Genomic DNA, 57,671 nt, shown 5'->3' with positions numbered 1-57,671 from the left:
GGTTCTGGAATACGACGGAATGGAGAAATACACAAACCAACACATGACAAATGGGCAAAATACGCGACAAGTTGTCTACGAGGAACGCAGACGTGAAGACGCGCTGCGGCGTGCGGGCGTAGCCACAATTCTTCGTACGGATTACGAAGAGGTCAGGCAGCCAAGGCCGCTTATTCAAAAGCTCATCAACAATGGAATTCCGATGGAACGTACCTACTAGCAGCTTACTGATGCAGGAAAAGTGCACTTTACGGCCCTTAGAGCTCACTTTTCAGACGCTACTGCCTAAAACATGCACTCTGCACCCGCTAAGTTGCACTTTCCCGACAGTACCGCCGAAAACATGTATCCGGTATTTTATCAACCTTCCTCTTCCAGACAATACAGTCGGGAAAGTGCATTTTACAGGTATGAATAATTGACAAAACGCATCAATTTACGCATTTAGTCAAAGCAGACACGCAAAAATGTTGTATTTCAATCACGTGATACTATTTTATGATAATTAAAATTCAAAGGAATAAAGCTGGACGATTATATTCCTCAAACCGAGACACACATGCCAATCCATCGTAGGAAGCATGGGCGATAGTCTTCCATGCTGCATTTGCACTTCATCGACAACCCGCACTATTCACAACGAAGTCACACGGGAAACCGAAGAGAAGGAAGGGACACCATGAACAAAATCCTAGCGAAAGCAATCGCCATGCCGGCGGCCATCGCGCTCATCTGCCTTGCCGGGGCGTGCGGCTTTGATACGAAGGCGAGCGCCCCGGTGCCAGCTACGGCGGCCACCCAGACCACGACCATTTACTTGGTGCGACACGGCGAGACTACGGCAAATGTAATGCATCGAGCGCAAGGCTGGAGCGACTTCACGCTCACCCAAAACGGCGTCGATGGCGCCAAATACTTGGGCAAAGGATTGAAAGACGTGAAATTCGCGGCCGCATATTCTGGCGACTTGACCAGGCAGGAAAAGACCGCGAACGGCGCCTTGGAGGCCTCCGGCAATAAAAACGTCAAGCTACAGATAGACCCACGTTTGCGCGAATGCAACTATGGCAGCTACGAGGGCCTGCCGGACCAAGGCCAGGCGATACCCGCAATAGCGCAGCATTTCGGGTACGCGAACGCGCAAGACTTCATGAAAGGCGCGGGCAATCAGGTGATGAGCAAGATGCAGGAAGGCTATTACGAACTCGACCAAGCCAATAGCTTGCAAACCAATCTGCCGGCGCAATTCCGCGCCGAAAAGCCGGAAACCGTCGAGAACAGAATGAGCGCGGCCCTCACCCAAATCGGCAAAAAGCAAGGGGACAAGGGTGGCAACGTCCTCGTGGTGAGCTCCGGAATGTCAATCAGCCTGTTCCTCGAGGCGCAGAAAATCCCCAACAACGCAGGCCCGTTGAAGAACGATTCAGTCACGAAACTGACCTACAAGAACGGCAAATTCACGTTGGTCGGCGGCATCGGCAGCTTAAAGTATTACAATGCCGGCAAAAAGGCAGCATAACAAGCTTACGTTAGCGTCGAGAAAGTGCACTTTGGGACCCCTAAAGTGCACTTTTTACATGCTGGCGAACTAAAAACGCACTTTGCATGAGCTAACTCGCACTTTCTGAACACTAGCGTGAGAAACATGCACTCCAGCCGAGCCAACTTGCACCTTTTTGACACTAACGCACGAAACATGCACTATGCACAAATCAATCTGCACTTTTTGCATGCCGACGTGTAGAAAATGCACTTTGCGCGAGCCAACCTGCACTTTCTCGACACTGGTGCATGAAACGTGCACCCCGCACTAGCCACTCTGCACTTTCCGAACAGTAGCGTTAGCAACATGCACTTTAGCTAGCTTGCACCTTCAGGACTCTAACGCATAAAACATGCACTTTGCGTGAGCCAACCCGCAGCTTTATGGCAGTAGGACCAGAAATGTGCACTTTACATGAGCTAACTTGCACTTTTGAGATGCCGACGCCAGAAAAGTGCAAGTTACGGATTACTGCAGATATATACCTGCGATAACAATGGAAAGCTCGGGAACAAGACGACTTCGATGCAGCCATCTCGGTAGTATTGAGGTATGAGCGACTTGAACGCGTTGGACCTGGAACCTGGAGAGATTGTCGGCGGATACACGCTGATCTCACGGCTGGGCGGCGGCGCGATGGGCTCGGTCTGGCGGGTGCGCGACGACGGCGGGCAAGTTTACGCGATGAAAATCCTGCGGGATTCGCTCAAAGACCAAAGCGAAACCGGAAGCGACGATTATCAAAACGACGATATGACGCCGGAAAACAATTCCGGGAATTATGGCAGCACAGGCGACTACGGCGGCAACAGTCCCGCAGGAAACGTTGCGACCGGCAATCAATACGGCACTTCCGACTACGGGCAAAACAGCGCGAACGCCGGTGCCGATTCGGCTCAATCCGGTGTCGACACAGATGCAAATAACACACAGCACCATCACCGTAGCCACGACCCACACGTCACGGCCCGCGAGCGCATGCGGCGCGAGGCGGTAGCCATGCGTAAGATCAACCATCCCGGGGTCTGCGCCATCGTCGACATGGAACTTGACGATTCGCTGGCCTTCATCGTCACAGAACTAATCGAGGGCAAGAACCTGCGTGACGACGTTGCTGCGAACGGACGGTACGTCGGAGACGACCTGCAACGCCTTGCCGCAAAACTGATCGACGCCGTTCGCGCGGTGCATGCGCAAGGCATCATCCACCGCGATATCAAGCCGACCAACGTCATGGTTTCGGCGGCTGGACCGGTTCTGGTCGATTTCGGCATCGCCATGACCGCCGGCGAAAGCCACGTCACCCGAACCGGCCTGGTGATGGGCACGCCGGGCTTCATCGCCCCCGAGATCATCGACGGCGCGGAAAGCAACGAGGCAACGGATTGGTGGTCGCTGGCCAGCGTCATCGCTTTCGCCGCCACCGGCCGGCCGGTTTTCGGCAGCAAGCCGATGATGGCCGTACTCGAGCGCGAGGCGAGCGGCAACGCCAATCTTTCCGGCCTACCGCCCAATACCCTAAACGCCCTGCGCAGTGCGCTTGATCCCGACCCAACGAAACGTTGCAGCCCCGACCAATTGCTGCAAGCCATCACGCTCGACGCGCTCAATCCGTTTGAAAACGGCGAGCTGGACGACGAGGATGGCAGCGACAGTATCAATGGCCCAACCAACGGATTCGGCAGCAGCACCAACAACATGAGCGGTTACGGCACGAATGCCAATAACGGTAACGATAATGGCGGAAACAGCAACGATAATCCCGCAGGGGTGGTGCCCCCTTTTGGCCAAACACCTCGGCCTGATTCGGGTCCCCGCTCAGAGAATCCGGCGACAAGCAACCCCCGAACTGCTTGGACCGACAGCACTCCTATATACTCGAGTCCATTACAAACCGATAGCACCCCGCAAGACAGCTCTCGCACACAGCCCAAAACATTACGAGGTCGCCAAATACGAGGTTCAACGCGGGCGATGCCGCTGACGCAGGCAATGACAAATCCGCAAACGACAGCGCAAAAAGTCGGATACGGCCGAAACCAGACGGCACGAACGGCCGTCTACGTCCAAAATCAACTGGCACAATCACGACCGCCGATGCAAACGCGGTCGGCGCAAGCCTCTTCAGCCCCAGACGAGAACGCGACAGAGGCTTTACCTGCGCCTTCGCCACAAGACCTCACCGCGACTTCCATAATGGCGCACAACAATCCGAACGCCAATGCCACCACTACGATGCCGCTTAGCGCACCGATGACGCAAAGCCTTGAGCAGACGTCACCTCTTTCCACCTCGAATTCGCAAGCCTTGCGGCAACAGCAGTCCGCCGACGCCACAATGCCGCTCACGGTCGCGCCAGCCGCTCAAGCAGTGCAACAATATCCAGGATTTAATGGGCCGCCACAAGCCCAAAACGCCGCTTACGGGGCTCCGTATCCCGCACCTTATATATATGGCCAACCGAACGTGCAGCCAGGCTATCCACTGCAACAGGCCCAGCTTGCCCAGCCCGTCACGCAACCGACGGCGAATCCGGCAGATGTCAGGCGCGGCAAATTGCTCTCACGCTCAATTCTGCCGCTGTGGCTTCTAGCGGTCCCGTTTGCGCTGCTTTCGGCCTCGGAACCAATCATTTCGATATGTTGTGCCGCAGCTCTGCTTTGGTTCCTGCTGACGCTGGGTTACAGCGAAGAGGGACAGCTCGAACGCGAAGAGCGCCGCGGCGGCATTCGCAAGGGCGGCGACCCGGCGTTGCGCACGGTAAGCCTGCCGTGGCATATCCTCAAAGCCCTTATTTTCACCATTCCGCGAGCGCTGATCCTCATCGTCATCGCAGGGGTGGGCCCGGTGGTCGTGAACTTGGTTTCCGGGCTTCCCGCGCACATGATCGCACTATCGCTCGGTTCCTGGCACATTCCGCTTCCGCTGCCCGCCGACGTTTCGCTTTCCTATTCAAGCCTTTCGCTGGCGATATTCATGGCCGCCGCCTGGTTGGTCGCCGTTTTCGGCCCGAAGACCACGTTGCTGCGCATCGGTGCCGGCCGCCTGCGCGGAGCCGCTTATCCCGAACCGGATGTCACAGCATATTCCGCAAACCCTGCGGGAAACGGATACGAAGATAATCTATCCAATGGAGATAGCGATGCGGAGGATATCAACGATATTGACGAAACCTATGACGATAGCGACGACGAAACCTATACAACCAATACAAAACGCCATTCGCTCCGACGCTGGATACTTCTCGCGATTTGGCTGATAGCAGCGCTTGCGGCACTGGCGCTTGCCCTCACCGATCATCAAATCAACTGGATACCGCTTCCCAATCCACAGCTGTAATACAATTACAAATAAACGCAAATAAACAGTAGCCGAAACCGAGCTCAGACCCAAACCAGACTGAATAGCAATTAGACAAAGTATCAATATCTGCAACAAACTGCCAACGCACTCAGCTCTCGGGCTATTTCATCCACCCATACGTGCAAAATAAGAGAGCATTAAGTCTATTTGGTACGTTGGTTGCTTTAGTCGCTATAACGGCGAACAAGCCGGCGATTGGCAGCATTTTGCAATCACAAAGAAGGACACATGGCACAACAGGGCAATAAAAAAGCGCAGAAACGCCAGACACGAGCCAGGCGCCAAGCCGAGGAAGCAGCGCGGCAGAAGGCGCTGGAAGAGGCTGCGGCCAAGGAACGCAAGCAGCAGACGCTCATCGGCGCACTGGTCGTGGCCATCATCCTCGTGCTCGTTGCCATCATCGCCATCGTCAGCCTCCGTTCGATTATCAAGAAGAACGAGGCGAACAAGGTCACCGCCGACGCTTCTTACACCTCGCTACAGTCGGTGAAAACCAAGCCAAAGCACATCGACAAAAAGGGCGGCATCCTAATTTCCAAGTACGGCTACGACAAGAAAGTCGATAATGCCCCGACCGTCGAAATCTTCATGGATCCGCTTTGCCCTGGCTGCGGTTCGATGCACCGTCAAATCGATTCCGACCTCGACAAAATGGTCAATTCCGGCCAGATCAATCTCGTCTATCATGTCATGAACTTCCTCGACGCGGATTCGACCGACCAGTACTCCACACGCGCTGCCGGCGCGATACTCTACGTCGCCAGCCACGACTCGAACCCCCAGCACCTGCTTGATTTTGTCAGTAACCTCTACAAGAAGGACTACCAGCCCGACGAAGGCGCTAATTACAAGCCAACCAGCAATGCGCAAATCCAAGCGCAGGCCGTGGCAGCCGGGGTTTCGAAGGATGTGATGTCCAAGGCGTTCAACGGCACGTACAACAAGTGGCTCGAGGCGTCATACAACTACACGGTCAGGCGCAAAGACATCCTGAACAATTCCGGGCAGTTGAGCACCCCGGCCGTGACCATCAACGGCAAGCTGATGGATATGACCCAGGTTTCGGAGCTCGGCATCACTCAACAGCAGGCTCTGCTGAAGTCGCTAGGCCTCAAGGAAGCGCAGGTCGGGCAAAAGGGCGTCATGCCGGCAATCGGCACCGGAGCTCCTGAATCGCTGAAGTAAGCGAACAGGTAAGTCGCTCCTCCTGCACCATCAGTACGACAAGACCGGCGGCAGATTCACACACTCGTGTGGTCTGCCGCCGGTCTTATTGTTTGTCGGCGCAACTTATTGGTTATGGTTCATCGACTACGTTTCATTCCCAACCAATCTATCCATATCGCTTCATTATCTTCTAAATTTGCAAAGGTGCTTTTGCGAAGACAAAACCCGTTGGCAAAGGGCAACTACAACGCACCGACTTGTTTTAGACGACTTATAAAGACTCGGAACAAAGAGAACCGAGGTTCAAAATGCGACATAAACGTTAACAAGAAAACGAATCGCCACAAACTACGAAACCCGTGAAGAAACAGACAGTCCCGTTACAAACTCACGCTCACGCAGTGGGCTGGGTCTTTGGGAATGTCGGGTTGCCCTTGCTGCCGATGGCCGGCTGCGCGCCAGCCCTGCCGATATCCTCATTGGAGAGGCCGATGGACTGCAGGATGGCCACTTTATAAGTGAGTCCGATGTCCGAAATCCCCGAAATATCGAGCATCTTGCCATTGATGACCACCACGGGCGTGGTGAGCTTGCCCTTGAACTGCCCGTCAATGTCCTTGAGCTCGGGCCGACGCAGCGTATATTGCGCGGCTGCCGAAAGCCAAGGCTCATATTCGCTACCGAACGCCTTCGCCGCGATATCCGCGGGAACGCCGGACGCGATGGCCTGCTGCTGCAACTGATCGTTGCTCACGGGCTTGTAATTGGCGGCTTCTTCAGGCTGGAAACTATCGGAATGAATGTTGGTCAGGAAATCAACCAAATGGTCGGGATTGGGATCGTTGGACGAAATATAGGCCACGCCGTTATCGGCACGTGATGAATAATGATCGGTCGACATATTGTCAAGGAACGTCACCGGATGAATTTCAAGGTTAATCTGGCCTGCATCGAGCATCGCGCGGAACGTCGCGTCCATTTGCTGGTGCAGGACGGCGCAACCAGGGCACATCGGGTCGGTGTAGATTTCCAGCGTCGGAGCGTTGGCGGCCTTCTTGCCGTATCCGGCATTCGAAAAAAGTATCCCGCCCTTGTCATTGGCGAATTTTGGCTTGACTTTGACGTCCTGCAAGGTCGCGTATGCCTGGTCTTCGGTAATATTCTGCGCAGCATTGCGCTTGGCGATGGAACGGTAGCTGACTAACCCGATAACAGCGATGAAAATGACGACGATGACGAAAGCTATGAATCCGATGATACGACGCTGCTTGCGCTCCTTGACTTCCTGAGCGCGACGCGCCTGAAGCAACAAATCACCGGCGTCGACACCGCCATACCAAGAAGTATTAGCTGCCGTCGATGAGTAGCTATTGCGTGTATGCCGAGCCATACCCCATCCTCTATACTCTTTGCGCTAGCAACGTTGTCCATTTACCGGCACCTTACGGGACACCGGCTGATTATGTCCTAACATTCCTACCCCCAACAAGCCGTGTGGCATTCCCCAAAAGTGCAATGCCGACCAAGATGTGCAAGAAGCAGCATTTTTAACAGTATAACAAGAGTCAAAAGCCGGCGAATTCTCTCTCGTCTAGCGAAGCCGTTTTGCGCAAAACGCAACACGATTTTATGTGACGTAAAATAACAAAAGTGTCCGGAAAACCATTTATATCAGTAATTATTATCATTCGATAGTCCCGTAAGTTTCAGAACGGGAATTTGCATATAACGTTTTATGTTATTACAAAACGTAAACAAATATCATTTTAAGTGACATCGTTCACAAAACGTTTGTATTGCGGAAAATATTGGCACGCTTCCCACCGGCCGGCCAAAGCCCTAGGCACGTCAAGGTAATCGAGCCTTGCTGTTAAAGTAATGGTCTGTCTGGTTTTGTCGGCTACGATCGAAACCAACGCCTCCTTAGCTCAGATGGCCAGAGCGGCCGCCTTGTAAGCGGCAGGTCGTCGGTTCGATCCCGACAGGAGGCTCACCGGTGCGAAGTTGCGGTGAGAGACGGTTAAGCAGTTTGCGGTTGAAGTTATTGGTGTCGGCGTTGTTCGCGGTTGAGGCGGGCGATACGCGCCAATGGAAGCGGTAATGAATTTGTTGTATGGCCCACGAAAGTGGGTTGCGTGCGTTGTGGCGGTTCGCAAACCTTACGTCCACAACGATTCCGGCGTGAAGGAGGCGCCGACGATAGTACTCGTGCTCGAGTAAGTAAGCGTTGTCCTCTTCCATATGAGGGCAGCGTCCAAGGGCGAAACTTCCCCCAATTTGCTTCGCCCTTTAGGGGCGGGAATATCCCCTTCTCTCCCGCCCCTTTTCCCCTCTTAAATGGCTTTAATTTTTACAGCCTTGCATAGGCACTGTTCGCCGTACTTTTCTTTGCAAAATCTTGACTCCATAACCCAGATACGCATTGCAACCCCCACAGCGAAACCGATAGACTGTAGACTTGATTATGCCAATGGGTATGCCCGGTATCGTGGTATGTCCGGAAAATTACTTCAGGGGGTTTGGATGGCACGTCGATGGACGCCACGCCGGTTCGTCACTTTGCGCAGGGTTCGCGTGGCGGTTTGCGTGGGAGTGGTGCTGCTGGCCAGCATCATCTTCTTCGCGATCACCGCGCGCAAAAGCGTTGCCCTGACGGTCAACGGCGATACCAAAACCGTCACCACCTATTCGGCCTCCGTACCCAGATTCCTTGAATCGCAAGGCGTCAAGACCAAATCGCACGATTTCATCGAATCCACCGACAAGCTGGCAGGCCTGAAAAACAATGACGTGGTCACCGTGCGCAGCGCCTACCAGACCACCATCAACATCCAAGGCCAGGAAGTGTCTTTCTGGACCTACGCCACCAGCGCCGACCAGCTACTCGGCTTCTTCAAGGCCAACGATCAGAACGCCTCCAAGGTCTCGGTCAATGTCGGCAACGTCTATAACCAGCTCACCGGCGGTTTCGTGATCAACAAAGCCGGCCCGGTGACGGTGATTGCAGACGGCAAGACTTCCGTCGCGCCCAACGGCAAGCTCACGGCCGCCTCCATTCTCGATTCCAAGAACATCACCATCGGCAAAGACGACCGCGTCAACGTCAGCGAGGAAAACGGAAAGACCATTCTTCGCGTCCAGCGCGTCACACACGGCCAGGAAACTAAGAACGTCGCCGTGGCCTTCCCCACGCGCACCGTGGTCGATCCCAGCCTGCAGCCCGGTCAGACGCAGATTCGTCAAGCCGGCCAGAACGGCAACAAACAACAGGTTTACGACGTCACGTACGTCGACGGGCAGGCCGAAAGTTCGTCACTCAAATCCGAAGCCATCTCGCAAGCGCCCGTCGAGGAAATCGTGGCCGTCGGACCTGCGGCGCCGGCTCCTGCACCTTCGACCGGCGGCAGTGGCAGCAATAGCAATTCCGGCTCTGGCTCCGGCTCCGATAGCGGTTCAAACAGCAACAGCGATTCGAACAAGGGTGACTCCAACAGTTCGAGCAACTCGAACTCGTCGACATCGGCACCTTCGGCTCCTTCGCAGCAACCCAGCCAGCCGAGCCAGCCTTCGACACCTACCCCTGCTCCGACGCCTGCTCCAGCCCCTGCTCCGACTCCGACCCCAACGCCCCCGGCCTCATCGGGTGGCGGTCTTTGGCATCCAACGCGCGAACAGGCACAAATCTACGCTCAGGGCGCTGCGGCACAATATGGTTGGACCGGAGACAACTGGAGCAATCTGGTATGGATTTGGGATCATGAATCCGGATGGCGCTGGAATGCAGGAAACCCGAATTCGACCGCGTACGGCATTCCGCAAATTCTTTATTATTACCTGTACACCAGCCAGACCGACTGGCCGGATAACGGCGCCACGCAGATTGCCGCTGGCCTGACCTATATCAACGGGCGTTACGGTAGCCCGAACGCGGCCCGCGTTTTCTGGAATGCGAATCATTGGTATTAAACGATAGAGTTTCGGTCATTCTTGCAAAACCGCGGCCGCAGCTAACGTTACCTTTTTGACCGAAAGTTTCAGCTACATCTGGCGCTTGACCTCTTTACACTCCAAAGTTTGTGTTGAACCGAAACTTCAGCCTCATGAACCTAAACCATAAGTATATCCGACACTTTTAGCAATTCATGGCTGTCAAATCCCGGCAGCACTTCCAGCTCATAGACCTATCGATTCGTGTGCCAAGGGTATCTTTGAAAACATGAGTGAACAAATGACGGACGAAGGCGGCTTGGCAGACGGCAATACGTCGCATACCGGCCACCTGCTGGGTGCGGGGGATATCCGGCGGATTGCGGCCGAAGCGGGAATCAGCCCTACCAAGAAATTCGGGCAGAACTTTGTGATCGATCCCGGGACCGTGCGGCGCATTGTACGAGAAGCCGGCGTTACCGCCGATACCAAAGTGCTCGAAGTCGGACCAGGATTGGGCTCGCTTACCTTGGCTTTGTTGGAAACCGGCGCTGCCGTCACTGCGGTGGAAATCGACCCGGCGCTGGCCGCACGCCTGCCGGAAACCGTTGCCGAATTCATGCCGGAAGCGGCCGACCGGCTTACTGTCATCACCGCCGACGCCATGAGCCTGAGCCCCGAGACATTGCCCAAGTTCGCGTCAAATCTTGAAAACAGCAACCCGTTCACGCTCGTTTCGAATCTGCCGTACAACGTAGCGACGCCGATTTTGCTGACGCTGCTCGAACGGTTCGAGAATCTCGACCATTTCCTCGTGATGGTGCAGAAGGAAGTGGCCGACCGGCTTGCAGCCAAACCCGGCTCAAAGATTTATGGCACTCCGAGCGTAAAGTTGGCATGGTACGGCCAAGCTGAGCGCGTCGGTCTCGTCGGCCGCAACGTCTTCTGGCCTGCACCGAACGTCGATTCCGCACTGGTTTCGTTTACCCGTTACGACAAGGCTTCCAAAAACAAACTCGCCTCGAAAGACAGTAAAGAGAAGGTATTCCAGCTTATCGACGCGGCTTTCGGCCAACGCCGCAAAACCCTCCACGCAGCCTTGAAAAAACTGGTGCCGATGGAAGCGTTCGCACAAGCCGACATCGATCCGACCAGACGCGGCGAGACCCTGACCATCGATGAATTCGTCGCTCTGGCCGCGGCGGCCAAAGAATAATTGCGCGTCACACTCTCACGGTAGAGTGAAAACGTCGATATTTCGCCAAATCCTGTGCACGTCGGGCGAGCCCACGCGCTTGCGGGAACTGGCGCAGGCACGGTTGACAGGAACGAAACATGCAGCAATTTAGTGACGAACGCAAGGCACGCAAGGCGTATGTGCATCACCGTCAGGTGCGCGTGTTTTCAATGATTGCGGCCGTTCTGGTCGTCGCACTGGTCGTCGCGTTCTTTGCCCTTTTCCACTCCCTCGGCAAAAGCAACGCCGGCGTGCCACAGGCGCAAACCAATTTCGGGGCACCGCTCGTCTGCGCCACCGACGATCCGAAGAAAAGCCCGGCCATGTATCAGCCGAACAACAGCGTGGAAGTCAACGTGCTCAACGGAACGAAGGCGGTCGGCCTCGCTCGGGCGGTCGGCGACGCATTGACCAACCGCCATTTCAACGTTTCCAGCGTCGGCGACTTCACTTCACGAAAAGTGGAGCGAACCACCATCTACTACGGGGTCAACAATATCTGGCAGGCTTACACCGTGTATAGCAACTTCACCGACGCGAAACTGGTGATGGACAACAGGCAGGACGGGGTCGTAAGCGTGGTCATCGGTTCGACATTCACCGATCTGACGAAAAAGGGTTCGCTGCCTACCGTCGGCTCCCAAATCAAGAACATCGAGGGCTGCACCCCATTGAGCAAAGTCGACAAAGCCAAGCTTCCGCAGGACTTCCGCCAGCCCAAAAAGTAATTATTCCGAAATCGGTTATCCATAAATGAAATCCGGCGGCAGGTTGCCCCCCACCACCGGATAATCCTGCCTCGCTACCCGCTAAGGTAGTTCGGTACCGGCGCTACTCCAACTTCCAGATCACCAACAGCAGGCAACCTGCAAGGATTGCAGCTTCCCAGAGGGGATCTACCCTGGAAATCATCGCGAGCAACACCACCGCCGCGAGCCGGCAGAGCCCGGAGTCCCCGGGCTTCTTATTTTGAGACGCCATTTCTGGCCTCCTTACCACTTAATGTCAGCCGGCCAATTGGTCCCGGCCGGTCGCTCGCACGTTTTAGGTTTTCCGTCTCACGGGATCGCCTGCCGCATGCGTGCGGCATATCCAACGTGACACATCGAGAAACGAATCGCAAATTAAAACGGCAATATCAAGGAAAAATCAAGAAACCTTGAGAAAATTTGAGAACCAAACAACGTTGTGATATGTTCAAGATATCGGTTGGAGCCGTCTCACCTCGAGGCACATGCCCGGGTCTTCAAAGCTTCGCCTCGTTGGGCTTCACCGGTAGGGCGTTTTCTTGTTATCGTCCTTCTACTTAATGGATTTGTGCGGGTCGCTGGCTTGGCTGGCGGCCCGCACGAGTTTTTGTTTGCGCCTACTCGGCGGCCAAGTCTTCTTCAGCCGCCCAACGCTTGAGTTCGGCGACGGCGGTGTCATGGTCGGCAGGACCGTGATCCAAACGATAATCGAGCATATGCTTGTAAGCGCGACCGACTCCCGGACCCGGCTTGATGCCTAGGATTTCGATGATTTCGTTGCCGTTGACGTCCGGACGAATCGCGTCGAAGTCCTCCTGCTCCTTAAGCTCCTTGACGCGCGCCTCAAGCTCGTCCATCGCGTCGGAGAACATCAGCGCCTTGCGCTTATTCTGCGTGGTGGCGTCGGCACGGGTCAGGCGGTTCAAACGCTCGTAAAGATGGCTGGAATCCTTGACATACCGCCGAACAGCCGAGTCCGTCCAAGGCTCATCAACGTAGCCGTGGAAGCGCAGATGCAGGTTCACCAGCTCGCTCACGTCGGAAACGATATGGTGATCGAAACGCAACGCTTTCAAGCGCTTGCGCACCATTTTGGCGCCGACTACGTCGTGATGATGGAAGCTCACCTTGCCGTGTGGCTCGAAGCGACGCGTGGCAGGCTTGCCGATATCGTGCAGCAGAGCGGCCAGACGCAAGGTCAGGTCAGGGGCGGGCACGGGGCCGTCAGGACCGGTTTCCAGCGCGATTGCGCGGTCGAGCACCATCAACGTGTGCTCGAAAACGTCCTTATGACGGTGGTGCTCGTCGATCTCCAGCTTCAGCGCCGGGATTTCAGGTAATACAATATCGGCCAAACCGGAATCGACCAGCGCCTCGATGCCCTCGTGCGGACGTTCGGAAAGCAACAGTTTGGTGATTTCGTCGCGCACGCGCTCGGCGGAGACGATGGAAATACGGTCGACCATATCGGTGATGGCCTCGGCGGTATCCGGCTCGATGCGGAAACCGAGCTGGGCCACGAAACGCACCGCACGCATCATGCGCAACGGGTCGTCCTCGAAGGATTGCCGTGGATCGACCGGGGTGCGCAAAATACCTTTGGCCAAGTCGCTGGCGCCGCCGAACGGATCGACGAATTGCAAGTCGGGAACGCGCAGGGCCATGGCGTTGACGGTGAAATCACGCCGCGAAAGGTCGCCCTCAAGCGAGTCTCCGTAGCTCACTTCAGGCTTGCGGGAATCGGGGTCATATTTGTCGGAGCGGTACGTGGTGACTTCGACCTTGACTTCGGTGCCGTCCTTGCGGCGCCGCATCGCGCCCAGAGTGCCGAACTTACGGCCCATATCCCAGAAACCGTCGTGGCCGAAACGCTTCAAAATCGGCTCGAACTGCTCAGGCCGCGCAGAAGTGCAGAAATCAAGGTCGTGGCTTTTCCGGTGCAGCAACAGATCGCGCACGGGTCCGCCAACCAGCGAAAGCTCGTAACCTTGATCTGCGAACATGTGCCCCAGCTCGATGGCCTCAGGCCACACCTCAAACTCCACGATTTGCCTCCAACGTTCGAATTTCACGCGCTTTCCAGCATACCGTCACCGTTGCACGCACGTGCAGGAATCAAGAATCCCGGCAATTCATAGCACTCAAAGCTTTAAAAATACCGAAGCTGCTTCCGGTGCTGTGAACAATTAATCTTCGAAAATACGATTCGCTGATATTCCGCCATTTCTCATTGCCAATGATGTCGCGTATAAAGCAGGGAAGCGATTTTGACGATTGAACGGTGCTCCATACCGTATTGCACTACAAATCTGACATTATCACGTACTGCCTTTACGGTATCAGCGACCCACCTAGCAAGAGCACCAACCAATTCGAAATAATTGTAAAACGGCGAAAAGTATTCCGTTACCCTACCTGCACATCCTTCTGAGTAAGCTGGAGGTATGATTACGCCCGCAGACCTGGCCCGCATGATGGCCAACGCCTCGGGTGACCGCACCCAAAATGCGGAGAAGCAAGACAAACTGCTTTATACTTCGGAGTCCGAGGGGCGTATCGTCCGCTTCATCGAGCCAGACGGAGCACCGACGCCGAAGATGATGCCGCATCACCGCGCCACTCACGGTCCGATGAAATTCGCAACTCTCGACGCCCAGGAGCTGCCCGTCGCCCGCGAATATTCAGCCGGCGGCTTGATTTTCGACGAACACAACCGCGTCGCACTCATTGCACGTCACTCGCGCAGCGGCCATCTTGAGTGGTGCCTGCCAAAAGGCCATATCGAAAAGGGCGAAACCCCCGAGCAAACCGCGGTGCGCGAGGTGCATGAAGAGACCGGAATAATGGGCGAGGTCATCGATTCCATCGCCACCATTGATTATTGGTTCACCGGCCAGTCCGAGCGCGTCCACAAGCTGGTTCATCACTTCGCCCTGCGTCAGATCGGCGGCACGCTCACGGTGGAAGGCGACCCAGACCATGAAGCAGAAGACGCCATCTGGGTGGATTTCGACGACCTTGACAGAGTGCTGAGCTATCCTAACGAACGTAAAATCGCATGGCTTTACGCCAAGAAACTGAACAGGCAGGCAGAAGGTTGAAACACTCGCACCCCTGCGCCCCCGACGGCAATACGCATGAGCAACAATCGCCCATCTCCACTCGGATTTCGGCGATTGTTTCGTCCGTCGTAGCCCTGCTCTGTGCCTCCGCTCTGGCCCTTACGCCCGCTTGCGCGATTGCCGCAGAACCGGGGGAAACCAACCCACCCGCCAGTGGCACGAATCCAGGAGGCCCTCTGGTCACTCCTGTCAATCCATCCACGCCAAACGATCCTTCCCAAACGGGCCCGGCCAGCTCTGCGACACCAACTCAGCCGGATCCTTCGCAGCAAAGCGGCGCTTCCAAAACGCAATCGCCGAATCTGCAAACGACAACTGCTCCGGGATCTTCCGATAATTCCTCGTCCTCTTTGATGCGTTCCGCACAACCCAGCGCCAATACGAGCAGCCAAAGCGATTCCAACGCCGGTTCCGCTGAAAAAGACGCCGAAGTGACCATCACAGCCTCGACGCCCGTGGTCACTTCGAATTCCGGCTACCACCTGAACGTAGCCATCAAAAACGCGAGCAACGATGCGCTTCCGGCAGGCACATTGACCGTCGCTGTCAACGATTATTACACCTTCGTTTCGCGCTCGGATCTGCAGCAATGGGCGCAGGGAAATTCGCGAATCCAGGTGCCCAACCAAATTGGCGAAGTCAACGTCCCGCCGATTGCAAAAGGCGAGAAAACCAGCGTCGCCATCGACGCAAACCCGGACCAGCCGAGCCTGAAAAACATGCTTTCGTGGGGCCCGAAGCCCGTGCGCGTCGATTATTCGTTTGTCCGGGATTCTTCCGAGAACGCGGGCACTTCTTCGAAATCGCAAGGCAACTACCTCAACAGCACCCACACCTTCCTGACCCGTTCCAGCGACGGGCTCAACACCGCCAATACACCGCCGATGGACGTCACCGTCGTCATGCCGCTGACCAGCGACGGCTGGCAAGTCGACGCCCAGAAGCTCACGCAGTTCATGACTGCGGGGGAGGGCGATACCACCAAAATCGTCAACACACACAGGCTTTCGCAACCCGTCGAGCAACTGATCAACAAACATCCCGGCTTGCAGGTGATCACAGACCCGACGCTGGCACAAAGCCTTCCTGTACCGCCGAAAACCAGCGGAATCATGCAGCCCGGCGATTTCGATATCACCGCGTATTCGGCCATCAACGACGGCACCGCTTACGAAAAAGCGGGAATTACGGCCAAAGACTGGAATACGGAAACGGGGCTGAAGGAATATCGCGACGCGCTTGGTGACGGCAACGCGAACGCGCAGGCTTACGCTTGGCCCGGGCGAGGGCAGTGGACGATGAGCTCGCTGGAAACGGCCAGAGCGCAGGGCTATTCCACCGTCATCGCGCCTGACACCACGAACATGGAGGACGGTACCACCAATTCCACGACCCGCACCGGCAAATACATCATTCATACCTCCGCCGGCGACGTCACCGTGCTCACGGCGCAGGACGAGCTGAGCCGGCTCGCGCAAGGAAAACCGACCGACAAAACCGTGGACGGGGAATCAAGCCCCGCGGGCAGGCTGGCGCGTTTCATGGCGCAAAGCGCTTTCTACCAGATGGAAAGCCCTTACGCCACGCGCAATCTGCTGATTTGCTTCGACACTGCTACCACGAATTCCGAAAGCAACGCGCAGGACGCAGATACTTTGATGCAGACAGTGGAACAGGCACCTTGGCTGAAGTTGAGCAATATGGGGGAGCTTGGCCAGGCCGATGCCTATCTTTCCGGGGAAAAAGCCGCCGATGCGGTGCCCGGTTCGCCCAACATTCATGCTTCGGCGCTGCAAAATATTCGTCGGACGCTTGCCACGCTCACCGCGAGTAAAAACGACATCGACCGGTTCAACAATTCCATTCTTGATGAATCTTCTTCGGATTCGCCCGCGTCAGGGAATTCAGGAACCTCTGGAACGTCAGGTTCGACAAGCAGCTCAAATAATTCGAATAATTCCGGAACTTCGAAAACACAGGGCGGGCAGAATAGTTCGTCGGGTGCGAAAACCGACGAAAAATCGGGCACTGCAGCGGGCTCAGGTTCAGGCTCCGGCTCGAATGCAACCGGCACATCAGGCCAGTCCACAAATTCCTCCAAAACCAGCAGTTCGAAGAATTCAAATAATTCCGCAAATACTCCTCCTTCGTCGCCCTCAAACGCCAATGGCAGCAATGGGGCCAACGGCAACTCCAACAACGCAAACGGAAACGTCAACGGCGGCAAAACCGACACTGGAGACGCGCAAGCCCTCGCCCGCCAAGACGCGGACGCAACAGCGAAACGCTCAAAAAACGGCTGCGACTGGATCGCCGCCATATCCTCGATGCAAAACACCCTCGCCCTGCACGCGCTTTCAGACAACGATGCCATGGCCAAACGCATGAGCGCGAGCGCCCAGAACCTCGCCGCCCAACTGATGAACGGCATCAAGATCACCCCTTCGGAATCCATTACCGTTTTGAGCGAATCCGCGAAAATGCCGGTGACGGTGAGCAATAACCATCCTTATCCGGTAACCGTCAAGATTTCATCGCTTTCAGATTCGATGGAAATCGTTACGACGCGATTCGTCACGCTTTCCATCCCGGCACGCAGCGAGGCCCAAACCACGTTCAACGTGCGCGTCTCGACTTCCGGTACCGCCACAGCGCACCTGACGCTCACCGACCGCAGGGGAGACGCCTTCTCCGCCCCGCAATCGACACGCATCACCAGCACTTTGCGCTTGAGCGACAAAAGCGGCATCATTTTCATAGCCGTCGCGTTGGTCCTAGGGGTCATCGGCCTGTGGCGCCAATTCAACCGCAAGAAAGATCCTGACGAATGAGCTCATCTGTAGGTCATAATTCGATGGTTATGGCCGTGGGGACGGCCGCAAGCCGCGTCACCGGCCAGATTCGCACCATCCTACTCGCCGCGGCCCTCGGCACAACGGGCATGGCGGCCGACGCCTACCAAGCCGGCTCGCAGATTCCTCAGGTCATCTTCACGCTGGTTTCCGGCGGCATTTTCAACGCAGTGCTCGTGCCGCAAATCGTGCGTACACTGAAAAAGAAAGACGCACAGGATCGACTCAACAAACTCGTCACCCTCGCCATCACCCTGCTGCTGGCCGTGACGCTGCTCGTGGCGCTGCTCACCCCTCCGCTCACACGCCTCTACGTCAACGGCAACCACGATATGCTGGCCCTGGCCACTTCGTTCACCTTCTGGTGCGTCCCGCAGATTTTCTTCTACGGCCTTTACACCGTTCTCGGCCAGATCCTCGCCGCCAAAGACCATTTCGGCACTTATGCCTGGAGCTCGGTGGGCGCCAACGTCATCAGCTGCATTGGTTTCACTGCGTTCATTTTCATGTTCGGCCGGGCAAACACACAGCCCCTGAGCTTCTGGACCAGCGAGAAAATCGCCTTGACAGCAGGCGCGTGGACCTTGGGCGTCGCCTTCCAAGCACTGATCCTATTCCTGCCGCTGCGCAAAATCGGGCTTCATTACCGGCCGAGCTGGGGTATCCACGGCTTCGGCCTGCGCTCGATGGGGTCGGTGGCAGCCTGGGGCATCGGCATCGTTATCGTCGACCAGCTACAGACCATCGTCAACCAGCGTGTGCTCACCAGCGTGCCCGGCAAGGCGGCGCAGCTCCATCTCAACGCGCTCGACATGGCCGGCAACGCGAGCTATTGGAACGCCAACACCATTTATATCCTGCCCTATTCGCTAATTGCCACCTCGGTGGCCACGGCAATGTTTCCCAAAATCTCGCAGGCCATTGCCGACCATGACATTGATGGTGCTCGTGAGGATTTGAGCGGCTCGCTGCGCAACGTCTGGTTGATGATGTGCCTCTTCAGCGTACTTTTCATCGTCATCCCCACGCCGATTACGCTTGCCCTGCTACCCAGCGTCAGCGTCAAGGAAGCGGTGCTCATGGCCGGGCCCTTGGCCGCGCTGTCAATCGGCCTGCCCTTCTCCTCGACCTATCTCATCATTCAGCGCACGTTCTACGCCTTCGAGGACGGCTACCATCCCTTCTTCTTTACCCTGCTGGTTTCGGGCGGGCAGGCGCTGATGATTGTCATCGCGATTCTGTTCATCTCGCCGTTCAACTGGGCCACTACGGTGGGCGCAACGATGTCACTGTCGTTCATCTTCGCCTTCCCTGTCATCGTCTATATGGTGCGGAAACGTTTTAATGGCCGACTCGACGGCAAACGCATCGCCACGGCATTCGGCAAGGGGATTATCGCCTCGCTTGTCGCCATTGCGGGCGGCATGCTCCTGCGCTACCCGGTTTACGGGCTGTTCGGAGCCGATATCGAACCTGGTGCGGGCGTGCGCGGCGGGCACATGAACTGGTTCCAGGCCGTTGGTGTCTGCTGCGTACTCGCCATTATCATCGCCTTGCTTTATGTAGGTACGTTGTGGGTGCTTCGTACGCAGGAATTGATGCCGATTGTCCGCTCGTTTGCCGGCAGGCTCGGTATCAGAGTTCCCGGCGGCGCTAATGCCACAAGTGATGAAAACGCCGAAAATACACAGGAAATCCAAGATGCGGATATTCCCGACAAAACCGAGAAAATCGAGAACGCAACCATTCCCGGCAATTTTGCTGCGCCCGAATTTCAGGACATCATACAGCCCGGAAACCGCGATACAACACAGAATTCGAACATTTCAAACTCGTCCCCAACAGCAAATACGGCTACAGTAGAGGGTATGCCTTTTACAAACGCCAATTCCGCCGATACGGAAACGAGGTCTTCCCATACTCCGGGAGACAGATTTCCGTCCGGCGTAAGTGGCGCGCGGCATTATGCCCCGGTTGCTTTCAACCCTTTAGGTGAAAAATTATCGAAAGACGAAAACGTTCGTTCGGACAAAAATTTATCGGATAGCGATATTTTCAACGATAATCGACTAATTGATAAAGACGTGCAACGTTCTCCGGCAGCGGCATCGACATCGCAAGACCCGGCGACGTCGTTTGATGCCCTAGAATCCGAGAATTCAAGCCTATTCCAGGATTTCGGAATATCCGATAACCTGACGTTCCCTTCCGCTCCCTCACTTTCGGAACCGGAAAGCGCTGAGCACGCCGAACTTCCGGCACTTCCCATCGAGCCCACCGATTCTGCCGATTCATCTTATGGCGAGCGCCCGGCTTCCCAGATCAAGCCGCTTTTCGACACCACAGATATGCCGCCCCGGCGGCCCGATGCCGATACCGAGACGGAAAACGACGCCGCTGTCAAACCACAAATTCCTGCCAAGCCCGTTTCCCAATTTCCGGCCCCGCCAGATAATTTCACCTGGCTGACCGCAGCATCACTGGGCTTACCCCCGGTTGACGAAGCCGAAAAAGCGGCCCTCGAAACCGAGATTTCCAAGGCTCCCCGCCACCATGCACGCTGACGGCGCGAGCCCGAACGCCGCCAAACCAGTGATATACGACAAATCGACACGAAACCTTGTCACAAAAACTTACGCCCCGGCCACGGCCATGGATAGAATGAAACAGAAGGCAAACCGCCTGATTTGATTACATTCGTTTGCGTGTAGGGTCGAGGAAATTATGAAGCCACAGCTGGGAGATATCGTCATCAGCAGATATACGTTGGTGTCGCCGCTGCGTAGCATACCCGGGCTCGAGGCATGGAAGGCCAACGACCGAATCCTCGCGCGCGATTGCCAGCTTTTCATCCTCACCGACAAGGCAGCCATCCCCAGCTTCGAGGCGATTGCCTCAACGCTCACCCTTTCGCGCAACCCGCATTTCACGCAGGTTATCCAAATACAGCACGTCGGCGATATTCCCGTGCTCATCACGCGTCTTGACCAAGGGCTTTCACTCAACAATTTCATTGGGCATGGCACACGCAAGCTTGGCTACGAAGCCATGCATTCCATCATCGCCGAAGCCGCGAATGGCTTGGAAACGCTGCTGCGCGACGATCTGAAAATGAAGGCGCTGAGCACCGACATCGTTCGTATTACATCAAAAGGCGTCCAGATTACCGACGCCCCGCTCGAAGCGATGTTTGTCAGCACTCCTGAAGAACAGCATCTGGCGCCGGAAATGCTGGCGGTTCACGAGCTTGCCGCGCTGCTTTACGCGATGCTCACTGGCAAATGGACTTCGGAAATCAAGAATTTCGACCTTTCGGCGCTTCCTGAGGACACACCCGAAGAGCTGCGTATCATCTGCGACCGCGGATTGTCCATCACGGACGTGGACGGCAGGCCAACTCTTTCGATGGTCTCGCTGTCCGAGCTTGTCGCCTTACTCGGGTCCGTCAAGCCGGTGGCACAGCTTCCAGCGAGTGAGCTGAAACGGCCGAATTCCGACGGCGAAGCTTCCATTTCAAGGCTTCGGCTGCGCAGGGCACGTCCAAACAATCTGCTTGATTTCCCACAGAATCTTTCGACCAACCAGTTGCAGTTCCGCGCTCGTCAGGCCGCCAGCGCCGCTGGAGCAGGCGCTGCTGGAGCTGGAGTCAGAGCCAATGCTGCGCAAAAACGAGCAGGCGCAACTGCTCGCGTCGATTCTGCCGCCACTTCTGTGACCCCCACGCCTTCCGGCCAGTCCCGCGTTAATCCAGCAAAAGCCGGTTGGATGAACCAGCCGAAATCCGCAGGCGCAAACGCCAACCGCACTTCCGACAACACATCTGCAGGTTCAAAGGCGGCTTCATCACAAAATAACCCGACGCCGTTGCCGATGCCGAAAAAGACCGGGACACAAGGTATTCCGGGCACTCCTGATATTCGTGGAGCTGCCGGTGCCGCTAATAACGCAAAGCCGGCCGGCCCTTCACAAGACCGATACTCGAAATGGTGGCGTCAACGCGGCAAGTCCGGCAGTAATCAGCACCACTCCGACGACCTTAACAACGTCGCAGCCCCGCGCATGGATCTACACGATCTGGCCGCAGCGGAAATGGCCGACGCTTTCAAATCATTCGATTCCACGGCCGACGATTCCATTTTCCCGGATTTCGACCAGAACACCGTACAGACCACGAACCCGACGATGCAATTCGACTTCGCCATGAAAGGCAATGGCTCTGGCGACAACGATACCAATCCAGGCAACCGCACCGAAGCGACGGGTCGCATTCCGTTGCTCGACGCCGAAGGCAATTTCATCGAGCCCGGGCACGAGTCCGCGGCCGCACTCGAGGCGGAGCGGGAGGCCATCGATGCAGCCAATCCGGTCATCACCCCTCCCAGCTTCACACCTCAGCAGAAGGCGCAGCAGGAATCCGACAATCCGACCAACGACGATATCGCCGATACCCCGCTGCTCGGCAAGCTCACTACCAAAGTCGTCGCCATCATCGCCGTCATTGTGCTGATTCTCGCTGCCGCAGGCGTCGCCGCGTTCGTCTTGATCGATCACAATAGCAAAAACGCCGGCACCTACCAGCAGTCGAATTCCGACCCATGGCCCAACATGAATCTCAACAAGGTGCCTTTCGGCGCACAAGGCGATGGAGGCGAAAGCGGGGACCAAGGCTCAGCCGATTCCAACAATGCCAATAAGCAAAACGGCTCGTCAAGCGACTCCTCCTCTAAGTCCGCAAACGGTACGAACTCCAAAGCAATCACCGCCGACAAAAACGCCAAAGCTGTTCCCGCGCCATCGCTGCCGGTGAACAATACGCCGTTGACCATCGACAAGCAGGAGTTCTACCAGAGCCCGGCAGGACAGGACGGCCTTGCGTATTACATGCACATAAGCCAGCCGGCCACCGTCACTCGTTTCGTGGTCCAGATTCGCACTTCCGGGGGCACCGGCTACCTCATCGCCAACTCCGCGCAGGATCCGAACGCGGGTCAGCGGGTCGCCCAGTTCACCTTCGACGCAAGCGGAACCACCGAGGTTAAACTGCAGAAGCCCGTCAAGTCGCAGGACTTCCTGCTCTGGGTCCCTATGGATTCCCTACCCAACCATTCCCTCTACATCAACCACGTCGCGCTGTACTAAACATTCCAAGAGTCAGCAATCCTGAGACGCCAATTCGACGAACTGCCAAAAGCGTGTTGAAGCGGTGCTGGTTTTTCGCGGGCGATTGCGCGGCGACGGAGGGCGACTAGAGTCTTCTTTTATATTGTTTAAACGCGCGAAATCTGTTTGGAAAGCGGCGCTCGTTTAGAGCAGGCCGCAACCGAAAGAAGGGATGGGTTGATGTCTAAGACCAAGAACATTTCCGGGGAAACCGACGAGGGCAAAGACATCGGTTCCAAGGCGACCGCGAGCGTCGCAACGGCAACGAAAACCGAGGACGCCAAAACCAAGACTTCCAACTCCAAGGTCTTCAAGAACGACCCGTGGTACGACTCTTACGCAGCTCGTGCCGACAACATGCGCGCCTCCGAAATCCGGGCTTTGTTCGCAACCGCTTCGCGCCCGGATGTGGTTTCGCTGGCCGGCGGCATGCCTTATTTGGACTACTTGCCGTTCAAAGAGCTCTCGGAACTCATCGCCAAGATGCTTGTGGACAAAGGCGACGTAGCTTGGCAGTATGGCTCGGCGCAAGGCGACCCGCATCTGCGTGAGGACGTCCTGCAGATTATGGCGCTCGAAGGCATCAAGGACGTGCAGCCCGACGATGTCGTCATCTCCAACGGCTCACAGAACGCCATTGATCTGGTCACGCGCATCATGTGCGATCCGGGCGATGTCGTCATCGCCGAAGCGCCGAATTACGTTGGCGCGCTCGGCGTCTTCTCATCCTTCCAGGTCGAGGTGGTCAACGCACAGACCGACAAGGACGGGCTTATCCCCGAATCGTTCGAGGAGACCATCAAGGCCCAACTTGCAGACGGCAAAAAGGTCAAATTCCTCTATACCGTGCCCAATTTCCATAACCCTGCTGGCGTGACGATGAGCGTCGAGCGCCGCCCGCGCATCATCGAGATCGCGCGCAAATACCACGTGCTCATCGTCGAAGACAACCCTTACGGCCTGCTCGGTTTCAACGGTCAGACCTACCCCGCGTTGCGTTCGATGGACTCCGAAAACGTGGTCTACCTTTCCAGCTTCTCCAAAATCATCGCGCCGGGCATGCGCATCGCGTGGATCGTGGCGCCTCCGGGAATCCGCAAGAAGCTCATTCTCGCCAACGAGGCGTCGATTCTCTGCCCGCCGAATATGAGCCAGATGACCATCACCACTTACCTCGACAATTTCGACTGGAAGAACCAAATCAGCCAATACCGTGGCATGTACAAGAAACGTTGCGACACTATGGATGCGGCGCTGCGCGAGTATCTCCCATATTGCTCGTGGAACAAGCCCAAGGGCGGCTTCTATATCTGGCTGAAGATTCCGGAAGGCTTGAATTCCAAGGAAATGCTGCCTCGCGCCATCACCGCAAAGGTCGCCTACGTGGCCGGCACCGGCTTCTACCTCGACGGCAGCGGCACACACCACATGCGTCTTTCGTTCTGCTATCCGACGCCGGATAAAATCAAGCTGGGCATCCAGCGTCTCGCAGGTGTGATGAACAACGAGCTCAAGACCGCCGAACTCTTCGGCACCGCAAAGGCCGACGCGGACGCACGCCGTTCCAGCAGCTCGGATAAGAAAGATTGAAGGAGCATCATATTATGGCAAAACATATCAAGGCCACAAAGCGTGCAACCGCAACGAAAGATATTGCTCCCATCGACCGCGCAGCGACCAAAGTACTCGTCATCTGCGGCGGCATGAGCCATGAGCGCGACGTTTCGCTCACCAGTGGACATCGCGTCGGCGGCTACCTTGAAGAGGCCGGTTGGAACGTTGCTATACACGATATGGACAGTGAGCTGCTGCCATACCTGAGCAATCCCGAAACCCGTCCCGACATCGTCTGGCCGCTGTTGCATGGCGCCAATGGCGAGGACGGCTCGATTCGTGACATCCTTGAAATGGAGGACCTGCCGTATATCGGCTCGCGCGCGAAGGCCTCCCGCACGGCCTGGAGCAAGCCCATCGCCAAAAACGTGGTGCGCAAACTCGGCGGACTCTCCACCCCGGTTTCGGTGGCTCTGCCCGAATCGACCTTCCGCGAGCTCGGGGCGAAGAAAGTGGTCGATTTGCTGGTCGAATCGCTGAAACTGCCGCTTTTCGTCAAGCCCACACAAGGTGGCTCGGCCATGGGCTGCACCCGCGTCGACAAGGCAACGGAGCTCCCACAAGCGATGGTGAACAGTTTCGCATATGGCGATGTCGCGCTGGTGGAGAAGGCCGTCACCGGTACCGAGATTTCGGTCTCCGTACTGGAAATTGACGGGGAACCGCTCGTTCTGCCGCCACTTGAGGTAGCCACGCCTGACGGCGATTATGATTATGAAGCCCGCGTCACTCCCGGCCCGACAGATTTCTACGTTCCCGCACGTCTGCCGGAGTCCGTTCTCAAAGCGGCACAGAACGCGGCCTTGACAGCCCATAATACCCTGAGCCTGCGCGATATCTCCCGCACCGACTTCATCGTCGATGAGTCCGGCACCCCGCAGTTCCTCGAATCGAACGTGGCCCCCGGCATGACCGCGACTTCGCAGCTTCCGCAGGCCGCCATCGCCGCCGGATACAGCCTTTCCAACCTCTACTCACAGTTGGTCGAGTCCGTCCTGCGCCAGCATCGCGCCGATAAGTAGGAGACAGGCACGCCCCCGATTCTCACGTTATAATGTGCAACCCGTCCGTTTCCGGGTTGCACATTTTATGTATTCCGTCAAAAAAGTGCGCCTTATCCGTGCCTAAGTGCATGTTTTCAACGCAACTGCCAAAACATGCAACTTAGCCACGCTAAAGTGCACTTTTCCTACGCCACCGTCAAAAGTGCAACCTACATACACCAAGCGCATCCCCGCGACACTACCGTCAAAAACATGCACTTTACCCATACCAAAGTGCACTTTCTCCGCATCGCCGTAGGCAAAGTGCACTTAGCCGGCCGCAAAACGCACTTTGCCAACAGTACTGTCAAAAAAGTGCAGGCTACAGGCCATACGTGCAGATTAACGCAATCAGGCCGAAAACCATCCAGCCAATAGGTCACTCGCCCTTATGGCACGTCCGGCAAATTGAGCTGCTGGGCCTGCAGCTCCAAGCGAATCAGCCATTGCGGTGTCAGCACCACTGCCAACACCACCAGCAGCACGACAAGAACCGCTCCATAAATCAACGTCCGCACCCAAAGCGGGCGGCGGCGCAGCGCCGGAATGCCATCTAGCAGCAACCAGCCCAGCACCAAGCCGACCACGAATCCGCCGACGTGCGCCTGCCACGCCACATGCGGCACGAAAAGCGGCATCGCCAGATCGAGGATAATCCAAATCAACATCCCACGGATATCTTCATGCGTGCGCCGGAAAACGAGAAGCACCACCCCGAAAAGCCCGAACAACGCACCGGAAGCGCCGTATGAGGACATGCCCCAATCGTGAGTGAAATAGCTGTAGACTATCTGGCCGTCAGAGGCGCCGAGCCCGCAAATCAGGTAGACGGCAAGGAAGCACCAGTGCCCGAGCAAGCCTTCCAGATACGGCCCGATGATAATCAGCGTGAGCATGTTGCCCAGCACGTGCAGCACGTTCGGGTCGTGCATGAACATCGACGTGAGCCACGTCCACGGCTTCACAATCGCCAGGCTCGAAGTGAACGAACCATTGAAAATCAGGCTGTTGAACTGTTCCGGCGAACCGTATTTGAAAAGCACTTCAACGAGCCATACGGCCACACACATAATAACGATTGTCCACGTGATAACGGGGCCACCGGAACTCCATTGATACCTGAATTTACGAAACCAGCGTTGAAGGTCACCGTTCTGATTGGTCATTGTTACATTTTATCGATTGAAGCATACAAGACCACCTGCAGTAGTGCACAAAAATCTTGATACAAATATCAAGAAACCTTGAACTTTTCGCTTTTCATGGGCTTTGCACCCAATTGTCACAAAATATCGGCTAGGATAGAAGCAACGTTGGCTTGGACGCGCAAGCCGGCACTTAAGAAAGGAGCCGTCATGGAGAACAAGTCTTCTAACGGTTGGAAGTTCTTTGCGCTGCTCTTCGGCGGTCTGCTCGCTGCAGTCGTCGGCCTTTATATGTACAAGCAGCAGAACCCCGACTATGATCCGTGGGAAGAGCCGTGGGAAAACAGCTCTTCGCCAGTTGATTTGGGTCTTGATAAGGAAGCTGATCCGACGCCTGAAGCGGGCCCGGAAACCGCTACCGCCTGACCTTTATTTATTTTATTATTCAAAGCCGCCGCATCGCCTTGTTGGGAATGCGACGGCTTTGTTATGTCCCTATGCCGTTGTTTCATCCGCCAAGAAAACGGCAATGAAATAGCCAGCGAGACTTTGCTTCCCATCCCGTCCATAATGCGAGGAAGATGCAAACTGGCAGCTATCGGCATACCTATGGCCTAATTCCGTCCACAAGGTGAGGGACGATGGCCACATGGCAGCGATACGGGAACAAGATATTTCGAAGGGCATGGCGGCGCTCGATCAGTGGCGCAAAGCGGCGGACGCACATCGTGGCGAACCGCTTGAGGCCCGACTTACGTTTTCACCCAGCGATCTACCGCGCAACACATGGGCCATGGCCGTGCGGTATTCGCTCTATCTCTTGGAAAACAAAGCTCCCGGCCCCGGCGTCGAAGTGCGCGTGGCACCTTGGGGAGCGGTGAAAATCCTCGACGGCCCCGCCTCGGACCCGCATAATCTCACCCCGCCCGATGTCATCGAGCTCGACCCGGACGTGTGGCTGCGGCTGGCTTGCGGCCTGACCAAATGGTCGGAAGAAAAAGACGCCGGCCGTATCAGCGCCATCGGTGAGCGCGACGATCTGAGCGCGCTGCTACCGCTGGATTGACAAAACGTTCCTTAACGCAACGCTCATAGTAGCCTTAATTTACTATCCAACAATTCTTCTTGGCTAATAAATTGAGGACTGTCAGATGAACATATTCTGACAGTCCTCAATAAAATATGACTAAACTGAATCAGGCTTTGTCGTCCTTGGGCTTTGGCTTACGCAAAGCACTGGGAATAGGCATGCGAATCGGTTTGTGCGGCTTGGGAATGGCGACTTTCTTGACGGCAGGCTTGGCCTTGTCATCGCTGGAAGCCTTCGCTGCGGCTTCGGCGGCCCACTTGGCGTAATCATCCAAATCGTCGTCGACGGCCGGCGAATCGTCATGCTGGTCTACGGCCTCGGCATGCGTATGCGCATCGGGCTCGCCATGATTGCGCGAATATTCCTTCTCAACCTCAGTGAACGGATCGGTCGACCCGGTTCCCGGCTCCTGCGCGCCAAGCTCCTTTGCCAGCTCGTCATAATCGGTATCGGTTGTCAAATACTTAAGCTTACGGGCCATTTTCTTCTGTTTAGCCTTTTGACGTCCGCGGCCCATTTGACCCCCTGAATATTATGTGCTTGCATTAATCCATCAATATAGAAGGATACCACCCAATCCGTCACGTTTCATTGTCGGCTCAGACTTTTACCATAAAAACAAGATTTTCAAGGACTACAAACGATTGAGGGCGAGTCATGGCGGACGCAAAAAACGATGTGGAAAACGAACAAGTCACTGCGGCGGGCAACGAAATCAGCGCAAGTTTTATCGAGTCCAAGAAGCGTTCTGATGCGGTTTTGGCCAAACTTGAGAAGGACCCAGGCAAGTTCACCATGCTCACCGGCGACCGCCCGACCGGACGTCTGCACCTCGGCCACTATTTCGGTTCCATCCGCGAGCGTGTCGCGATGCAGAACAAAGGCGTGCACACCAACGTGCTCATCGCCGACTATCAGGTCATCACTGACCGCGACACCACCGAGCATATCCAGGACAATACGCTCAACATGGTCTTGGATTATCTCGCCGCCGGCATTGACCCGAACAAGACCATGATTTTCGCACATTCCGCGATTCCGTGTGAGAACCAGCTGATGCTGCCGTTCTTGTCATTGGTCACCGAAGCGGAACTGCTGCGCAACCCGACCGTCAAGGCCGAAGCCGAGGCGAGCGGCCACGCGCTGACCGGCCTGCTGCTGACCTATCCCGTTCATCAGGCCTGCGACATCCTTTTCTGCAAGGCCAATGTCGTGCCGATCGGCAAAGACAACCTGCCGCATGTCGAGATCACGCGCACCATCGCACGCCGCTTCAACGAGCGTTACGCCAAGAAGAACCCCGTCTTTCCCGAGCCGACAGCCATCCTTTCCGATGCGCCCGAGATTCCGGGCCTCGACGGCCGCAAGATGAGCAAGTCCTACGGCAACTCCATCATACTCGGCGCCACTGCCGAGGAAACCGCCAAGCTCATCAAGAAGAGCCCGACCGATTCCGAACGTCGCATCACCTTTGATCCGGTCAATCGTCCGCAGGTTTCCGCGCTTTTGACCACCGCCGGCCTCGTCACCGACCGTGACCCGAAGGATATCGCCGAGGAAATCGGGGATGCCGGAGCAGGGGCCTTGAAGCAGTACGTCATCAAGTCGGTCAACGAATTCCTGGCACCGCACCGCGAGCGCCGCGCCGAACTGGCCAAGGATATGGACTCGATCCGCGACATCATCCACGACGGCAACAAGCGCGCCAACGCCATCGCCAAGGAAACCCTCGACCAGGTCCGCGACGCTATGGGCATGAAGTACTGAGTCCCCAAAACACTCGTCGAACCAAAAGGTCGGTCAATACGAAATCCTGAATGGCGAAACAAGCCATTCCCAGATTCGTATCGACCGGCCTTTTTGCTATTCAAAATGAGCCTTTAATTGGCAACTTCCAGAATGACAACAATCTAGGTTTGGAAATCAGCCCAAAACCTTTTCTGATAGAAATTATCATAAGATATACTTGGTTTCCATGAGGCAAAGAAGTCAGCACCGGCGCAGAAACAGAATCATCGTCGTTGTGGTGGCGGCTCTCGTCACCATCGCAACAATCATCTCTGCCGTAATCGTCTACTCCTATTATTCGCCCGACCGCCCGGAGCCGGGTATCATCGAGCAATCCGCCAACATTCCGAAGGAAAAACTCAAAACCGGCAAAGTCATCACGATCGATACCTCCTGCATGTTCAACTGCCCGTCGAACGGAGACCTGAAATTTTGGGTCACGAATGTCCACAAAACCAGCAAAACCTATTCCGCCACCTTGAAGATGGAGAGCCTCTACCGACCCCACAAAAGCAGCGGCTATGAGACGCCCGACGATACATTAGATATAGCACTCGGAAAAACGAAAACCTCAAAGCCGCTGCGCTGTTCGATAACGCTGGTCGCGCTGATCAAAATGAAACACAGACCTGATAGATACTCGAAATATACCAAAGCGCAAGGGCTCACCCTGCTCATCACCCCTTACGACGACGGCCGACCGATCATCCACCAGAACGCCGATGCTTCAACGATACAGGCCATACAGACGAGCGAAAGCCGTGTCCGAACCGCACCTCTGGGCGGAACCCTCGACTTCGGCAGCCGCAAAATCGACGCTCCATACAACATCGGGGAAATCAACGGCGCGCCCTCCATCTTCCTCGACGACTTTGATAACAACTTTGATGACAACGAAGGAAAGCCGCTAAAACTCGGCGGAAACCAAGAAAAAGACCAGGAATATACGCTGACATTCGTCGGTCTGACCGACATCGGAGGCAAGCAGGGCGTCACGGTGATGCTGACACCGCCGAAACACGGGCCAATCATTCACGAATCCGCAACAATCGTCAAGGAACAGCTGCAAAAGGGCACCCTAAAGACCGGGCCTCTCGGCGAAGCAATGCGTTTCGGGGATATGGAAATCGATCTATCTTACGTGGCCAGCGGGGAAGGCAAGTGGAGCAGCATCAACTTCGATGCCAAGATACCCCATGACGACGATGCAGGCGAAATCACTTTCATGCCATTATCCGTCGGCGAAACGCAATATCTGCGCGAGATGCATTATTCGGTGACACTTGTCGCGCTTACCGACCTCGACGGACAGCAGGCAGCAACCATTTTAGCGATTCCCGATAGCCGCCATCCGATAGTCAATAAAACCGCCAAAATCCCACCATGGCAATGGCTGACCAGCAAAACCATAAGCCAGTCATTCGACGACGGAACCGACGGCCGCTTTGGCGAGAACATATCAATCGACATGCCAGAGGCATTCAGGAGCATCGACGGTGAATACGGAATTTACATTAACGCTTACGCCAACGACCAAAGCCCAGAAATAGACAATGATGGCAAGATGTTCCTGAAGCTCGGAGAGACAAAAACTTCGAAAGCGCTGGGATGCAAGATTACTTTCGCGGGACTCAAGGAGATGGACGGCGATCAAGGCTTCACCATCCTCATTGCGAAAGCGTAGGCATCGCACAAGTCGGCAGATAGGAAATCAGGAATGGCAGAAAATGGCCGTTTTTAAAAACCTATCTGCCGACTTGTGCTTCCCGGCAAAGCCGTCACACGTCGTAGCGCCAGGATTTGTCAGTGATGACGCGGGCCATCGCGAGGCCGATGGGTAAGCAGAGGATGACCATGAAGGCGCGGAAGGCCCAGTCGAGAGCATTCAAGGTGTCGAACTGGCCGAGGTAGAACATCGCGCGGTACATATACAGGCCGGGCACCATGATGACGATCGCCGGGACGGTCAGGCAGATGCGCGGATAGCCAAGGTAGGGCGGCAAGAAGCCGTGACGCACCGACGAACGCCAAGCCGAAGCGAGCAGGCCGGCAAGCATTGCGCCCAGGAACGCGGCGGCCTCGGGCGGCATACCCATGTCGACCACGGTCAGACGCAACGTGTCTGTGATTGCGCCGATAAAGGCGGCAGTGAAGCACATGCGTTGCGGCGAATTGAACAACACCGAGAAGCCCCAGACCCCACCGAACGCGGTGAGCGCGCGCAGAGCGGTATTGACCCACGGGTTGAGGCCGAGCGGTTCGAAGCCTTGCGGATTGAGGTGGACGATGGTCGCCACCATCCAGCCGGCGAGCGTGGCCATCAAAATGAGCGCCATCGTATAGACCAGGCGCTGGATGCCGCTGGGCAGGTCCATTTTCGCGATGTCAAGACCGCCGGTAATCAGTGGGAAACCAGGGATGACGAAGAGCATAGCACCGATGTAGGCGGTGTCGTGACGCAGCGCAACGGGATCGAAAAACCCGATGAAACGCAACGTGCCGATGCAGGCAAACGCGGCCACGGCGACAGCGACGAAGGTGACGAAGAATTGGTTCAAATGGTAGATGAAAAGCCGACGACGAACCCAATGACCGATGCCCGCACCCACGAACGCGCCGATCATGTCGAACGGACCGCCGCCGAGCAGGAACACGAAGCATGCGCATGCCACGGCCGACGCGAGGCCCGAGAACCAAGGTGTGTATAGCGGCTTGCGGTGTTGAATAAGGCTCAACCGTTCGTGCGCTTGACGCACGGTGATGCCGCGGTTGGCTTTTGCAGTGGCGTTGGTAGTAGCTTTGGGCTCGGCCTGGGATTTAGAACTCGTCGATTTTATTGCGGCAGAAGGGCTGACAGCGTTGGCGTTGCCGGCGTTCTCATTTATAACATTATTGGCATTGCTACTATCGATTCTTACAGAGCCGTTGCCAATCTGGCCAGAATCGTTCTTTCGATTGTTATTTGCCGTAACGTTTCGGGCATGAACAGCTGAATCTGAAATTGCCGCAACGACTCGCGACCGATTGTGAATCTGGCTTTGCGCCGAGGCAGCCTCGGTTTTAGCCTGCGCTTCAGCCGCTGCGGCCTGTTCGGCAGCGACGTCCTCGCGCGTTTTGCCAATGTGCTCAAAATGCTCGGCGTACTGGCCTTTCGGCGGGCGGAAACCGCGCTCTTTGACGCGCTTGACGGCCTTGTCGTGGACACGTTTGCGTTTCTCAAGCTCGCGGTGGGCCTTCTGCGTGGCCGACAGCACGGAACGCTGGGCTTCCGGGTTGCCAAGCTGCTGAACCATTGCGGTCGAAACCGAGGTCTGCGCATGATAGGTCGTCCCCGGCTCACCGATATTGACGCTGAACCAATCTGCGAAATGCTCAAGGAGCCAGATACGCTCCGTATTGACTCCGGTTGTCGGCAAATCGACAACCTGCGTAATCCTACTGACGCCGTCGCTACATGACACATCCATATCCGTAAGGTTGATGTTCGCACGAACGTGGACACCAAGCGGGTAGCCGATTCGATGCATCAGCTCATGAATGCGGAAACTTCCCGTACCCGCGCGCAAATCCAGCAGCCCAACCCGCGCGATAATGCTGGCTTTCGCGGCGATGCCGGCGTCTACCACCGGCGTATCCCAATCGCGCTCGATGTCTGCGGTATCCAATGGCATATAATGCGTCAGCCGGTCGTGTACCTTGGCCCGATGGTCGCCGCGAGCGCTGGAATCGTCACCATCGCCCCTAACATCGCCATCGTCAATCGAAGCCACCGCTTCAGCCACCCGCCGGTATTCCTCGGAATCGGATTCGTCCAAACTCCCAAAAATGTCCTCGAGTCCGGAATCGCCCTCGTCTTCAGCTTCGTCTTCGTCGCTGTTCACCGTCTTCTCGATGTCCTCGGCCACCGCGTCCATACCGGAATCCCTGTCCTCGTCCTTGTCGGATTCCTCGTGCTTTTCCATGCCGTCGTCATCAAACGAGCCCGCATCATTCATCGCCATATCGACTTCCCCTATCGTCTTTCGACGCCTTCTCGCCATTTCCCAAGTGTCTCTCACACCCAATAAGCCGAGTTCTCTGCGCTCAAGCTTCATTGGAATGTAACAGATATCAATAAATCATATAAATTTTGACATATCCCGATATCCCATTTTTAGCACTCCGCCTCTAAATTTTTAACATCTCTTTGCTTTTTCAAATTCCGATAATCAAGCTGCACATTGCTACCGACAATCACGCCCCAAGCAGCGTAATCGGCACAACGTAAACGCTGTCGTCTCTCTTATAGGCGAACGCACCATTCCCTACAACAACCATAAGAAATACCGGTTCTTGCGTCTGTGAATAGGGATTCGCTATAATTTTGTGGCGAACTTTCATCAGTGATTCAGCACCTTTAGCGGCACCATTTTCGCCCAACTTAATTTCGATAGCCGCCCAGCGTCCGTCGGTCAGCTCGATAATCGCGTCAGCTTCCAGGCCTTTGTCATCGCGATAAAAATACACACGTGGATTTTCCAGCCCGACCCAGGAAGACGTGTATATCTGAAGGTCACGAATCACAAGATTCTCGAACATATCGCCGAAAACCTGCCCTTCACCCAACAGCCTTTCGGGATTGACGCCTAACGCCGAAACCGCCAAAGACGGGTCGACGAAATATCTCTTGGGCTTGACCCTCATACGGTTACGTGATTTCACCGGAGCGTCCCAACTGGGCAGTTCCTCAATCAGATATTCGCAGGTCAGCATATCTACGTAACTCTGCGTCGTGCTCCTCGCCGGCTCATTATCCGACGAATCGTCGGCATACATGTCACGGCTCAGCGTCGTTATCGTCGCCGCTTTTGCGTTGTTACGCGCCAAAGAAGCGATAATTCGACGGGTCATTTCAGGGTCTTTGCCCATTCGTGGTGCGTTGTCTTCGGCGACAGCTTGCAAATATTGCGGGGGGATATACAGCGCATCATCCAAGCTGCGGCCAAGCGAAGACGGCCAGCCGCCACGACAAATCCACTCCGCAATCTCTTGCAGGGAAACGGAAGTCGAAGCAGGCGTGAACTTACCGTCAAACAAATCACGAAGAGAGACTTCACCACTGGATAGCCCCTGCTCATACAGACTCATCGGACGCATACGCAAATGCGCGATACGACCAGCGCCACTGTGTTCATACTGTTCCATCGGAGGAGCGCTGGAACCCGTCAATAAATATTGTCCCGGCCGGTTGGCTTCTTGATCGACAGCGTGACGCACCGCGTCCCTGACCGACGGAACAATCTGCCATTCGTCAATCAGGTGCGGCTTGTCACCAAGAAGCGGCATCGTAGGATCGGCCTGCGCCAACGGCTTCACCCGATAATCATCCAAACTGGTAGAGCTATTCGCGTGAGCAAGTCCGGACCATGTTTTCCCGCACCATTTCGCACCGTCAATCTGGACTGCACCGAATACATCAAGCAGTTTGCTTATCTTTCCGTCGATAAGCCGAGGACTGTAAGTTTTCGGCTGGAGAGTCATGCAATACCTCCATTATACATTTTACACCATTTTCATCTTACATTTTACACCATTTAAATCTTACATTTTGAACCAACTTTGATAAGGCATAACGAGGCTTTGTCAATTCTAAAATGCCAACTCTGGAAATGAAAACGGTCCAACTCTGGAAACGCAGTGCCGAAAACCTTGATATAACAGCGAAAACAACTAAACCCATCTACACCGTCGCAAAATCGTCGAAACCTCGGCCACAAACCCGCATAACGCAACCAATCCGTCCGCAATATGACCATTGTTAAATTTCGTTACTTAAATGTCGATTAGGTCACCCTACAATCGAACCGGACTCACCAAGCAATGGCTTTGGGTTCGCAACAGATGGCACCACAACCGCGGAGGAGCCGCGGAATGCCAACAGATCGAACAACCGGAAGCTTGGTTTGAAGGAGGTCTGAATGGCTAAAAAAACTAAAAAACAGCCAGCCAACAATCAACCGATCACGCAGCCCGATGCCGCGCTTTTCACTTCCGGAGTAGGGACCAAAGGCCCCGAGGAACGTGATCTTCCCCAATCGCTCAACGACGATCTCGCACTCTGCCTTGAAATTCTGCGCACCGTGCTTGGGGAATACGACAAGGATCTGCTTTCCACGTTCGATACGGTCCGCGACTACGCCGTCAAAGCGAGCGCCGAACATTACGCGGAGACCATCGGCAAAGAACAGCCCAAGGAAGACAACCTCGAGAAGGCCGAAAAGGTCATTGACGCCTTGGACGTCCACCAAGCGCAACTGCTTGCGCGCGCGCTCACTACGTACTTCCACTTGGCGAACCTCTGCGAGGAGAACTACCGTGTTTCGGTGCTACACAAGCGCGAATCGAACGTGGGCGAAGACGCTGCGACCGATCCCGTCAACGAGCTGACCGGCGCCTACCACCAGCTCATCAACGAGATGGGCCCGGCCAAGGCCAAGAAACTCCTCAACAAGCTCGAGTTCCACCCCGTCTTCACCGCACACCCCACCGAGGCCCGTCGCAAGGCCGTCGAGGGCAAGATTCGCCGCATCGCCACGCTTTTGAGTGCTGGCAAGCTGATGGGTGGGTCCGACAAGAAGGAAAACTACCGTCGTCTTTACAACGAAATCGACGCGCTCTTCCGTACCTCGCCGATCGGGGCCAAGAAGCCTACACCGGTTGAGGAAGCCGATACCATCATCGACATTTTCGACAACACATTGTTCGAGACCATCCCGCAGGTCTATCGCCGTTTCGACGACTGGATCCTCGGCGACCAGGCCGGAATCTCGGAGCCCCAGTGCCCCGCGTTCTTCCATCCTGGTTCCTGGATCGGCACCGACCGCGACGGCAACCCGAACGTCACTGCCAAGGTCAGCCGCGCCGTGGCCCGTAAGTTCAGCGACCACGCCATCGAGGCGCTTGAAAAGGCGACCCGTACCGCCGGTACGAATCTTACGATGGAAGCCGTCACCACGCCTCCGAGCGATGAACTCGTCAACCTTTGGAACCGCCAGAAGGAAATGAGCGAGCGCCTGACCGACAAGGCCGCAGCCACTTCCTCACACGAGATGCACCGCGCGGTCATGCTGGTCATGGCCGACCGTTTGCATTACACTGTGGTACGCGATGCGGACCTCATGTACAAGAGCTGCGATGACTTCATCGCCGACCTCAAGATCGTGCAGCGTTCGCTGGCAGCTGCCGGCGACAAGCGCGCGGCTTACGGCCCGGTGCAGGATGTCATCTGGAAGGCGCAAACCTTCGGATTCCATCTTGTAGAGACGGAATTCCGCCAGCATTCGCTCGTCCACTCCCGCGCTCTGGAAGATATCCGCGAGCACGGCCTGCACGGCGAACGCGGCGAACTGCAGCCGATGACCCACGAGGTGCTCGACACTTTCCGCGCGCTCGGCGCCATCCAGAAGCGCAACGGTCAGAAGGCCGCTCGTCGCTACATCATCTCGTTCACCAAGTCCGCGCAGAACATTCGCGACGTCTACGAGCTCAACCGCATGGCATTCTCGAACCCCGAAGATGTGCCGACCATCGACGTCATCCCACTGTTCGAACAGCTGCAGGATCTGCAGAACTGCGTCGACGTACTTGACGAAATGATCAAGATCCCTGAAGTTCAGGCCCGTTTGAAGGCGACCGGCGGTAAGCTCGAAGTCATGCTCGGCTACTCCGATTCCTCCAAGGACGCCGGCCCGACCACCGCAACGCTCGCGCTGCATTCGGCGCAGGGACGCATCGCGGAGTGGGCCAAGAAACACGACATCGACCTGACGCTCTTCCACGGACGTGGTGGCGCTGTCGGCCGTGGCGGCGGTCCAGCGAACCGCGCGGTGCTTTCGCAGCCGAAGGGTTCCGTCAACTGCCGTTTCAAGCTCACCGAACAGGGCGAGAGCATTTTCGCCCGCTACGGCAACCAGGTGCTGGCCATTCGCCACGTCGAGTCCGTTGCGGCCGCGACGCTACTCCAGTCCGCTCCGAGTATGGAAAAAACAAACACCGACATGACCAAGAAGTATTGGGGCATGGCCGAAAAACTCGACGATTCGGCGCACAACCGCTTCCTCGATCTGCTCAATACGCCGGGCTTCACCCCGTGGTTCTCCACGGTGACGCCACTGACCGAGATTGGCCTGCTGCCAATCGGTTCGCGCCCTGCCAAACGTGGCCTAGGTGCCAAGTCGCTCGCCGACCTGCGTACGATTCCGTGGGTGTTCTCCTGGGCACAGGCGCGCATCAACCTCGCCGCTTGGTACGGCTTGGGGACCGCGTGCGAAGATTTCGGCGACCTCAAGACGCTGCGCAGCGCTTACAAGGAATGGCCGGTATTCTCCACGTTCATCGACAACATCGAGATGTCGCTGGCCAAGACCGACGAGCGTATCGCCAAGATGTACTTGGCCTTGGGCGACCGCGACGACCTGCGCGACAAGGTGTTGAACGAGATGGAGCTCACCCGCAAGTGGGTGCTCGCCATCGTCGGCGACCAGTGGCCGCTGCAGCATCGTCACGTGCTCGGCCAGGCGGTCCGTGTGCGTTCGCCGTACGTCGATATCCTTTCCGTCATTCAGGTGCTTGCTCTGCGTAGCCAGCGCGAACTGCAGAAGAAGCAGGATGCCGAGGCCGCCAAGGCGAAGGCCAACGGCGAGGTGCCTACTGCAGGTGCCATTGCCCCGAAGAAGACGGACAACGAAGAGCTTGCCCGCGACCAACAGCGCGGCGGCTTCACCTACCTCATCCTCTGCACGGTCTCCGGTGTCGCCGCCGGCCTGCAGAACACCGGCTGAGTTTGTAGTTTCCTTAGTTAGGAAAGCGCCGCAGACGTTCCGAATCGTTATTGATCCGGTATTCGCCTGCGGCGTTTTCTTATGCCCTATTTTTCAACTATCTGTCGATTTCACGCAAAATCGACAGTTAAAAAGCTAATTGGACCATTTTAAAGTGCGAAAAGCACAAAATCGATGTTTAGCACCTCAGAATTCATCTGCTAAAGTACGAAATCAGTCAAAATCGATGTTTAGAATACTGAAATTAGCGCTCTAAAGTACGAAAATAGCCAAAATCGTCATTTAGAGATATCATTTAAGTCACCTAAATGATGATTTTGAGAGAAATCGGTATTTATGAAATATAACGATATCGCTACGGAATTCCATGCAAGCTCGACAACGCAACAGCCTGTCGAATTCGCCGAGCAGGAATACCAACGCCGTTTGCGGCTCCCTTCCGCTTTCTCAACCGACATTGTGCTTGACGGGCGGCATAAGGTCTTCGCTGTCCTGTCTCAAGAATCGATCATGCTTATCGACGACATCCTGCGCCGCGAAACCCATGTCGAGCAAACGTGGAACGAGCTGCCGGGCGTAGCTAAAGATGCCTATATGAAAGGTCTACTAACTGAGGAACTGCTGAGTACCAACCAGATGGAGGGGATACGTTCGACACGTCAAGAAGTCGCCACAGCCTTGCAATCCGTTAAGAACCCTGCCTCGCACACGAGATTCAGTGAATTCGCCAAGCTCTATACGGCCATCTACACCGACGAATCTCTGCAGCTCCCGAAAACGCTAAGCGCCATCCGCAGCATCTACGACAAAGTCGTGGATGGCGAGCTAGCGGACGAAGACGAACCAGACGGCAAATTGTTCCGCAAAGGCTACGTCGGCGTCCACGATACGGCAACCGGCCGGGAGATACATCGCGGCATATCAGGCGAAGAGAACATTCAATCCGCACTTACCCAAATGCTCGCGTTCGTACGCCAAGACGACGTGCCCTCACTGCTCAAAGCGATTATCTGTCACGATGTCTTCGAATACATCCACCCGTTCTATGACGGCAACGGAAGGACGGGAAGGTTCCTTCTCGCACTACAATTGCGTGAATATCTTTCCGCACCCACTGCACTCTCGCTAAGTCCGGTAATCGCCGAAAACAAGCTGGAGTATTACAAGTCGCTTGAAGGAGCCCAGAAAAAGATAAACTGCTCGGAGACCTCATTCTTTGTGTGCCAGATGCTTCGGTTCATCCAAACCGCCCAACATCAGCTCGATGAAAATCTGAGCGAAAAAAATTCAGCCCTGCAAATTGCCGGCGACAAGGAAGATCAGTACATACAAACCGAAAATCTGGACATAACGTCAGATCGCATACTTTACATACTGATCCAGCAACACCTTTTCCAATCTGGAAAGCCTACTCTGACCAAAGCGGAAATCGCGCAAACTCTGGGTATCGGCATGTCAAAAACCGATAACCGGTTGAAGAATCTTGAGAAACGAGAACTCATATCTACCGTCGGCAAACGGCCGATATATTATGAACTTTCTGGCAAAGCGTGCGAATTATTTGGCATAAATTGACAGAATAGTCTGAGAGCTTTTTACTTAAATTTAGCCAGCCTAGATGAAAAAGACCTCCGCCGGAATCAGCCGGGGAGGTCTTGAGAATGGTTAAGCGAAGTCCTGTAGACGGACTTCGCAAGTCAAATGAATTTGCACACTATGCTTCGTCGATAAGATCCAGCATTTGCGAGACCGTCTTCTTGCCGAACTCGATCTTTTGCGAGGTCGTGCCGTCAAGCTCAGTCTTGTTGACAACGATGCAGGGAACGCTCATCGCGCCGTACTGCTTCTGCAGCTCGGGGAAGTGCGAAATATCGTACGCCTCGGCCTTCACCTTCGGATTGCCGGCGGCGATGCGCTGGGCAGAAAGCACCGTGGTCGGGCACATCGTGCAGGTCAGCGAAACGAGCACCATCACATCGGTGGTGCCGCTGTCTGCGTCGAGCTTTTCGATGCGCTGCTGGGTATCGTTGTCGACGGACTGGCCAGGGCCGGCCGCATTGTAGAGTGCCAGCACGAACGAGTTGAACTCGTGGCCGCTGGGAACACCGTGGAACGCAAGTCCCGTAGGTTGCGGTGATCCGTCAGAGCCCACCTTGCACAGACGTACGCAAGGACGAGCCATCGGCATCACTTCTTCGACGTCGAACTTGGCGCGGCCTTCCGCATCTTCCTCGCCCTTGCCGGGCGCAGGCGCAACGACGGAAGTAAGCTTTCCGCTGCTCAATGAAACCAGCTCGTCAATGAAGCCCTTGAGCTCCTGAGAAAGCTTGGTCTTGTCGAGCGAAAGTTCGAGCACCAACGGCTGGCTCATGCGCCCGAAGACCACATCGAGCTGCTTGCGAATGGCATCGTCAAAGAACCCGGAGGTCTTGACCGGGCCAGCAGCTTGACCATTGCCACCAGCAACATCAGCCGCGGCAGCCGGGGCCGGGGAAGTGCCGGAATTGGCGGCTTTTCTAGCCTGTTCGACCTCACGCTTCTCGTAGTTCGAACTGGTTGGACGCGGCGGTACAAGGCCGGTTTTCTCGCTCAGATCCTTGGCGTAACGCTCAAGTTCCACGCCCGCGACGGCACCGTCGGAAACGGCGGTGACCACTTGGCGCAGGTTCTTCTCGCGCAGATCGCCGGCAGCGTACACCCCAGCGGCGGAAGTCTCGAGATAATCGTGCGTAATAACGTATCCGCGCTCGTCAAGATCGATGACACCCTTGAGGATGTCGGTCTGCGGCACATAACCCGCGAAAACGAAAACGCCGAAATTCTTGCCTTTGCTCGGCTTCCATTCCGTGTCCTCGCCGGTTTTGCGGTTGTGGAACACGGCGCTCACCAAGCCACCTTCGCCGGCCGAAACCGACTTCATCTCGGTGTTGTAATGAATCTCGATATTGGGGTCGTTCTTGGCCTCGTTGGAAACGGACGCGTCGCAGGTGAAATCGCTGCCGCGCACCAGAATCGTGACTTTACTGGCGTATTTGGTGAGGAACACGGATTCCTCGGCCGCCGAGAAGCCACCGCCAACGACGACGACCTCCATACCGTTGAAGAATTCGCCGTCGCAGGTCGCGCAGTAGGAAATGCCACGGCCGGCGTATTCGGCCTCGCCCTGGAAGCCGATTTTGCGCGGGTTGGCGCCGGTAGCCACCAAAATACCGAAGGTTTTGAGGTCGCCGCGGTTGGTATGCACGGTCTTGATATCGCCATGAACGTCAATCCCAGTGGCATCGGCGGCCATAAATTCGGCACCGAAATCCTCCGCCTGTTGACGCATGGTTTCGGTCAGCGTGCGTCCGTCGATTCTGGCGATACCAGGATAATTGACCACCTCGTTGGTGATGGTGATCTGCCCGCCGTACTCTTCCTTTTCGAGAATAAGCACACGATACCGAGCACGCGCCAGATAGAGACCAGCGGTAAGCCCTGCAGGACCTCCGCCGATCACTACAACGTCATACAAATCGTCTTGTTGCTTCATAGCTTCCTTTAGTACGGTTCAACTCGCACAGACGGAAATCAGAGCTGGCCGACGAGGTCGAGGCTCGGGGCGATGGTCTCGTCGCCAGGCTCCCACTTCGCAGGGCAGACCTGGTCACCGTGCTCGTAAACGAACTGCGAGGCCTCGACGCGGCGCAGAATCTCTTCCGCGTTACGGCCGACATTGGAGGAAATGACCTCGTAGGCCACAACCTTGCCCTCAGGGCTCAGAATGAAATCGCCGCGCTCGGCCTGACCGTTGACTTCGTCGTAGCTGTCGAGATCGCGGGAAAGCTGGTTAGTCGGGTCGGCGACCATCGGGAACTGGATCTTCGCGATCTTCTCGTTAGCCTCGTGCCAGGCCTTGTGGACGAACTCGGTGTCGTGCGAAACGCCGTAGATCTCGCAGCCGGCCTTCTTGAAGTCTTCGTAATGGTCGGCGAGATCCTCAAGCTCAGTCGGGCAGACGAAACTGAAATCGTTGGGATAGAAGAAAATCAGGGACCAATGGCCGAGCACATCCGCCTTGGTGAGCTTGCTGAACTTGTTGTCCTGATAGATGTTGGCCGTGAAATCGGTCAATTCGTGTTGAAGCATGGTCATAGCATGTACCCCTTTACCTCGAAACCAAATGCTATACGTCCGCGCGACTCTGGCCTTTATGCGTTCCGCTTGACGCCCTTTGCGAACGTCCGTAACCATAACCCAGCACCTTGCAAAGCGCCTGTGGAACCGTTTATCGCCGTGACCACATCATGGTAACGCCGGTAACCGCATTATCGACAGTTGCTATGCGCCTGAAGGCACTTCTTTTCGTCAGCCGCAATAAGAGTCGTTTGATACAGACGAGTTATCACTATAAACATTGAATAATTAGACGATTTTATATGTATTGCAATAATACAGGTCTGAATTATTAACATTTATTTTGCGCACTTTAATTATTTTATATATCACTCTATCCATTTTCGACAACATTGAACATATTCGTTTCCACACATTTCCGATAATTCCGAATATCGTCAAAGTGACGCGGCGGAAGGGTAATGTTGGACCCAACGACTTTTGCTTGTCAGACACTTTCGCTTGGAAGGAATCTCAAATGACAGATAATTCGAACTCCAAAGAATCTGCAGCCAAGAAACCACAAGAGAACGATAACAATTCCGCCGAATCCACGGCCAACGCAACCTGGAGCCGCATGCTGCAGGGCAACGCGCGCTTCGCTTCCGGGCAAGCCGAGCATCCTTGGCAGGACAAGGAAACAAGGGAATCGCTGATCGACGGGCAGCAGCCGGATGCGGCAGTGCTTTCGTGTTCGGATTCGCGGGTTCCGCCGGAAATCATTTTCGATCAGGGGTTGGGCGATATGTTCACCGTGCGCACGGCCGGACAGACGTTGGATGACGCCGTTATCGCCTCGCTGGAGTATGCCGTGACGCACTTGGGCGTCAGCGTTCTGGTTGTGCTCGGGCATGAGCATTGCGGAGCTGTTGCGAGCGCCGTCGCGGAACTTGACGTCATCGCCTCCGGTTCAGACATCGACCTGGGCGCCGCCTTTGCCGCTGAAGTCACCGATTCCGAAATAATCGATCCGGCGGCAGACGATGATGACCATCCAACAGAAGACAATGACGCTGACTCCGGCACCGACAATCCGGACGACTCTGAATTCGTCAGAGATTCAGCTGCGCGTACCGGCATGGATGCCGATGACGTGTTCGACAAGATGGAGGAACTGGTCGCGGCCTCCGAATCCGTGCTCGTACGCTCAGTCGGCGCTTCTATTTTGGCAGCGCAGGAAGCCACGTTAAGCGACACCGACGATTTCGAACGCGTCCACATCGCCCGCACCATCGAAGCACTGGTCGACCGCTCGACCGTCATCCAAGAGGCATTGGCCGCACAGCGTCTCTCCATTGTCGGCGCCCGTTACCAGCTGACCACCGGCAAGGTCGAAGTGCTCTCATTCTGAAGTAAACGCCGAATCTCACAAATCAACAGAACTCGGACTGTCAACATAAGGGTTGCCAGTTTTTAAAAGTAACCAGTAGAAATATTCATTAGTTACTTTTAAAAACCGGCAACCCTAGCGCGGTGCGAACGATTACTGCTTTACGATTTCGAAAATGCGCTCAGTCTCGGGGCGGCAACGAGGGATGCGCACACCCACCATCATCAGGTATTGGCCGGAAACCGCGACATCGCCCAATGGCCCGTAGGCATCGAAAGACTCGAGCGGAGCCGAAAGCTGGGGAAGAGCTGTCCAACGAACCTTATATTGCGCGCTCTCGTCGAGCTCGGGAATACGCAGATAAATGCCGCGGTTCGAGCGCGATTCGTCATATTGCACATGCTCGATAATGGCATGCGAACCGTCGTCAGCGACCACCCCATATCCCAGAACCGCGGAATCGGCGAGGTCCAAGCGCACGAATTTGCCGGAATGCAGGAAATCGCGATTGTCTTTATACCAAGCGATCCAAGTCGCAAGCTCCTTCAAATCGGTCTCGTTCGCCTGCGTCAGATCCCATTCGATGCCGAAGGAGAAGAACACGGCGGTGGCGGCACGGAAAGCAAGGCTCAGCGTGCGCTCGGTCTGCTGGGAACACGGTTGGGAGATGTGTGCCCCGATATATTCAGGAGCGACGGTTTGTGCCGTCCAACGCTGAATCTTCTGCCGGCTCATGGCATCTGTCATATCCGAGCACCAGAAACGCGACACTTTCTCGACGATTCCCGTATCGATGCGGCCGCCACCGGAAGCGCAGGATTCCCATTCGATATCGGGGAATGCCGCACGCAATTTGTCGAGCAAGCGATAGAAGGCTTCCGTCTGAGCGTGCACCGCCGGGGCTCCGCCGCGTAGATTCGAGCCCGCTTCCAGCAGGAAACGGTTATGATCCCACTTGATATAGTCCACGCCAGTTTCCGAAATAACCTTGGAAATTCCGGCAAACACATAATCGAATGCCTGTGGATTCGTCAAATCGAGTACCAACTGGTGACGCTGCTCAATCGGCGTGCGGTTGCTTGCCTGCATGATCCAATCCGGGTGCTTGCGGTACAGGTCAGAATTCGGGTTGATCATCTCCAGCTCAATCCACAGCCCGAATTCCATGCCAAGCCCGCGCACATAATCGGAAAGCGGCTTGAGCCCATCGGGCCAAACGTCAGGGTCAACCCACCAATCCCCGAGGCCGGCACGGTCATCACGACGTAGATGGAACCATCCGTCATCGAGCACGTAGCGTTCGACACCGATGTCGGCGGCAATCTTCGCCAGCCTTTTGAGCTTGGAGAAATCATGATGGAACGTAACCGCTTCCCACACATTGAGCGTCATGGGTTGAGTCCTAGGATGCGTCGTCAAAGAACGTTCCCAAGCGTGGATACTTTGCGCAGCACCGTCGAGGCCTTCATTCGAAGCCGTCACCATTACCCACGGCGTGGTATAGCTCTCACCCTTCGCGAGCACGATTTCGCCAGGAAGCAGCAGCTCGCCAGCGTTGATGCCAACGCTCTGTTCGTCGTCTCGATCAACGGCGATAGTGGAATTGCCGCTCCAAGAGACCTGTACCATCAAGACCGATCCATGACGGAAATCGAACCCTTGCGTACCAGCCACAATCAGCGGGCCAGCGTATCCGGGCTTACCCTTGCGGAATTCGCGCAGCCACATGCCATCGGCGACTTGGTGCCGCTGCGGCTGCCGCTCACGCTCATGTCGCCCGCAGAAATCAAGGAACTCGGTCATATCATCACCAAGCGGAACATGGACATCAAGGCCTTCAAGCATATAAAGACCAGAAGCAGCGTTGGTAAGCGTATGGCGGATCCGCAGTGAACCGCCCTTCAGCGCCTCCACTTCGGTTGCGAGCGCAAGCCCTGCGTCATCGTCGCGCGCTTCATAGCGCAACACATCATCGGAAACTGTCGCCGGCTTACTTATCTTGAATCGAGGCGACCAGGCACGCCCGGCTTTCAGATCATCGCTGGCATCTGCATCATCGCTCCCATTCCCTCCATCCGTTAAAATGTCGCCGCTCATCCGCTGCCCCCGCAAACCAGGACGAGTGAACACATTCAACGCGTGCTCAACCAACAACGTGCGCGGACGCGGGTCCTGGTCAACAGCCTGCCCAAACGCACCGGCATCACGACCCGCGAAAACAGCGATGACATCGGGCAAATCGTCGCCGACAGAGCTATCGGCCATGACCAAGCGGGTCAAGGGCCACTGTGGGGAAGTGGCGGATGGGAACAACATGATTTTTCCTTTACTAACGTTTTGATTTAAATTTCAACTAATTATTATCGACAATAGATATTCGAAACGAACAGGCCACCGAAACCTCATTCACAAAAATGTAATATATCAGTTTCGGCGGTCTGCATTCGTTTTTCGTCATTTCACCGAACCTGCAACCATGCCGGCGATGAAATACTTCTGCAGGAACATGTAGGCCACGACCATAGGCACTGCAGCGATCAGCGCGGCCGCAGCTGCAATACCGAGATTGTTGGTATTCGCCGAGAAGAACGAAGCCACACGCGGGGCTATGGTCTGCTTGGCCGGATCGGTCAAGATGTAGCTGGAAAGCGCGTAGTCGTTCCAGACCGTCGAGCCGGTCATGATGACCACAGTGGCCGTCACCGGCTTCAACATCGGGAGGATGAGCTTGCCAAAGACCTGCAGCTTGTTGGCGCCATCAATCGTTCCCGCTTCGTCGATGGCGGGCGGAATCGCCTTGATGAACGCCGTGTAGAGGAATACGGCAAGTGGCAGGTTCGTGGCGGTAAGCACCAGAATAATGCCCCAATACGTATTCGCGGCGTTGATGTTGACTAGGAAGGTATAGAGCGGCACCAGAATGGAAAGCGGCGGAATCATCATCATCGAAAGGATGAACGCCGATACCAAACCGTTGAACCGGGTCTGCCTTCTCGCCAAAGGGTAGGCAGCAGCCGCGCCAAGCACGCAAACCAGCAGTGTGGTGCAGACGGTGACGATGATGCTGTTGATAACTGATTTAAGAATGCCGCCTTCAGTGATGGCCGCGGACCAGTTGCTCCACGCCAAATCCGCAGTACGCGGAATAAGCGCGGAAGTCATGTCATCCGCAGGTTTCAGAGAAGTGGTTATTGCCAGATAGAACGGCAATAGCTGGCAGATAATGACAATACCTAGGAAGAGGTAAATCGCCCAACGTCCGCGCTGGTATTCCTTATGTTCCTTGCGTTGTTCACGCTGCTCACGCGTTTCATGGGCGCGCGAAACCTTCGCATTCGACGTTGCCTTCGCTTGTGTTTTCTCGCTCATGATCACTCCCATTCCAACTTGGCAAGGCCTTTGTTAACTGCAAACGTGACCAACGCAATGAGGACGAACAGGACCACACCGATTGCCGAAGCGTAACCGGCGGCTTGGTTATCGAAGTAAACCGTGCCGATATAGGTGGAAAGCGAGTTGGTGGAATAGCCTGGGCCTCCGCCAGTCAACACCTTGATGATGTCGTAAAGCTTCAGGCCGCCGATGAGGTTCAACACCACACTGGTGGTGAACGAGGGCGCCAGAAGCGGCAGCTGGACGTTCCAGAATTTCTTCCAGCCATAAGCACCGTCGACTTCGGCGGCTTCAAGCACTTCCTGGTCCATAGTCTGCAGGCCGGAAAGGTAGATAATCATCGAGACACCGACGAACTGGATGGAGTTTACGAGCACGATAATCGCCACAGAGAAGTGCGCGTTGTTGAACCATGCCACTTTCGGCAGGCCCAACCAGACCAGAATCTGATTCAATGCACCTTGCTGATACTGGAAGATGAAGTAATACATAATACCCATCACCACAGGAGCAACCAACGCCGGCAGGTAGATAATGGCGCGAATCAGCATTTTACCGTGAATCTTGGCATTGAGCAGCAACGCGAGCGCCAGGCCCAAAACCTGCTGAATCACCGTGCTGCCGATACCGTAGATGAACGTGTTGATGAGAATGGTACCGAAGTTGCCATCGCTGAAGATTCGTTTGTAGTTAGCCAGACCGACAAAGGTTTTTGTCGCGTTATAGCCGTCCCAATTGGTCAGCGAGAGAGCAATGCCCGAAATCAGTGGGTAGATGATGAAAACTACCAGGACAATTACAACGGGCAGGTAGAAAAGATTGACAGCCGCGCCGCGGAACCGCCGCCGCGAACCGTTGTTTCGGCTCTTCGGCCTAGGCAACGGTTCCGCGGCGTCCGCTGACGGACCAGCCATCTCAGTTTGCCGAGATTTTTCGCTAGTCACGATCGTCACTCCTTGAAGTCAGGACTTCTGCCCATACAGGCTGTTGAACGAGGTCTTGACCTGCTCGGCCGCCGACTCCGGGGTCAGCTGCCCGGTGATGAGACCGTCGGTGGACTTGGAAAGGGTGATATACATACCATTTGGAAGATACTTGCGATCGAAGAACGGAACCTTGCTCGTCTTCTTTTCGTTGACCCAGTAATCATAGGTATCCTGGAATTGCCCCAGCGCAGCAGGCACGTTCTTCAACGCCGAATCGTTCATGCTGACTTTTACCAACTCCTTCATATTTTCTGGCTTGGCCAAGAAATCGAGGAACTTCAAGGCGTCTTGCTTGTTCTTGCTGGTCTTGGAAACACCGAATGCGAATTCCTCGCCTACCGAGAAGTAAGGCTTTCCGACCTTTGAAGGCACCGGCATCATACCAAGCTTGACATCAGGATTCAGCGATTCCATCATCTGGCCAAAAGTATTGGAACGCAGGAAGAAGGCGGCCTTGTTGGATGCCATATAGCGCGACACATCATCTGCGGAAGCTGACACATAATCCTCATTGAAGTACTTTGAATCAGCCCACTTCTTGACCATCGAAGTATATTGCTCATAGGTCTTGGTATCGAACTTGCCGCTCTTCAATTGCGCTAAGTCTTCCTTGGTGTAGAGGCCCGGCAACAGGTAATCGGCGATGTCACCGTTGATACCGAAATCCTTTGGGGAAGAAACAATCGGAGTCAGACCAGCAGCCTTGACCTTGTTGCAAGCCTGCTCAAAATCATCCCATGTGGAAATCCCCTTGGGGTCGACACCGACCTGTTGCAGTACCGTCTTGTTGTACATGATGCCTGAAACTTGCACATCAGCAGGCAGAGCATAGATATTGCCCTTCTTATCCTTCAGGAAATCGTCACAGATTGGCTTGATCTGATTCGCCCAAGGCCTGTTCTGCAACGGTTCGAGGAAGTTGCCATACCGGTCGCGTGACCAACCATGCGTAGACCACATATCAGGCGGGTTGTGACCAGCCAAACGGACCTTGATATCATTCTCGGCGTTGTCGGAACTGGCTTCCGCCTTAATCTTGATGTTGGGATTTTCCTTCTCGAATTTCTTCGCCATCTTCTGCAGAATCTTCAGACGAGGCGTTCCGTTACCCTGCATCGTCATGAATTCTACAGTGTGGGTCGAAGACGAATTCGAGCCTCCGCATGCCGCCAAAGGGGTCAGCATCAATGCGCTGCAAACGACAGCAGCCGCTACTTTGAATTTATTCATCCTTCCACCTCTTCGTGATTTGATGTTTATTGCATCCAAATCGGTTACTACGACAAATAACAACCACTGTCGCTGTAATCGACATTCATAAGGCTACACGTGTAGATTAAGCTTTGCAAATTGCTCTATCGCATGGCGTTTCTTACCCTAACCGTTTGCAAGAACAGCCGATCTAACCTTCGTTTTTCTCGTAGATGCTGGTATTAAACAGATATCTGATGTCGGTCCTATTCTTCAAAACCCTTTATTTATAAAGCTTATTAAGAATTTATCGACCTAAATATTTTTTACTTTATCTACGAATATCCCAATCTAAAATCAAAAAAATTGTAAAAGCGAGACTCTCAACTATCTCCAAATCGTTGTTTTTCCGAAAATATCATTTCTATCAAGCATAATGTATTCCGTATTAGCTCTTCGTGTAGATTTTTTATTCTCTTGAATTTGAAAGGAAATTGGCCCTGCCTTCTACAATAACAAGTAACTGCAATTGCTGTGGAAAGGATGCTTGATGGGGAAAACAACGGGTAAGGCTACACGCAATGACGTTGCAAATCTAGCCAACGTATCTACTGCAGTAGTCAGTTATGTTTTCAATAACGGTCCACGAAATGTATCACCCCAAACAGCACAAAAAGTCCGAGATGCTGCTGCGAAACTCCATTATCAACCAAATTCAATCGCACGCGCCCTACGGACTGGCAATTCCAAAACCCTTGGAGCAGTCATCAATGATTTTACTAATCCTTTTGCACTGAGTATTTACGAAAAATTAGAGATGATGGCCGCAGAAAAGGGCTATTCCATGCTTTTTGCCACGTCGCACAGCGAACTGCAAAAGGAAAAAGCAGTCATTAAAGAACTCATGAACCGTAACGTAGAGGCATTGTTCATTTCTCCCTGCGAAAACGTTACGTTATTTACACCGTCGAACGAGAACTGCCGATTGGTCATTTTCGACATCGATAGGAAAGTGCCGAATGTCTCGACAATCGCCACTGACTACACCAAAGCAGTCCAGTTAGGCATGAGTCATCTTTTCAAACATGGACATACCAATATCGCCATGATAATTGGCCAATCAAGCAATGGAATAAGCGACGGACGCATCAATGGTTGGTATCAAGCTTTCAAAAACGAAGGTCTGCCTGCAGGACATATTGAACACACTGAATTTTCGCGAATCGGCGGGTATAAAGCGATGCTAAAAATTCTCGACCTTAAAGACAGACCCACTGCAATATTCGCTGGTTCCGATCTCATCGCCTTGGGCGCACTGCGCGCATTGCACGAGCGTCATATACGAGTACCCGAAGAGATAGCCATCATATCTTTTGATGGCTCAATCGACTCACAATATACATACCCAGAACTTACAGTAATTCAACAGAACCCTCAAGAAATAGCTCGACTCGCATTGGAAGCCGCCATAGGCCCTAATTCCAAACCCACCCGACATCTACTCGAGGCGAAACTGGTGATTCGACAGTCTTGTGGCTGCAATATGAAAACACAATGAGCTGCGGCCACTGAGGCAATTTGCCAATCGCCGCATCACCGCCCAGCGGTACGCCTTCTCAATAATTCACAAGCCACAGCCAGCCCTAATAAAGTAACGGCTAGCCCGCCGCGACGCACATAATCCTTGTATGAAGCCCCAGTAAGTGGTATCGAGTCTGCCAACTCACCCCACTTGGCGTTTAACGTCACATCCTTGATTACCGCGGTATTGGCGAAGTCGAAAGAGTCTCCTTGGCTGCACATCCCCATGGTGTTCGCCGCACAGGTCCAGCCCGCGAAATAATAGCCGTCCCGCGAAGGCTCTGCAGTAGGCGCGGTGATTTTGTAGCCGCTATGCACCTGTACCGACGACGGTTGTTCGGACGGCAACGTGCCGCCGGCGGGGTCGAACGTTACCGTATGCTGCGCGACCTTGTACAGCTCGGTGATAGTGCCCGAAAAGGCTCCCGTGGTGTTGGGCAATTGCGCATCGGTGGAGAACGTTTGCTGTAAGGATTTCGCGGAATTGTCGGCATTGAAGGGCATCGGACCGGCCCATGTCACCTGCTGGTGGTCGGCATCGAATTGGCCCAAGCTTGGCGAAGTCGGCGAGCTGGACGTCGGTTCAACAGCCGCCCCGGCCACCGAGCCGTCAATGGCCTTGGCCACTGTCACTGCCGTAGGCATCGACAGTCCCGGATCGGCCGTCAACGTATCCGTCAATGTCACTGTCTGGTTATCGGCGCAGAAACTGGAATTCCCGAAATCGCAACTATTGCTGGTGCCACCGTTCAATTTCGTGAGATTTTTCAGCGAAGAGATATCGCGGATGTGGTTGCTGCCGATATAAAGCACAGTTAGGTTCGTCAACCCAGCCAATGGCGACACGTCCGAAATGTCGTTGTGATGCAACCACAATCTCTTGAGACTGGTTACGTCGCGCAAGGAACTGACGTCACCGACCTTGTTACTTGACAATCCGAGTATGCCCAACCAGTGAAAATGCGCATCGTCGATGACGCTGATATCGTCGATCTTGTTGTTGTCCAGATATAGCGAATACATTCCCTGCAACGGCGCCAGCGAAGCGATGGATTGAATCTGGTTGTTCTGAAGCTTCAACGTGTTCAATGTGGTAAGCGGAGCCAAAGGCGACACATCAACGATTGCATTGTTATTGAGATCCAGCTCCGTGAGCCTGTCCAGATGCTCAGTGGGAGACACAATCAAGCCCGAGAGATTGGAAATATTGTTGTTGTTTAAATTCAGGACCTGCAAATCCCACAATCTGGAAAGGCTATTCAGGTTAGAAATACTGTTATTTGCAAGATACAGGATTTGCAGATGTGTCATTCTGGAAAGATTGCTCACGTCGGTTATCCCGTCGCCATTCGCGAAGAGATTCTCCATCTTATCCAGATATTTCAGCTGATGCAGATCACAGCTATGGGCATTAAGCGTGTTCCCAGAAACATTGCTGATATGCAACCGCCCCAGGCCCGTGAGCGTCTGCAAACCATCCAGCTCGGAGATATTCAGCGCGGTATCGTCCAGATCATGCCCCGGCGCCGTGTTGTAATTCAAATCACCGAAGTGCAACGCGTCGCGCAACGTCCAGATATCCGTGGTTTGGTGAGCGTCAGTCGCTTGCGCCGCGTTGACTACCGCGTTCGCCAACGTCGGGTCGGGAAAGCATGTGGCGACCGTATCAATACCCATGATGCACTCGTGCCCGGCCGAAGTGTCTTCATAACCCCACATCGGCCACACCGTCTCGTCACCAGTGACTGGCGCCGCCGCGTCAAACGCGGTCATCTTACCTTCACCACTGGCATCCGTGCTGTCTTTGCTCACGCCCCAGCCCATAAACTTGATACCTTGGTTATAGGTGTCTGGTGGCGATGGAACCGAAGACACGTGGCCGCCAGGGGTCACCGTCTCCGTCGACAGTATTGGCGGATGACTGGCAGCAACACCACTAGAATCCATCTGGGTCTTGAACGTTACCGTGGGGTTATCCCTCACCGATACCGCATACATCGTTTGCGGGGTCGAAACCGATGACGCGTCCTTTGCGACTGCACCATCCACGTAACTGCCAAAAACAGGTGTCTGCCACAAAGCAAAGAAGGCCACGCCAAGGCATAAAGCCAGCAGCATTAGACACATGGTTATCCACAACCATTTATGCATCCGCGTCCGCACGATATGCCCCTTTCCGGCGGCCTTGCACATCGCGCCCCAAACGTGTCATGCGAACGCACACTACACTCGCGATGTCAGCAATCGCTGAGAGCACGATAACCATAAATCGTTCTCAGCAAAGAATCCCCCAATGACGAATTATTGTATTATATATCGACGTAATTTTCAGCAATTTTGCTGTTTATAAGCAAAAAATCATGCCGCCATCTCTTGAATTCGGAACAAATATTGCATCACATCGGCACTCCAGGTGATTTACTCTGAGCGCAATACGACGTACGGATGCTCAAAAACACGGTAATGACTCGCCGCTCTTCTAGACTGAAAGCATGTCTTTGGCCCTAGATATCGTCTTCGTTTTCGTCTTCCTGATCATCGGCGGCGTCTTTTCGTGCACCGAGCTCGCCCTGGTGAGCCTGCGCGGCTCGCAGCTCGACGAGATGGAGCAGGAGGATGCGCGCGGGCAGAAAGTCGCCAAAATCGCGCGGGACCCGAACACCTTCCTTTCCACCGTGCAAATCGGCGTAACGCTTTCGGGCTTCTTCTCGGCATCGTTCGGTGAATCCGCCATCGCACCTTGGGTCGAGCCGGTTGTGGAAAGCTGGGGAATTCCGCACCATATCGCCTCTCCTGGCACCACCATCGTCTTGACGCTGATCATCTCGTTCTGCGACATCGTCATCGCGGAAATGGTACCGAAGCGCATCGCCATGCAACGCACCGAACAGATCGCACGCGCCGCGGTGCCCGCGGTCGATATCTTCGCTCGTATCTGCCGCCCGATTATCTGGCTTATCGGCAAAAGCACCAACGGCATCGTGCGACTTCTGGGCTTCGACCCGAGCCAAACCGAAACCGAAGTCAGCGACAAGGAACTGCGCGTGCTGGTTAATTCCAACACCAACCTGAGCAAGGACGAGCGCACCATCCTCGACGACGTGTTCGACGCCTCGGAAACCATTGTGGCGGAAGTGATGCGGCCGCGTGCCGACGTGGTCTTCTTGGAGGGCTCGCAGCCGATCGAGGAGGCGGCGAAATACGTGCGCGAAATGCCGTATTCGCGCTACCCGGTCACCGGCAAGGATTTCGATGACGTGCTCGGCTTTGTACACGTCCGCGATCTGCTCGACGTACGCAACCCGAACGCCAAGACCGTGGCCGATGTCACGCGCGAAGGCATTTCGCTGCCTGGCACTTCGAAAATACTGCCGAGCCTTGCACTGCTGCGCAAACGCGGGATTCACCTGGCCGTCGTCATCGACGAATACGGCGGAACCGACGGCATCGTGACGTTGGAAGACATGACAGAAGAGCTGGTCGGAGATATCCGTGACGAATACGATCTGCCGGAAGAGAACGGCAGCAGCGCAGCAAACGGCGTAGGCGACGGCCGCAACGGCGAAACCGCCTTCGTTGACGGGGTAGCCACAGTCGACGGCGGCATGACCATCGAGGACTTCGCCGACCTCACCGGCATCGAGCTGGAAGACGGCCCCTATGAAACGGTCGCCGGCTACTTCCTCGCGCACACCGGCCGTATGGGCGAGGTGGGCGAGACCCTCCACTCCGACGACGGCTATGACATGGTGGTCACCAAGGTCGACGGTCGTCGTATCGAAACTATCGAGGTCCGCAAAAGCGGTCTTGATGATGCTGACTTAAACAGGCAAAACTAGAACATTAGACTTCGCTCAATTGTCCAATTGAGACGTTGCACAGCATCTGCTAAAACTTTTTCTACCTCATTTAACATTTTTCTGCATCACTTTGCTATAATATGATGCAGAAAAGTAATTGATGATGCAGAAAATGGTGCAGATAATATGCATACTTTTGACTATGAGAAGTCGGGGCACAAACTGTTGACGCCGCAGACCGTGAATTTGCTCAATGCGGTTCATGAAGCCAAAGGGCGCCAAAATACTCAACTGCAAATCAGTCCTGATCTTGCGAAACCACTAATCAATGTCGCCCGCATCCAAAGCACCGATGCATCAAATCGTATCGAAGGAATCTCAACCACCAACAAGCGTTTGGCCGGCATTGTCAGCGAGAAAGTAGCCCCGAGAAACCGCGATGAAGAAGAAATCGCTGGTTATCGCGACGTGCTCAAAACCATCCACGAAAATTATGCGTATATACCGTTGAAACCGAACGTCATTCTGCAACTGCACCGCGATCTCTTCCGGCACACACCACTTGCCTTCGCCGGTCATTGGAAAGATACCGACAACATGATTGTCGAATCCGATGGAAACGGCCATGCCAAGGTCAGGTTCACGCCGCCTTCTGCGCTGCAGACTCCGGAACTCATGGCCGCAGCATGCGACAATTATAACAAAGCGAATGAAGCCGGCGACATTGATCCCTTGCTGTTGACTTCCATGTTCGTCTTCGATTTCACCTGCATCCACCCGTTCAACGACGGCAACGGCCGCATGAGCCGACTGCTGACGCTGCTTCTGCTCTATCGCTCTGGTTACGAAATCGGAAAATATATCAGTATCGAACACCTTATCGAGCAAAGTAGGTCCACCTACTACGAGTCGTTGGCCGCAAGCACCATCGGCTGGAACGAAAACAGCAACGACTATGCGCCATTCGTCAACTATCTGCTCGGCATCATCCTGTCAGCTTATCGAGAGTTCGACGAACGAGCTGCAGTCATCAGCACACCGGTTTCTTTGCACCATTCAACAACCAAAAAGCAACGCATCGCCAACGTCCTCAATCAGAGCCTCAGTCCACTCTCCAAGGCCGATATCCAGCAAACACTTCCCGATATCAGCACTTCAACTATCGAGCGCACACTAAAAACCCTGCTCACCGACAATCAAATCCAAAAGCTCGGCGCAGGCCGATCCACCAGATACGTCAGTTTGCACCACGAAGAGCAATAATTCCGTCTCATTATTGCCGTGTTTAGAAGCTATCTGCATCTATTTAAGCGGTGCAGATAATTCCCCGTTCACGGTCGCAGAGTCGCTAGCGGAACCACACGAACACCATCGGGACGAGTGTAGGCACGGTTGAATGTGCCTACGATGACGCACTTGCAACGCGGGGGCTCCTGGCCACCGGCGATCATTTTCGCTTCGACAGCATTCAGAGAAGCAGCTGCGGCGTCAATCTTGTCGGCGCTCAACTTCACCTCAAACGCACCCCAACCGCCATCCGGCAGCTCGACAATCTCGTCACATTCAAGGTCAGAATTGTCGATATAGTGCATGACGCGAGCGCCGAAACTCGACGCATACACATCTAAGTCATGATTAACCAATGACTCAAACAACAGACCCAAAGTCTTGAAATCGCGTTTTAGCGAAGTAGGTGTTGCTCCCAAAGCGGCCGCAGCCAAAGAAGGATCAGTCAAATGAATCTTCGGCGATCGACGCAAACGCACCGAAGAACGCAAAGCAGGCGACCAAGCATGTTGCTCTTCAATGAGGTACAAACGTCGAAGAACAGCATAATATCGATCAAGCGTTTTATAGGAAGTTTCCACACTGTCTTTCTTGGAAGGGCGATATGTTTCATCGGTATCCTGGATCAACGTAACTTTACGCACAGGGGATGCGACACTTCGCGCAATTGCCGCCAACAACGCGCGCATTCGGTCGGGATTAATACGTTCCTCATCTTCTTCATCAACCTCATTCGAAAAATTACAGACAGTATCGATATACTGCCTCGGCGTAAGAGCCGCCTGCTCAAACGAATCATGAATCGTTGCCGGCCAGCCACCACGACAAATCCAATCAGTAATACCATCTAGATTCGTCCCATTTGCCGCAATGCCAGAAGCTTTATCACCATTCATCAACCCCTGAAAAGATACATCTCCTGACGAAACCCCGGATTCAAAAAGCGTCATTGTTCGCATCTTCAAACGTGCTATACGGCCTGCACCGCTATGCAACACTTTCTTTTGCGGCCCTGCGGAACCACAAAGCATAAATTTGCCACGTGCTCTGGATTCATCCACATCATGCCGCACCGCATCCCAAATCCCTGGTGCTACTTGCCACTCGTCAAGCAAAATAGGGGGATCACCCACAAACAACTGAGCCGGATCGAGCCTCGCCAAAGTACGTACAGCATAGTTATTCGCTGGATCAGATATTTCTACGCTGGTATTGGCCTGACTCAGACATGTTGTGGTTTTGCCGCACCATTTGGGACCTTCAACAGAAACCGCACCAAACGCTTGAAGGTATTGCCGCAAGCGCTTGTCAACAACTCTATCGAGATAA

Annotated in this window: 37 protein-coding genes, 1 tRNA gene and 1 pseudogene (2 of these 39 cut by a window edge); 24 read left to right on the top strand and 15 right to left on the bottom strand. The window is 54.9% G+C overall.

What is annotated here, in order from left to right; genetic code table 11:
* The 4 genes and pseudogenes from OZX72_RS00410 to OZX72_RS00395 form a co-directional block, all read left to right on the top strand.
* Positions 1–220, top strand: partial view of a hypothetical protein gene (locus OZX72_RS00410; RefSeq protein ID WP_277158510.1) — the 3' end only. The gene continues 743 nt to the left of window position 1, outside the view; the window shows 220 of its 963 coding nt (coding positions 744–963); the start codon falls outside the window, past its left edge; the stop codon is at positions 218–220.
* Between the two features lie 459 nt (positions 221–679).
* Positions 680–1,519 carry a histidine phosphatase family protein gene (locus OZX72_RS00405; protein WP_277158509.1) on the top strand — a complete coding sequence of 280 codons (840 nt, stop codon included), beginning with the start codon at positions 680–682 and terminating at the stop codon, positions 1,517–1,519.
* Between the two features lie 660 nt (positions 1,520–2,179).
* Positions 2,180–3,157 (top strand): annotated as a pseudogene (locus tag OZX72_RS00400) (serine/threonine-protein kinase); the annotation flags it as partial.
* Positions 3,158–5,134: 1,977 nt separating this feature from the next.
* On the top strand, positions 5,135–6,091 hold the full coding sequence (locus OZX72_RS00395; RefSeq protein ID WP_277158508.1) for a thioredoxin domain-containing protein: 957 nt from the start codon (positions 5,135–5,137) through the stop codon (positions 6,089–6,091).
* A 376-nt stretch (positions 6,092–6,467) separates the two neighbouring features.
* Here OZX72_RS00395 and OZX72_RS00390 read toward each other — a convergent pair whose 3' ends face one another.
* Positions 6,468–7,463 carry a DsbA family protein gene (locus tag OZX72_RS00390; protein ID WP_277158507.1) on the bottom strand — a complete coding sequence of 332 codons (996 nt, stop codon included), beginning with the start codon at positions 7,461–7,463 and terminating at the stop codon, positions 6,468–6,470.
* 527 nt (positions 7,464–7,990) lie between these two features.
* On the opposite strand from OZX72_RS00390, the gene OZX72_RS00385 reads away from it, so the two are divergent.
* From OZX72_RS00385 to OZX72_RS00370, 4 genes are all read left to right on the top strand, one after another.
* Positions 7,991–8,064: transfer RNA gene (locus tag OZX72_RS00385), tRNA-Thr, on the top strand.
* Between the two features lie 532 nt (positions 8,065–8,596).
* Positions 8,597–10,039, top strand: coding sequence for a G5 domain-containing protein (locus OZX72_RS00380; protein ID WP_277158506.1), 1,443 nt, complete (start codon positions 8,597–8,599; stop codon positions 10,037–10,039).
* A 262-nt stretch (positions 10,040–10,301) separates the two neighbouring features.
* Positions 10,302–11,216, top strand: a complete 915-nt coding sequence (gene rsmA / locus OZX72_RS00375) for a 16S rRNA (adenine(1518)-N(6)/adenine(1519)-N(6))-dimethyltransferase RsmA (RefSeq protein WP_277159434.1) — start codon at positions 10,302–10,304, stop codon at positions 11,214–11,216.
* 119 nt (positions 11,217–11,335) lie between these two features.
* Positions 11,336–11,965: a LytR C-terminal domain-containing protein gene (locus tag OZX72_RS00370; RefSeq protein ID WP_277158505.1), complete on the top strand. Its 630-nt coding sequence runs from the start codon at positions 11,336–11,338 to the stop codon at positions 11,963–11,965.
* A gap of 103 nt (positions 11,966–12,068) precedes the next feature.
* Here OZX72_RS00370 and OZX72_RS00365 read toward each other — a convergent pair whose 3' ends face one another.
* Both OZX72_RS00365 and OZX72_RS00360 read right to left on the bottom strand, forming a co-directional pair.
* Positions 12,069–12,218 (bottom strand): hypothetical protein, encoded by a 150-nt coding sequence (locus OZX72_RS00365; protein ID WP_277158504.1) that lies wholly within the window; start codon positions 12,216–12,218, stop codon positions 12,069–12,071.
* A gap of 385 nt (positions 12,219–12,603) precedes the next feature.
* Entirely contained in the window at positions 12,604–14,031 is a 1,428-nt protein-coding gene (locus OZX72_RS00360) for a CCA tRNA nucleotidyltransferase (RefSeq protein ID WP_277159433.1), read from the bottom strand.
* Between the two features lie 399 nt (positions 14,032–14,430).
* Here OZX72_RS00360 and OZX72_RS00355 point away from each other — a divergent pair, with 399 nt between their 5' ends.
* The 6 genes from OZX72_RS00355 to OZX72_RS00330 all read left to right on the top strand — a co-directional run bounded on the left by OZX72_RS00355 (position 14,431) and on the right by OZX72_RS00330 (position 25,756).
* Positions 14,431–15,087 (top strand): NUDIX hydrolase, encoded by a 657-nt coding sequence (locus tag OZX72_RS00355; protein ID WP_277158503.1) that lies wholly within the window; start codon positions 14,431–14,433, stop codon positions 15,085–15,087.
* The gene (locus OZX72_RS00350; protein ID WP_277158502.1) at positions 15,045–17,939 is read left to right on the top strand and encodes a DUF6049 family protein; all 2,895 of its coding nucleotides are present in this window, start codon (positions 15,045–15,047) and stop codon (positions 17,937–17,939) included. The genes OZX72_RS00355 and OZX72_RS00350 overlap by 43 nt, the downstream gene beginning before the upstream one ends.
* A complete protein-coding gene (gene murJ / locus OZX72_RS00345) occupies positions 17,936–20,524 on the top strand; it encodes a murein biosynthesis integral membrane protein MurJ (protein WP_277158501.1) in 2,589 nt (862 codons plus the stop codon). Before OZX72_RS00350 ends, murJ begins: the two co-directional genes overlap by 4 nt.
* A gap of 160 nt (positions 20,525–20,684) precedes the next feature.
* Positions 20,685–23,099, top strand: coding sequence for a hypothetical protein (locus OZX72_RS00340; RefSeq protein WP_277158500.1), 2,415 nt, complete (start codon positions 20,685–20,687; stop codon positions 23,097–23,099).
* Positions 23,100–23,300: 201 nt separating this feature from the next.
* Positions 23,301–24,710: a PLP-dependent aminotransferase family protein gene (locus tag OZX72_RS00335; RefSeq protein ID WP_277158499.1), complete on the top strand. Its 1,410-nt coding sequence runs from the start codon at positions 23,301–23,303 to the stop codon at positions 24,708–24,710.
* A 14-nt stretch (positions 24,711–24,724) separates the two neighbouring features.
* Entirely contained in the window at positions 24,725–25,756 is a 1,032-nt protein-coding gene (locus tag OZX72_RS00330; protein WP_277158498.1) for a D-alanine--D-alanine ligase, read from the top strand.
* Between the two features lie 410 nt (positions 25,757–26,166).
* Here the strand turns inward: OZX72_RS00330 and OZX72_RS00325 are convergent, their stop codons facing one another.
* Positions 26,167–26,847, bottom strand: coding sequence for a rhomboid family intramembrane serine protease (locus OZX72_RS00325; protein WP_277158497.1), 681 nt, complete (start codon positions 26,845–26,847; stop codon positions 26,167–26,169).
* A gap of 285 nt (positions 26,848–27,132) precedes the next feature.
* Here OZX72_RS00325 and OZX72_RS00320 point away from each other — a divergent pair, with 285 nt between their 5' ends.
* Together OZX72_RS00320 and OZX72_RS00315 are read left to right on the top strand one after the other, a co-directional pair.
* Complete coding sequence (locus tag OZX72_RS00320) at positions 27,133–27,348, top strand: hypothetical protein (protein ID WP_277158496.1); 216 nt, start codon at positions 27,133–27,135, stop codon at positions 27,346–27,348.
* A gap of 223 nt (positions 27,349–27,571) precedes the next feature.
* A complete protein-coding gene (locus tag OZX72_RS00315; protein ID WP_277158495.1) occupies positions 27,572–27,988 on the top strand; it encodes a sterol carrier family protein in 417 nt (138 codons plus the stop codon).
* A gap of 130 nt (positions 27,989–28,118) precedes the next feature.
* Here OZX72_RS00315 and OZX72_RS00310 read toward each other — a convergent pair whose 3' ends face one another.
* A complete protein-coding gene (locus tag OZX72_RS00310; protein WP_277158494.1) occupies positions 28,119–28,529 on the bottom strand; it encodes a DUF3073 domain-containing protein in 411 nt (136 codons plus the stop codon).
* Positions 28,530–28,669: 140 nt separating this feature from the next.
* Between OZX72_RS00310 and trpS the strand changes: the two genes are divergently transcribed.
* Together trpS and OZX72_RS00300 are read left to right on the top strand one after the other, a co-directional pair.
* Positions 28,670–29,779, top strand: coding sequence for a tryptophan--tRNA ligase (gene trpS / locus OZX72_RS00305; protein ID WP_277158493.1), 1,110 nt, complete (start codon positions 28,670–28,672; stop codon positions 29,777–29,779).
* 208 nt (positions 29,780–29,987) lie between these two features.
* Positions 29,988–31,484, top strand: coding sequence for a hypothetical protein (locus OZX72_RS00300; protein WP_277158492.1), 1,497 nt, complete (start codon positions 29,988–29,990; stop codon positions 31,482–31,484).
* Between the two features lie 94 nt (positions 31,485–31,578).
* Here the strand turns inward: OZX72_RS00300 and OZX72_RS00295 are convergent, their stop codons facing one another.
* Positions 31,579–33,471, bottom strand: a complete 1,893-nt coding sequence (locus OZX72_RS00295) for a threonine/serine exporter family protein (RefSeq protein WP_277159432.1) — start codon at positions 33,469–33,471, stop codon at positions 31,579–31,581.
* Positions 33,472–34,033: 562 nt separating this feature from the next.
* Complete coding sequence (locus OZX72_RS00290; protein ID WP_277158491.1) at positions 34,034–35,320, bottom strand: DUF4143 domain-containing protein; 1,287 nt, start codon at positions 35,318–35,320, stop codon at positions 34,034–34,036.
* A 437-nt stretch (positions 35,321–35,757) separates the two neighbouring features.
* On the opposite strand from OZX72_RS00290, the gene OZX72_RS00285 reads away from it, so the two are divergent.
* Positions 35,758–38,619: a phosphoenolpyruvate carboxylase gene (locus OZX72_RS00285; protein ID WP_277158490.1), complete on the top strand. Its 2,862-nt coding sequence runs from the start codon at positions 35,758–35,760 to the stop codon at positions 38,617–38,619.
* 336 nt (positions 38,620–38,955) lie between these two features.
* The gene (locus OZX72_RS00280) at positions 38,956–40,194 is read left to right on the top strand and encodes a Fic family protein (protein ID WP_277158489.1); all 1,239 of its coding nucleotides are present in this window, start codon (positions 38,956–38,958) and stop codon (positions 40,192–40,194) included.
* Positions 40,195–40,333: 139 nt separating this feature from the next.
* Here the strand turns inward: OZX72_RS00280 and OZX72_RS00275 are convergent, their stop codons facing one another.
* Entirely contained in the window at positions 40,334–42,151 is a 1,818-nt protein-coding gene (locus OZX72_RS00275; RefSeq protein WP_277158488.1) for an FAD-dependent oxidoreductase, read from the bottom strand.
* Between the two features lie 38 nt (positions 42,152–42,189).
* The gene (locus OZX72_RS00270) at positions 42,190–42,753 is read right to left on the bottom strand and encodes a redoxin domain-containing protein (RefSeq protein WP_277158487.1); all 564 of its coding nucleotides are present in this window, start codon (positions 42,751–42,753) and stop codon (positions 42,190–42,192) included.
* A gap of 598 nt (positions 42,754–43,351) precedes the next feature.
* Between OZX72_RS00270 and OZX72_RS09465 the strand changes: the two genes are divergently transcribed.
* A complete protein-coding gene (locus tag OZX72_RS09465; RefSeq protein WP_348519681.1) occupies positions 43,352–44,125 on the top strand; it encodes a carbonic anhydrase in 774 nt (257 codons plus the stop codon).
* Positions 44,126–44,257: 132 nt separating this feature from the next.
* Here the strand turns inward: OZX72_RS09465 and OZX72_RS00260 are convergent, their stop codons facing one another.
* From OZX72_RS00260 to OZX72_RS00245, 4 genes are all read right to left on the bottom strand, one after another.
* Complete coding sequence (locus OZX72_RS00260) at positions 44,258–46,420, bottom strand: alpha-galactosidase (RefSeq protein WP_277158486.1); 2,163 nt, start codon at positions 46,418–46,420, stop codon at positions 44,258–44,260.
* Between the two features lie 138 nt (positions 46,421–46,558).
* A complete protein-coding gene (locus OZX72_RS00255) occupies positions 46,559–47,473 on the bottom strand; it encodes a carbohydrate ABC transporter permease (RefSeq protein WP_277158485.1) in 915 nt (304 codons plus the stop codon).
* Between the two features lie 2 nt (positions 47,474–47,475).
* The gene (locus tag OZX72_RS00250; RefSeq protein ID WP_277158484.1) at positions 47,476–48,441 is read right to left on the bottom strand and encodes a sugar ABC transporter permease; all 966 of its coding nucleotides are present in this window, start codon (positions 48,439–48,441) and stop codon (positions 47,476–47,478) included.
* 18 nt (positions 48,442–48,459) lie between these two features.
* Positions 48,460–49,713 carry an ABC transporter substrate-binding protein gene (locus OZX72_RS00245; protein ID WP_277158483.1) on the bottom strand — a complete coding sequence of 418 codons (1,254 nt, stop codon included), beginning with the start codon at positions 49,711–49,713 and terminating at the stop codon, positions 48,460–48,462.
* A 511-nt stretch (positions 49,714–50,224) separates the two neighbouring features.
* Between OZX72_RS00245 and OZX72_RS00240 the strand changes: the two genes are divergently transcribed.
* Positions 50,225–51,232: a LacI family DNA-binding transcriptional regulator gene (locus OZX72_RS00240; protein ID WP_277158482.1), complete on the top strand. Its 1,008-nt coding sequence runs from the start codon at positions 50,225–50,227 to the stop codon at positions 51,230–51,232.
* 35 nt (positions 51,233–51,267) lie between these two features.
* On the opposite strand, the gene OZX72_RS00235 is transcribed toward OZX72_RS00240, so the two are convergent.
* Positions 51,268–53,373, bottom strand: coding sequence for a leucine-rich repeat domain-containing protein (locus OZX72_RS00235; RefSeq protein WP_277158481.1), 2,106 nt, complete (start codon positions 53,371–53,373; stop codon positions 51,268–51,270).
* A gap of 374 nt (positions 53,374–53,747) precedes the next feature.
* Between OZX72_RS00235 and OZX72_RS00230 the strand changes: the two genes are divergently transcribed.
* Together OZX72_RS00230 and OZX72_RS00225 are read left to right on the top strand one after the other, a co-directional pair.
* Positions 53,748–55,094: a hemolysin family protein gene (locus OZX72_RS00230; protein ID WP_277158480.1), complete on the top strand. Its 1,347-nt coding sequence runs from the start codon at positions 53,748–53,750 to the stop codon at positions 55,092–55,094.
* Positions 55,095–55,241: 147 nt separating this feature from the next.
* A complete protein-coding gene (locus OZX72_RS00225; RefSeq protein WP_277158479.1) occupies positions 55,242–56,318 on the top strand; it encodes a Fic family protein in 1,077 nt (358 codons plus the stop codon).
* Positions 56,319–56,386: 68 nt separating this feature from the next.
* On the opposite strand, the gene OZX72_RS00220 is transcribed toward OZX72_RS00225, so the two are convergent.
* Positions 56,387–57,671, bottom strand: partial view of a DUF4143 domain-containing protein gene (locus OZX72_RS00220; RefSeq protein ID WP_277158478.1) — the 3' portion only. The gene runs 20 nt beyond the window's last position; only the last 1,285 of its 1,305 coding nucleotides appear in the window; its start codon lies off the right edge, out of view; it ends in the stop codon at positions 56,387–56,389.

It is taken from the genome of Bifidobacterium sp. ESL0769, from assembly GCF_029395495.1.
In the GTDB taxonomy this organism is placed as follows: Bacteria; Actinomycetota; Actinomycetes; order Actinomycetales; family Bifidobacteriaceae; genus Bifidobacterium.
This window is presented reverse-complemented; position numbering and strand designations above follow the sequence as displayed.

Coding starts and splice junctions, on each gene's coding strand:
- OZX72_RS00365 (WP_277158504.1), bottom strand. CDS start 12,218: ATGGCGTCTCAAAATAAGAAGCCCGGGGACTCCGGGCTCTGCCGGCTC.
- OZX72_RS00340 (WP_277158500.1), top strand. CDS start 20,685: ATGAAGCCACAGCTGGGAGATATCGTCATCAGCAGATATACGTTGGTG.
- OZX72_RS00315 (WP_277158495.1), top strand. CDS start 27,572: ATGGCAGCGATACGGGAACAAGATATTTCGAAGGGCATGGCGGCGCTC.
- OZX72_RS00320 (WP_277158496.1), top strand. CDS start 27,133: ATGGAGAACAAGTCTTCTAACGGTTGGAAGTTCTTTGCGCTGCTCTTC.
- OZX72_RS00405 (WP_277158509.1), top strand. CDS start 680: ATGAACAAAATCCTAGCGAAAGCAATCGCCATGCCGGCGGCCATCGCG.
- OZX72_RS00330 (WP_277158498.1), top strand. CDS start 24,725: ATGGCAAAACATATCAAGGCCACAAAGCGTGCAACCGCAACGAAAGAT.
- OZX72_RS00370 (WP_277158505.1), top strand. CDS start 11,336: ATGCAGCAATTTAGTGACGAACGCAAGGCACGCAAGGCGTATGTGCAT.
- OZX72_RS00280 (WP_277158489.1), top strand. CDS start 38,956: ATGAAATATAACGATATCGCTACGGAATTCCATGCAAGCTCGACAACG.
- OZX72_RS00355 (WP_277158503.1), top strand. CDS start 14,431: ATGATTACGCCCGCAGACCTGGCCCGCATGATGGCCAACGCCTCGGGT.
- OZX72_RS00240 (WP_277158482.1), top strand. CDS start 50,225: ATGGGGAAAACAACGGGTAAGGCTACACGCAATGACGTTGCAAATCTA.
- murJ (WP_277158501.1), top strand. CDS start 17,936: ATGAGCTCATCTGTAGGTCATAATTCGATGGTTATGGCCGTGGGGACG.
- trpS (WP_277158493.1), top strand. CDS start 28,670: ATGGCGGACGCAAAAAACGATGTGGAAAACGAACAAGTCACTGCGGCG.
- OZX72_RS00255 (WP_277158485.1), bottom strand. CDS start 47,473: ATGAGCGAGAAAACACAAGCGAAGGCAACGTCGAATGCGAAGGTTTCG.
- OZX72_RS00285 (WP_277158490.1), top strand. CDS start 35,758: ATGGCTAAAAAAACTAAAAAACAGCCAGCCAACAATCAACCGATCACG.
- rsmA (WP_277159434.1), top strand. CDS start 10,302: ATGACGGACGAAGGCGGCTTGGCAGACGGCAATACGTCGCATACCGGC.
- OZX72_RS00290 (WP_277158491.1), bottom strand. CDS start 35,320: ATGACTCTCCAGCCGAAAACTTACAGTCCTCGGCTTATCGACGGAAAG.
- OZX72_RS00350 (WP_277158502.1), top strand. CDS start 15,045: ATGGCTTTACGCCAAGAAACTGAACAGGCAGGCAGAAGGTTGAAACAC.
- OZX72_RS00260 (WP_277158486.1), bottom strand. CDS start 46,420: ATGTTGTTCCCATCCGCCACTTCCCCACAGTGGCCCTTGACCCGCTTG.
- OZX72_RS00295 (WP_277159432.1), bottom strand. CDS start 33,471: ATGCCATTGGATACCGCAGACATCGAGCGCGATTGGGATACGCCGGTG.
- OZX72_RS00325 (WP_277158497.1), bottom strand. CDS start 26,847: ATGTGTGTGGCCGTATGGCTCGTTGAAGTGCTTTTCAAATACGGTTCG.
- OZX72_RS00235 (WP_277158481.1), bottom strand. CDS start 53,373: ATGCTGCTGGCTTTATGCCTTGGCGTGGCCTTCTTTGCTTTGTGGCAG.
- OZX72_RS00245 (WP_277158483.1), bottom strand. CDS start 49,713: ATGAATAAATTCAAAGTAGCGGCTGCTGTCGTTTGCAGCGCATTGATG.
- OZX72_RS00310 (WP_277158494.1), bottom strand. CDS start 28,529: ATGGGCCGCGGACGTCAAAAGGCTAAACAGAAGAAAATGGCCCGTAAG.
- OZX72_RS09465 (WP_348519681.1), top strand. CDS start 43,352: ATGCTGCAGGGCAACGCGCGCTTCGCTTCCGGGCAAGCCGAGCATCCT.
- OZX72_RS00270 (WP_277158487.1), bottom strand. CDS start 42,753: ATGACCATGCTTCAACACGAATTGACCGATTTCACGGCCAACATCTAT.
- OZX72_RS00395 (WP_277158508.1), top strand. CDS start 5,135: ATGGCACAACAGGGCAATAAAAAAGCGCAGAAACGCCAGACACGAGCC.
- OZX72_RS00390 (WP_277158507.1), bottom strand. CDS start 7,463: ATGGCTCGGCATACACGCAATAGCTACTCATCGACGGCAGCTAATACT.
- OZX72_RS00380 (WP_277158506.1), top strand. CDS start 8,597: ATGGCACGTCGATGGACGCCACGCCGGTTCGTCACTTTGCGCAGGGTT.
- OZX72_RS00230 (WP_277158480.1), top strand. CDS start 53,748: ATGTCTTTGGCCCTAGATATCGTCTTCGTTTTCGTCTTCCTGATCATC.
- OZX72_RS00335 (WP_277158499.1), top strand. CDS start 23,301: ATGTCTAAGACCAAGAACATTTCCGGGGAAACCGACGAGGGCAAAGAC.
- OZX72_RS00300 (WP_277158492.1), top strand. CDS start 29,988: ATGAGGCAAAGAAGTCAGCACCGGCGCAGAAACAGAATCATCGTCGTT.
- OZX72_RS00225 (WP_277158479.1), top strand. CDS start 55,242: ATGCATACTTTTGACTATGAGAAGTCGGGGCACAAACTGTTGACGCCG.
- OZX72_RS00275 (WP_277158488.1), bottom strand. CDS start 42,151: ATGAAGCAACAAGACGATTTGTATGACGTTGTAGTGATCGGCGGAGGT.